A 57671-nucleotide genomic window follows, 5' to 3' on the forward strand; every position below is an offset into this window, starting at 1 on the left:
CAGAATCGGGAGCGCCACCTCAAAACGTCCAATTGTATATGAAATTTCATACACATTATGCTAAAATGCCGCAAAAAACACAAATGTATATGAAAAATCATACAGAAATGGTCGGTGCCACCTTAAAACGGCCAAGTGTATTCGAAATTTCGTATAAAGGCAGGCACTTAGTTAAAAAAGGGGCACGTAGTCATGTAGCTCTGTCCACTATCCAAACACACCTGTCTCGCCAATACTTCGTAACAAAACAATAAATTGCACACAGAAACAAACCAGCAGCGTCAACGATCTCGACGCTGCTGGTTTTGTTTAATACGCTCTTCCATTCCTTGCTCCGTTGCAAAATAAATCTTCTTGCCAAGAAGCGGATCCGGCATGTATTGCTGCTTCACATAGTGATTCGGATAGTCATGCGGATACTTATACCCTTCATGCCCAAGCTTCTGTGCTCCGCTGTAATGAGTATCCCTCAAATGCAGCGGCACATCGGCCGAAGGATTCCATTCGATAGCCTGCATCGTATTGCCGATCGCAACCGCTACCGCGTTAGACTTTGGGCTCTCCACTGCAAATAATATCGCCTGTGCAATATTGTACTTTGCCTCTGGCCAGCCGATTTTGTGATAGGCATCCATCGCTGTAACAGCCTGTACCATCGCCTGCGGATTGGCAAGCCCTATATCCTCGCTGCATGCGACGATTAGTCTTCTAATAAATGTCATGGGGTCCATGCCCAGCTTCTCTACCGCGTACAGAAACCAGTAAAGCGCAGCATCGCTGGAGCCGCGCACACTTTTGTGAAAAGCAGACAACACATCATATTGCGCGGACATATCTGCTCTTACGGTAGGCTTCCGCACGGATTCCTGGGCAACCTCTATCGTAATCCGCACCGAGCCATCTTGCTCTGACGGAGTTGTGACAGCTGCCAGTTCAAGCGCATTAAGCGCTCTGCGTATATCGCCCCCTGCCATTGCGGCGATATGCTCCAGAGCATCCTCCTCAACATGCAGCGTCATAAAGCCTAAACCGCGCTCCTTGTCCGCCAGCGCTCGCTTCATAGCGATCTTGGCATGCTCCTTGCCAAGCGGCTCTAGCTGAAACAGTGTCGATCTGGACAGCAATGCGCCATTCACATGATGAAACGGATTTTCTGTCGTAGCTCCGATAAAAATAATAATTCCTTGTTCGATTGCCGGCAGCAGCGCATCCTGCCTCGATGTATTGAAGCGATGCACCTCATCCAAAAACAAAATTGTTTTTTTGCCATACAAAGTTTTATTTGTAGCCGCCCGCTCAATTACTTCACGCACATCCTTTACGCTTGCATCAACGGCATTAAGCTTCACGAACTCGCCAGAGGTGCGCAGCGAAATAATATGAGCCAGCGTCGTTTTGCCGCAGCCGGGCGGACCATACAAAAGGATAGATGACAGCTGATCGGCTTCAATCGCTCGGCGAAGCAGCTTTCCTTCACCAACAATATGCTCCTGCCCGATATATTCATCCAAGGAAACTGGACGCATGCGATCAGCTAGCAAGCGAGCGCGCGGCGCTTCTTCCTCTTGAATCGAAAATAAATCCATAATTCCCACAACCCTTACAGTCTATTATGAAAATGATAGCATACAAGCACATGCGTTCGCCAGTTTATTCAAACTGCCGTCTTTTAAATCCCTGTGATGCCTATCCCTTCATACAGCACTTTTAAAATTAAAAGCGCGAGCTCAAGGCACTGATGGCCAATAAACTCGCACTTTGCATAACATCATAAAATTTGCTGTAAGAGGTGAAGGTTGCTAATCCTCAGCGCATTTATAGCTATTCTCTCTTTGCAACTATTCACCCTTTGCAGCTATTAAATCCTTAATGACAACACTCACCATAATAAGCCCGGCAACCGGCGGAACAAACGCATTGCTTGCAGGCGGCTGCTGCGCCTTCCGGATTTCAGGCGCATTTTCTGGCACGATCCGCTGGGTAACATCCTCGCGCGGCTTCATCGGCTCTTCATCTGAAAATACGACTTTTACGCCTTTTTTAATACCGTCCTTGCGAAGCTTGTTTCTTACGACTCGCGCAATCGGATCCGTATGAGTCTTGGATATATCGGCGACCTTAAAACGCGTAGGATCCATCTTATTAGCCGCGCCCATACTGGAAATAATCGGTATATTCCTAGTTAAGCATTCTTTAATAACATGCACTTTGTAAATAATTGTATCCGAAGCATCAACTATATAATCGAGCTTATGCTCGAACAATTGCTCGTAGGTTTCCTCCGTATAGAACATACGCAAGCAAACGACATCGCATTCCGGGTTGATTAATTTAATACGCTCCTGCATCAAGTCAGCCTTATGCTGCCCAACCGTTGTAGTCAAGGCGTGAATTTGCCGATTAATATTCGTAATATCGACAACGTCCTTGTCAATTAGAATAATACGTCCTACTCCGGTGCGGGCAAGCGCTTCGGCTGCAATCGAGCCGACGCCCCCAACGCCGAGAACAGCAACCGTGCTGCCTTTTAGCCGCTCCAGTCCTTCCGGACCAATAGCCAGCTCTGTACGTGAAAATTGGTGCAGCATATTTTTGCCGCCTCCTTCATGCATTTATACGAATTACTGCTCAACAGCAGCAACCGGCTTAGGTTTAATGACGGTACGAATATGAAGCTGCTCCAGTTGGGATAGCTCAACCTCAGAAGGAGCATCGCACAGCAAGTCTGTCGCGCTCGCTGTCTTAGGGAAAGCAATCGTTTCGCGCAGGTTTGAACGGCCAGCAAGAAGCATAACCAGACGGTCAAAGCCGAATGCAATACCGCCATGAGGAGGTGTTCCGAATTCAAATGCATCAAGCAAGAAACCGAACTTCTCTTGTGCTTCTTCGTTAGAGAAGCCAAGCGCATTGAACATGCTTTCTTGAACATCACGCTTGAAAATACGCATAGAACCGCCGCCAACCTCATAACCGTTAAGCACCAAATCATACGCTTGTGCGCGAATAGCGCCTGGATCTGTTTCGAACAGATGCAAATCCTCATCCTTCGGTCTAGTGAACGGATGATGCTCAGCCACATAACGCTTCGCTTCTTCGTCCCAACCGAGCAGCGGGAAGTCTACTACCCAAGCAAACTTGAACTTGGACTCGTCGATCAAACCTAGATCACGCCCAAGCTTTAGGCGCAGATTGCCAAGCACATCAGCAACAACCTTTGGTTTATCAGCAGAGAAAGTCAGCAAGTCGCCTTCTTCAACCTGCAGACGCTCTGTCAAAGCTGCGATTTCCTCCGGCTTGAGGAATTTCACGATCGGACCGCGCCACTCACCGTCTTTCACTGTAATCCATGCCAAGCCCTTGCCGCCATAGCGCGCTGCGAACGGCTGCAAATCATCAAGTTCTTTACGGCTCCAGCTCGCACAGCCTTTAGCATTCAACGCTTTTACAACGCCGCCGCCAGCTGCAACGCTTGCGAATACTTTTACGTCACTGCCTGCTACGATATCTGTAATATCTTCGATTTCCAAACCGAAGCGAAGGTCAGGCTTATCAGAGCCATACTTGTTCATGGCATCTGCATACGTTATTCGCTGGAACGGAAGCTCAAGCTCAACCTGCACAGTTTCACGAAGCAGCTTTGCCATAAGTTGTTCCATCATGCCAAGCAGCTGATCCTGTGACAGGAAGGAAGTCTCGATATCGACCTGCGTAAATTCAGGCTGGCGGTCTGCGCGCAAATCCTCATCGCGGAAGCAGCGAGCGATTTGATAATACCGCTCAATACCGCTGACCATCAGCAATTGCTTGAATATTTGCGGTGATTGCGGCAATGCGAAAAACTCGCCTTCGTGCACACGGCTTGGTACAAGGTAATCACGAGCGCCTTCTGGCGTGCTCTTAGTCAAAATCGGCGTTTCGATATCCATAAACCCTTCAGCATCTAAAAAGTCGCGGAATATTTTTGCTGATTTAGAACGAAGCATTAATGTTTTTTGCATTTCCGGGCGGCGAAGGTCCAAATAGCGGTATTTCAAACGAATGGACTCGTCAACTTCAACGCCATCTTCGATTGGGAATGGAGGTGTTTTAGCTGCATTCATCACTTCGATTTCAGTTACACGAATTTCAATTTCGCCTGTTTTCAGGTTTGGATTGAATGTTTCTGGATCACGCTCAACTACTGTTCCTTGCACAGCAAGCACGTATTCATTGCGTGCGCGGTCCGCAATAGCCAAAGCATCGCCGGAAAAATCCGGGTTGAATACAATTTGCACGATTCCGGAACGGTCTCTAAGATCGATAAACAGTACTCCGCCCAAGTCGCGGCGGCGCTGCACCCAGCCATTTAGTGTAACCGTCTGGCCAACATGCTCCTTCGTTAAAGTTCCACAGTTATGAGTTTTTAGCATCATTTGAATGCCCTTCTTTCCAATAATTTTGTTTATACTTAAGCCTGCCTTTTAGAGCAGGAAGTGTTTGAGTTAACGTTTTGCGCCATTTTGTACTGCAGCGGACAACTCTGAAAGCGGAATAACGACTTGTGAGCCTTCTGCCATATCTTTAAGCGCAATTTCACCCCGCTCCAGCTCATCCTCACCAAGGATAGCGGTATAACGGGCTTGCAGGCGATCTGCGGACTTCATCTGCGCCTTCATTTTGCGCCCTTGATAATCTCGTTCAGCACGGATGCCGTTGCTTCTAAGCTCATAAACAATTTGTGCCGATTTCATGACTGCTGCATCGCCAAGCGCCACTACATAGACGTCAAGTCCTGTTTGCAGAGGAAGCTCAACCTGCTGATGGTCAAGAATTAAAAGGGTGCGCTCGAGCCCAATGCCGAAGCCAACTCCTGGCTGATCTGGCCCGCCTATGCTTTGCACAAGACCATTGAATCTGCCGCCGCCGCCGATTGTGTCAATAGCGCCAATACCTGCTGCTTTAAATTCAAAGGCAGTGTGCGTGTAATAATCAAGCCCGCGAACTAGACGATGGTCAATCGTAAATGGGATATCCATCGCCGTTAAATGCTGCTGCACCTGATTAAAATGCGTACTGCACTCCTCATCCAAACTATCGAGAATGGACGGAGCTTCTGTAAATTTGTCCTGGTCTACCTTGCAGTCCAGCACGCGCAGCGGATTGCGCTCCATTCGATCCTTGCAGTCCTTGCAAAGCTGGTCTTTCATCGGCCGCAAAAAGGCTAGCAGCTTCTCGCGGAATGCAGCTCTGACTTCTGGAGTTCCGACAGAATTGATATCAACTCGAACATCCTTGAGGCCAAGCTCAGTGTAGAAGGAATAGCCCAGCGCAATAACTTCGGCATCCAACGCCGGATCAACTGAACCAAACGCCTCTACACCAAACTGATGCAGCTGGCGGTAACGCCCGGCCTGCGGCCGTTCATATCTGAACATTGGCCCAATGTAGTAAAGCTTTGTCACATCCGGCTCGCCGTACAGCTTATTTTCAACATAAGACCGAACGACCCCCGCCGTTCCCTCCGGACGAAGCGTTATACTGCGATCGCCGCGATCGGTGAAGGTATACATTTCTTTCTCAACAATATCAGTCGTTTCGCCCACGCCGCGTTGAAAGAGCTCAGTCGCTTCGAAAATCGGCGTTCTGATTTCGCTGAAATTGTAACGTCTGCCAAGCTCTCTTGCCTTCTGCTCGACATACTGCCATTTCTCGACCACTCCAGGCAATATATCCTGTGTGCCTGGCGACTTTTGAAATAACATAGCTTTCATCCCTCCATACTTTTAAAATGGCTGTTCATTCTATTAGCGAGCTTACGTCCTAAAAACAAAAAAACTCTCGCTCCAACGGCAAAGCCGAAGGGACGAGAGTATATTGTTCTCGTGGTACCACCCACATTCCGAATAAAAGCTGCAAAAAGCTAAAATTCGCTTATAACGGTTAACGTCCGTAAGCCGCATATCAGCTAATGTGTCTGCTGCCGCATGCATGTCATGCAATCGGTAAAACAGCGGTTCACTGATTGTTCTCCGGGAGGTTCTTTCCCCTTGCCGTAATAAGGATGCTTGCAGCCTATTGGCATCCCTCTCTGTGTACTCGTACAAGAATACTTTGTCCCATCATCGAATTGTTCACTATTCTAAAAGCTAATTGTACTTGTCGAAGCGTGAAATGTCAATATATTGGCATAGCAGCCTATACCTTCAGCTTCATCAAATCATAGCCTAGCTTTATTTTTTGCTTTTGTTCCTCCGGCAATGCAGCTAACACTGACGCATAAGGCTCTTCATCGGTTAAATGTACAAGTGCTACTTGCGCTATTTTCTCAAGCTCGTAGAACTGTGCAAGCTCCTTAAGGCCAGTATGAGTAGGTCCCGGATTCATTGCGCTCGTAGCCTCATGTATGAGCAAATCAATTTTGATTTCTTGATTGATTCGTTCATTTAGAGCTGTATCAGCTGAATAAATAATGACTTTATCCTGATACTGTGCTCTAAGCCCTACAGTAGGAACGCCATGCTTACTTGGAAATACTCGAATCGTTACATCATTGCCCTTAATTTGCTCCGTCTCTTCCTTCCAATTGAATGTCTGAATGTGAATTGGGAACAAAATAGGCCATTCCTTAGCTTCCATCCATTCCAGCCAGCTTCTTAGCCGCGGCTCATTTTCAGCGGCGCAATGTATGTTCAGCGGCTTCGTACGCTTCGCCAGCCACATGCCCCATAAAAGGGATGGCAATCCGTAAATATGATCCGTGTGAAAATGTGTGAATAACACATCTCTAATATCATGTAAAGAAATTTCCAGCTTTTTCAGCTTTTGCAGAGAGCTTCCCCCTACATCAACCATAACCCATTCTTGCTGATCCTGCAGAAGCAAATAGGTATTTTCTCTATCAGCGCCACCAGCAGCGCTTGCCGTTCCAAGCAAATAAATATCCATACGGCCTCCATACTTTTTTCTATAAGTGCTTACGTGAACGGCCACAATTTTGAAATTGTCCATCATAACCTTAATGCGGCCATTCTTTACTTGGTATCCAGCAGATTGTGGCAACTTTACAAATTAGCTTCTTTATTTTTTGACAGTTGCTCAGTATTCGCTTGCTTATTCCGTTCTAACGTTCGAACATCAAATTCCGATTCCATACCGATAACATCTTTATTGGCAACAATAAGCTCCATTACAATTGAGAAAAACTTCGGTTTTTTCGTTTTCAGCTGAAAACGAACTTCCATGGTCGGCATCTTCACTCCGTCTTCCATCATCCGGCTGTCTGACTTCATAACCATATTGCTTATTTGAATATCATAACGAGCAAATAAACTAGTAATATTGGCAAGTGCTCCGGGCCGATCAATTAAATGGATCATAACTTCGCGCTTGCGCCAATGACGCATCATCGCATTTTCAACCTTGTTAAGAACAAACAAAATAATGACTACAAGTACCGTCGCAAGAAAAGCAAGATACATAAATCCGGCACCGATACACAGACCAATTGCAGCAACAACCCATATTGATGCAGCGGTCGTAAGTCCCGAGATCATTGATCCATTGCGCATAATCGCTCCCGCCCCAAGGAAGCCGATACCGGTAATAACTTGTGCTGCAAGACGCGCAGGGTCAACCCTGACATTGATCTCGTCCACAAATTGCGAAAACCCGTAAATCGATAAAAGCATAATACAGGTTGAACCAATGCAAACGAGTATATGTGTCCTAAAGCCCGCTGCATGATTGCTAAGCTCACGCTCCAATCCGATGAATCCGCCGCACAAAGCAGATATGAGCAGCCTTATCGTCAGCTCATATTCTGATATCGTCCAAATATTTTCCAATTAAGCTCCCCCTTTCCTCTTTAATACAAAAAACCCATCCATATGCCAAGCCCTCGTCTACTTAGGACTTGGATACAGAATAGGTTTCACTGCGTTTAACCCAACCCTGAATAAAGTAAATTATACTCATCGATTGATTTTCGGTCAATATACGGCAGAAGCCGCTTTCCACATATCATGATTCTTCTTATAAGCATAAAATTATATCGTTAACTAAAGTATATGCCATCTGGTTTATTTTAAAACGAAGCGAGCTGTGTTCATAATGAGACTCATACAAGCTGTTTCCTGCTGAAAACAGAAAAAAACCTACAGCAATGTGCAGGTCCATATACAATATATAATTAAAAAGGGGGTCTATTAGTAGTATAGACCTCGGATGTTAAAGAAGCATTAACGATATATTACAGCTGTATTACAATTTAGAAAGCGTTTCAAGCCTGCCCTATCGCTTGAATTTAATCGATGGATGCACAGGCTTTGCGGCGAACTCCTCAGCTGACTCCACAGCAACCATCTGCTCCGCCCGCATTAGTTTCAGCGCCTCCTCGCGACTAGCCATCTGCAAACTTTTCATCGTATGGGTCATTTGCCCTTCCTTGCGGGATTGGCGCATTATCGTATTCCTCCAAAATTAAATATGGCGACTACGCAGCTGCCTAAGTATATTGTATCCCGCTTCAGGCTTCTTTAAGCACGGCTTTCGACAATCAAAGTAACCGGTCCCCAATTGACCAGCTCAACATCCATCATAGCGCCAAATTTGCCCGTTTCGACCTGCAAGCCAAGCTGTCTCAAGCGATCATTGAAAAATTGATACAAATGCTCTGCAGCCTCCGGTCTGGCCGCCTGTGTAAAGCTGGGTCTTCTTCCTTTGCGGCAATCACCATACAAAGTAAACTGTGAAACTGACAAAATTTGACCGCCTATATCTGTAACGGAATGATTCATCTTCTCGCTCTCATCTTCAAAAATGCGAAGTCCTGCTATTTTTTCAGCAAGCCATATGGCATCTGCTTCTGTATCATCATGCTGCACACCAACGAGCAGCGTAAGTCCTGCCTCGATTTGTCCAACGATTTCTCCATCGACTGTCACCTTTGCCCGCTTGCTGCGCTGCACTACAACCTTCATCCTTGTCACTCCTTACAAAGTCAAAGAAGCATACATATCTGCTTCCTTTAAAGCTTCTTATGTTTATTACGAAATAAAAGCCAAAGGAAGCTCCCGAATACAGCTTGTACTCCCCTTGGCATCTATGTTATTGCATAATTCTTTGCACAGAATATATATCCTGTACTCTTTTTATTTTTTCCACGACTGCGGATAAATGATCGACGTTTCTAATGAGAACAGTCATATGAATAAGCGCCATTTTATTTTTTACTGTCCGCCCCGTAACTGCAGATATATTCGTTTTACTTTCGGATACAGCTTGCAGCACTTCGTTAAGCAATCCGCGGCGGTCATGACCGGTAATTTCAATGTCTACGCTATAATTAGCTTCTACTGAATCCTCCCATTCAACCTCAATCACGCGGTCCGCTTCCTCGTCCTCGCTGCCGAACGGGATGTTTTGGCAATCCATACGATGTACGGAAACACCCCTGCCTCTTGTAATATACCCGATAATCAGATCACCCGGCACAGGATTGCAGCAGCGTGCAAAACGAACGAGTAAATTGTCGACGCCTTTCACAGTGACGCCGTGCGTCGGCCTGTTTTTGCGCGATGAACCGGGAGCCTTGAGCTCCTTCACTTCACTGCTAAGCTCGATTTGACTGGCTTCTTCTGCCTCTTTGCGCAGCTTTTCGGTCAGCCTTGTACAAATTTGGGCGGCCGTAATACCGCCAAAGCCGATTGCCGACATCATATCTTCCAGATCATTAAATGCAAATTTGGCCGCTGCCTCGAGCAGCTTATCCTCCTGCATCCATGCTGTAGGGTCCAAACCAAGACGCTTAATTTCACGCTCAAGCAGCTCGCGTCCTTTTGCAACATTCTCTTCCCGCTTTTCCTTCTTGAACCATTGTCTAATCTTGCTGCGGGCATGCGAGGATTGAGCGATTTTGACCCAGTCCTGACTCGGGCCATAAGAATGCTTGGACGTTAATATTTCAACAATATCCCCTGTTTTAAGCTTATGGTCAAGCGGAACAATCCGGCCGTTAACCTTAGCGCCGATCGTTCTATTGCCGACTTCAGTATGAATGCGATAGGCAAAGTCAAGCGGTACCGATCCGGCTGGCAGTTCAATCACTTCTCCGCTTGGCGTAAATACGAAAACAAGATCCGAGAAGAAATCCATTTTGAGGGATTCCATAAATTCAGAAGCATCGCGCGCTTCATGCTGCAGCTCGATAATTTCTCTGAACCAGGACATTTTGTCCTCAAAGGTGCCGTCAGGCACAAGCATGCCTTCCTTGTATGCCCAATGCGCCGCGATACCGTACTCACTTGTCCGGTGCATTTCCCATGTGCGGATTTGCACTTCGGTGGGCTCGCCATTAGGACCAATTACCGTCGTATGGAGCGACTGATACATATTGGCCTTGGGCATAGCAATATAATCCTTGAATCTGCCTGGCATAGGCTTCCACAACGTATGGATAATGCCAAGTGTAGCATAGCAGTCTTTAATATTATCAACGATTATGCGGATAGCCATTAAATCATAAATTTCATTGAACTGCTTGTTGCGGGTCGTCATTTTTTTGTAAATGCTGTACAGATGCTTCGGTCTTCCGGAAATATCGCTTTCTATCCCCATCTCTGCCAGCTTTTCTTTGATGCGGCTAATAATATCCTCAATAAAGGACTCGCGGTCTGCCCGCTTCTTTTTCATCAGATTGGCTATACGATAGTACTGCTGCGGATTCAAATAGCGCAGGGCTATATCTTCCATTTCCCACTTGATTGCAGAAATACCAAGGCGATGAGCAATCGGGCAAAAAATTTCTAGTGTTTCATAGGCTATTCTTCTTTGCGCTTCTTCTGATTGGAATTTAAGCGTGCGCATATTGTGAAGCCGATCGGCCAATTTAATCAAAATAACGCGAATGTCCTGTGCCATCGCTACAAACATTTTGCGATAGTTTTCATTTTGCTGCTCTTCCTTGGACAGGAAACGAATTTTCTCCAGCTTCGTTACACCATCAACCAGCATCGCACAGGTATCACCGAATTTAGAGCGCACCGTCTGCAAATCAACTGTTGTATCTTCAACAACATCATGAAGCAAAGCAGCAATAATAGACAGCACATCCATTCCCATATCTACAAGGATATCAGCTACTGTTACAGGATGTACAATATAAGGCTCGCCTGATTTGCGAATTTGTCCATGATGAGCCTGTTCAGCGAAATTATAAGCTTCCCTGATGCGAGCAATATCCTGCTCTTTCATATAAGCGGAAGCTTTCTCTAGTAATTGCTCTATGCCCATGAAATGTCCCTTTCTGAAAAATATGCTTGCGGACTTCCATCCTTGCATTTTCCGAGTTTTATAATATTATGCCTGTAAATAATGCTAGCCGTCAACTTTCTTTCATAAAAATTTTCATACAAAACTGATTGATGCGACTCATTTTGTAGATATGAAGAAAATCTTATACTTTCTATTATTTTAAAAAGAAACGCCTGACGGCGTTTTTTGACTACAACTTTAAAACGATTTTGTTTTAAAATAAACCGCTTTTTCCTATTGTATCACTAATGCGATAGGAAAAAGCGGCCTTCCATTAATTAGCGTATGAACTCATTATGAATAAGTGATCAAAGAGAAAACATCAATGCCATCCAGCTTTTCACGGCCAGTCAAGTAGCCAAGCTCGATAAGAAACGCAGCTCCAACCACCTCGCCGCCAAGCTGACGAACAAGATTGATGGACGTAGCTATTGTGCCGCCTGTAGCAAGCAAATCATCTGCAATAAGCACTTTCTGGCCTGGCAATATCGCATCCTTGTGCATCGCCAGCTGATCGGAGCCGTATTCTAAATTGTATCCGGCTGTAATCGTTTCACCCGGCAGCTTGCCGCACTTGCGGATCGGCACAAAGCCTACACCAAGCGCCATTGCCAGGGGCGCGCCTATTACAAAGCCGCGCGCTTCTGGTCCTGCGATCAAATCAATCTGCAAATGTTCAACTGCGGAGCGCATCTGCTCTATTGCAGCACGATAAGCCTCTCCATCCTTAAGCAGCGTAGTAATATCCTTGAAACGAATGCCTGGCTGTGGAAAATCTTGAATAACACGAATGTAGGATTTAAAATCGATTGATGAACTAGACATGCTGTTCAACCCTTTCTTTATATATCAGCTGTTTTACGATTGAGTAGCTCAGTTTCACGCTTGACTCTTTGATACAGGCTTGACGTCGATAAATCTCTGCGAGCTGGCGCTGCGACTGCAGTCAGTCTTCCGCCTTGGCGCTCAATAAACTCCAGCTCTACAAACACGTCAAGCACAAGCTGCGCAGCCTCATGGCTTATGCCGCAGCGCTTGCCAAGACTAGCCGCAGCCCCTGCTTCGTCAATCGCTTGAAGCACACGCAGCTCCTGATAAACTCGTATAAACTGCTCTCGTTCAGGAAATTTCATAAGTGCTTGCGATCCCATATGTATATCGCTAATTTGCAGCTGCGGCGTTCTTCTGCCGTTCCATTCATTGACGGACAGCTCGCCGATTACATCTACTGCATGTCCAGCTTTCAGCAGTGCAGCATGATGGCCAACCCCAAAGCCGATCGCGTCCAGCACCTGCTGACCAGCGCCGAATTGCAGCTTTAAATGCTTCGCGTCCTTGCCTATAGCACGCCGATCCTTTACAACAATGTTGTTGAACATGAGCTTGGGTGAAGGATTGCCGGCGCCGAACGGCTCCAGCATCGCCAGCTGTTCAATAGTGGACAACGACGCCTCCTCCAATGTACATGCCAGATCAATTGCAGATTTAGGGATCCAGTCTTCCTCAGTAAGCCGCTCATACGCAAGCACGGACATCGCTTCTGCGAAAGAAGCCACATGCTCACGGCGCATGCTCATGCCTGCTGCAGCTTGATGTCCGCCATAATGGTCGAGCCATTCCTCACAGCTTGTTAGAGCTGCATGCAGGTCAAAGCCTTCAATCGAACGTGCTGAGCCTTTGCACATGCCGGTCGCTCTGTCTATTCCGAGAATAATAACAGGCTTATAATATTTTTCGAGCAGCTTGGAGGCTACAATTCCAATAACGCCTACATTCCAGCCTTCCCCGGCAAGCACGATAACTCCCGGCTCCTGCTGTGCATTCAGTTGGTCAGAGCTGCCGCGCCTGCAGTCTGCCAGCTTCGCTTGCCACTGTTCTTCAGCCTGCTCTACAATCTCCTCAACGATGGCTTGCCTTTCTTTGTTGAGGGCATCTAGCCGCTCTGCCAGCTCCAAAGCCGCTTCCATACGATTGGAAATAAGCAGCTCTACGGCCTGTCCCGCATGCTCCAATCGTCCCGCTGCATTAAGGCGCGGAGCTAAACCGAAAGCAATATTCGTCGAGGTTAACACATGTATATCCAGGCCGCTCACTTTAGCAAGCGCTTGAATGCCGATTGCGGCGGAATCGTTAATTTGCTTCAGCCCCATTTGCACCATAACACGATTCTCATCTGTAAGTGGCATTAAATCGGCGATCGTGCCAATGCTGACTAGATCTGTCCATTCACGCGGGATAGTTCCAAGCAGCGCACATGCAAGCTTAAAAGCCACGCCTACGCCAGCCAGCCCCTTAAAGGGATAAGGACAATCCTCCTGCTTCGGATTGACCACTGCGCAAGCTGCCGGAATAACAGCTGGCGGTTCGTGATGGTCCGTTATGATGACATCGAGTGATAATTGATTGGCATAATCAATTTCATCTGCTGCACTAATACCTGTATCGACCGTAACCATTAAATCTATTCCATCCTGCACAGCTTGTTCAATTGCTCCCCTGTTAAGGCCATAGCCTTCTTTCTCACGATGGGGAATATAATAATCAAACCGGCAATTTAACGATGCAAACAGACGAATGAGCAGCGAGGTGCTTGTGACCCCGTCTGCGTCATAATCGCCATATATTCGAATTTTTTCATTGTTTTCTATAGCCTTTTTCAGCCTGTTAACCGCTTGCTCCATCCCTTTTAATAAAAAAGGATCATGCAATTGCTCAACAGTACAGCTAAGAAATCTGCTGGCTGACTCTTGCTCTGAATAGCCTCGCTTGACCAATAATCTTGTAACCAGTAAGGATAAGTTCAATTGCTTGGACAACGTAAGCGCAAGTCCTTCCTGCTCGTTGCTCCAATCTGCGACAGACCACCTAGTTCTGCGCTCTATCATCAGGCTTTTCCCCCTTTGCTTCCTTATTGCAGCAACGTTGGTGCCTGCTCATCATTCAACTCATAATTCGTATTATAAGGATAGCCGCCATCATAGGGCTCGACACGCACCGACACTTCAGTTATATGATGAAAGCGATGCATAAGCAGCAGCTTCACACGGCGTCCAATCTCCTGGCCCTGCTGCACCGTTATTTTGGGATTGACATGAATAACAACGTCAGCTACCACATAGTGCCCCTGCTCTTTGGCACGCAGTGATTCTACGCTGATTACTCCGGGAACGCGCTGTACAAATTGCAGCAGCTCGCCTGAATCTTCTTCAATCTCAGCTATTGCATATCGCCGTATCTTACTCTTTGGCATAATCGCTAACATAATTTTTTTCCAAAATGTCACCTTATCTTCACCATCTCTGTTTCTCATTTGCTGTTGCTTCGCTCCAGACATAATTCCCTCCTGCAATAATGTGCTGTTAGGACTTGCCTTGTCCACTATGTATGCCAATACAAAGAAGCGGGCGGCAATGCCGCCCTTAATCGTTCGCATCCATGATAGCGCTGTTCTGACAGCAGCGAGGAGCTAAAATACCTATATTATAATGCAGTCTGAGATTTGACTGGTTTTTTTTCTTTTTGATTCTTTTTAAACACATACCATAACGGGCTCGCCAAGCAAATAGAAGAGTAAGCGCCGCTTACAAGCCCTATTAGAATAGCGAGTGAGAACAGCTTGATGGACTCACTTCCGAATAAGTAAATCGCAAGCGCAACGATAAATACAGTCAATACTGTATAAATATTACGAGCCATCGTTTGCCAAATGCTTCGATTAATAATCAGAGCAAGCTGGTCGGGCTTTTTGGATTTGGAAAAACGCATATTTTCGCGAACGCGGTCAAATATAACAATTTTATCGTTGATCGAATAACCAATTGTTGTAAGGACTGCGGCTATTAAAGGCAGGTCTACCTCTAATCTGAAAATCGAGAACAACGCGACAACGACAAAGCCGTCGTATAAAATCGAAAGATTTGCTGCAAGGGCGATGCGCCATTCAAAGCGAAGCATAACGTATAGCATGATGCCAAGGCTGGCAATTAATATTGCCCAAATCGTTTTAATGCCGAGTTCGCGGGCCATGTCCGGCGATACAATATTTACCTCAGACGATACGTCAGTGCCAAGCTTTTCATTAAATGCGCTGTTAATTGCATTCGTATCAGCTTGAGCCAGCACTTCCTTGAAGCGGATCGTCACACGCTCATCATTCGTTCCGCCTACAGTAGCGATATAGTCGAAGTTAAATTTACTCATGATCTGGTCGACTTCTTCTTTATTGGTTGCCTTTTGCGTAGCAATGTCCATATTCGTCCCTGCGCTGAAATCAACACCGAAGTTAAGCTTTACAATAAATAAAGATGCGATGCCGACAACAACTAGAATAAGGGAGAACAGAAAAAACTTGTTTCGATTTTTAATAAAATCGTAGTAGATTTTTTCACTAAAGTTCACGGATTTCTGACTCCTTTACTCCAAAGTAGGTTGGCTTCTTAAATACGTTGCTGCGAATAATAAGTGTAATTAAGAAACGCGAGAAAATAATATTGGTCAAAATACTTACTACGATGCTGAAAATCATCGTCAAAGCAAAACCGCGGATGGCGCCATTGCCGATATAGTAAAGTACAATATTTGCAATGATAGACGTAATGTTCGCATCCATAATCGTTCTAAGCGAAGTTTTCGAGCCGGCCTTCAGAGCAGACAGCAAGCTTTTCCCACTGCGAATTTCTTCTCTGATCCGCTCGTAAGTAATAATATTGGCGTCGACCGCCATCCCGATCCCGAGCACGAAAGCCGCTATCCCCGGCAAAGTTAACGTGACATTTAATAAATTAAATACTAGAATTAGCAGCCATGTATAAGAAATGACAGAAATAGCAGCTACTACACCAGGAATGCGGAATATTACAATTAAAAATACGAGCACGATAATACTTCCGATAACACCTGCTTCAACAGTGCTTGTAAGCGAGGCTTGTCCCAATGTTGCGCCCACGCTTTGCGTATACTTTTCGTTAAGCTTAAGCGGCAGGGCTCCGAGATTAATTAAATCAGCAAGATCCTTTGCTTCTTTCGTAGTATAGTTGCCTTGAATTTGAGCAGAGCCGCCCGGTATCGCAAAATTTACGCTTGGACGTGACAACTCCTCTTCATCCAGATAAATGGCTAAGTAATTATTTGGTTGCGCTTGCTTGGAAAGTCTGCCTGTAATTTCCTCAAACTTGGCAGCATCAACCAGCTCGATTGTAACAACTGGATTGTTCATGTTATCTCTGCCAACGCCAGCACCGTCCTGCTTAAAGTCAGTGCCCTCCAGCTCGATTTTGCCGTCTGGACCGCGGAAGGTTAGTCGAATCGGCTTAGCAAGCAGCGCGCGGACCTCTTCCTCATTTTCTACTCCAGCAAGCTTCACGCGAATGCGATTCGTTCCTTCTGTCGTAATTTCAGGCTCTTCAACACCTGTGCTGTTAATCCTTTTTTCTAAGTTTTTGGCAGTTTCCTTTAGAAGCGACGGCGTTACCGTACCGCCCTCTTGAAACGTCTCCGCTTCATACAATACTTCGAAGCCGCCCTTCAAATCCAGGCCAAGCCTTACATCCTTCACTAAAGACGGGCTTGTCCAAGCAATTACGCCGAACAAAATAACCACGATCCCAAGGAAGGCAACGAATCTCTTCCCGTGCATACGACTTAATCCCCCTTATGGTCTCAATAGTCCTATTATACAGATGCTTCAAAAATGAGTCAAAAAAAGAAAACATGCCTAGCATAAATGCGGCATGTTTTCTTGCAGCGGCCAAGAAGGAGCATTTTAAAATAAAGTGCCTTTAAAAGCGCTCATCGTCATGAAATTCATAAATTGCGTAATTTTCAACGACAAAATATCATTTACAATCTGATGAAGCGCCGGCCGACCCTTCTTGGCATACGGAGCACTGACGCATTGCCATATTTCTTCTGCAGTTATATTATCGTAGCCGATAAGTCGGAATTCCTCAGCCTTGCTGCTGCACAACTCCTCAATCATTTCATCCAGCTCAGTCTCCGCCATACCGCACCTCCATCATAATAGTACCATAGTTCGTAATTCGCCTTTTGTCTTCTTTTTTCCTGCTTCAACTTAAAATTGTTGCGAAATGTCCGATGGCGTCCTTATTGGACCACGGTTTCTACGTGAACTCCAAGAACAATATATAGCGAAACTTATAAATCTTAGTGCTTAAATGACAGACATGTAAATGTACATGCTGTGCATAAGCATATAGTACAGGCACTCTTAGAAATTTTTGTGCCGCCATTACCGATATTTGAAATGAGGGCGCCCAATGACCAAGCAATCATTCATTAAAGGAGCTATGATTCTGCTTGCAGCAGGAATTATTAACAGGCTGCTTGCATTCGTTCCCCGCATAACGCTGCCGCGAATTATCGGAGCAGAAGGTGTCGGCTTATATCAGCTCAGCTATCCGTTTTTGATCGTTATGCTAACCTTTATTACAGGAGGCATACCGCTTGCTATAGCCAAATGGATAGCAGAAGCGGAATCAAAGGGCGACCATGCCCGCGTAAAGCATATTTTCCGAACCGCTATGCTGCTCAGCATTTCAATTGCCGCTTTCTTAACTGCAGTTATGCTTATTTTTGCGCCAATTATTACAAAGTACGTCTTGCCGGATGCTCGAGTGTATCGGACGTTTTTCATGATGTCGCCAATGCTGCTTATTGTAGGCGTATCAGCTGTTTACCGCGGCTATTTTCAAGGCAAGCAAAATATGATTCCAAGCGCATTGTCCCAAACGATTGAAACGATAATCCGTATCATTTTTTCTTTGCTATTTGCTTATTTACTGCTTCCTCTAGGCTTAGAATGGGCTGCTGCGGGAGCGATGCTGGGCGTTACAATCGGCGAATTGGGCGGATTAGCAGTTTATTTGTGGAAATATTATTCAGAGAAGAAAAAAGAAAAGCTGGCTGCGGCCAGCCAGCCTAATAAAAAAAATGAAATCTCCGAAAAGCCGCCAAAAGTGCTCCGCCGTTTGCTGGGCCTGTCCATTCCCGTTACTGGCAGCAGGCTGGTCGGATCCTTATCCTATTTGTTTGAGTCTATTTTTATCGCCCGCTCTCTGGCAGCCGCCGGAATAGCAACAGGAATCGCTACCGCCCATTACGGAGCGCTGCAGGGAATGATTATACCGCTTATTTTACTGCCAACCGCTCTTACGCAATCGCTTGCTGTATCGCTTGTCCCATCCCTTTCAGAAGCTGCTGCCAAAGGTGAATTCGGCCTGATTCAAAAACGATTGCATCAATCGATGCGTCTTGCGCTAGTTTCAGGCGCACCGTTTATCGTCGTGATGGCATTATTTGCAGAGCCGCTATGCCGTATTTTATACGCTCACGGCGAATATGCGCCAATGCTGCAGCTTATGGCGCCAATCGGAATTTTTATTTATTTGCAGGCTCCTTTGCAGGCTGCGCTGCAGGCGCTTAACCGGCCTGGAACGGCTCTAACGAATACTTTCATAGGCGCAGTTGTCAAGCTTACCTTGATTGTTCAGCTGGCCTCACAGCCATCGCTCGGTATATATGGCGCTCTTATCGCCATTAATGTGAACACCATACTCGTTACGCTTTTACACGGCATCAGCGTGCTGCGCCACATCGGTTTTAAAATGAAGCTGCTTGATTTCGCTAAGGTTGGCGCCGCCATGATAATTATGGGAGCAGCCGCTAAATTTGTAATGAATAAGGAGCTGCTCAGTTTGGAATATTTGAACCTGATTATCGCCTGTATGGCGAGCATCACCGTCTATTTGTTGCTGATGATCTGGATGAAGTTTATCGACCGTTTCGATGTGATACGCATTCCGCTAATCGGGCGTTGGTTTAAATAGCTTATTGTTCACCGTGTTGATATATAGCTCGCCCCGATGGTCTATCGAGCAAAAAAATACATCCTTGAAATCTCTGATCGAATGCTCCTGCATAATATTTTTCAGCCAAAAACGATTTTTGTCCAGCTTATCTAAATTTTCATCCTGTACCTTGCCGTTCATAATTAATGGAATTGGCAATATCTCAAAACGGTAGCCTGCCGGAATAATCGATGGCTTAGTTTCAATGTATTTATGTTCTGCATGCTCGTTTTTGTTTACCTGCTTTATCTCATCCTCAGGATCAGCTCTGTTGTCTTCCTTAGGGATGACCGAAAGCTTACCGCTCGTTTCTAAAATAGCAAAAGCTACATCCTCTACGGATGTAATCTGATTTTCTCTTAATTGCAGCATTAAATCATCCAAATTGTAACGTTGTTTGCGCATCACATCATGATAAATCTGCCCATCGGCAATAATGACGCTCGGTTTGCCGTCAAACCAGATGCGGAGCTTGCGGCTGCGCAGCGATATGATGGCAGTCGTTATTTGAATGATGGCTAATGTAGCCATAGGTACGATTCCTTCCCACAACGACCGATCCAAATCTTCTATTACAATGACAGCAATTTCAGCTACCATGAAGGAAATAACAAGATCAAGCAAGGATAGCTTGCCAATTTCACGTTTTCCCATTAAACGCATGATGAGAAATACGATAATATACGTAATAATTGTGCGCAGAAACAGACTCCACAATTCCATTCCCATCACCTCCAATTTTTTAGCGCATAGGCATGTACAGCTATTCTGACCTGTTGCGTGCAACAACATGCAAAAGAAAGTATACATAAATATGGCAGCATGCTTGGAATGCTGTACTAAAATGAACAGCTTGACCATAAGGTGTATTATTACTGTTCTTAATAGGAGGGTTATAAGGATGAAGGTAATTAAAGGTACAGTGAAAACGCCCAACTTAAAATCGCCGCTTTTGGCAGGAGCCGTTTTTTCCCTTATTTGGCTTGCTGCGGGCGCTCTTATTTTATCCTTGCTGCTTTATTTCACAGATGTTAAAGAAAGCAATATGAATACATACACAATGATTGTACACGGCGCGGCTGCTTTGTTTGGCGGTGCGGCTGCCGGCAAGCGCTCAGAGCAAAAAGGCTGGTATAACGGCGGAATGCTCGGCATTATCTATTTTATTATGATATTGATCATCAGCTTTCTTGCAGCTAATACTTCAATTACATGGCATAGCGGGACGATTCTTTTAACAGCATTGCTTGCCGGGGCATTAGGCGGGATGATTGGCGTAAACTTAAAAAAATAAACAGGGCAAGCTTTTCTCGTTGAATAGGCGCTAGGTGAAAACTTCTGCTTCAAATAACAAGGATAAACGGCTCCGCCGTCCTTTGGTCAGGCGCGTTTACCGATGAAATCACTCAAATGATCTAACGAATCGTGAGAGCGCTATTTCGTCTAAAAAGCGCCTTTTTGAAATCTAACGAAGACATACACTCTTATTTGCTCCCAACTGTACCAAAATGAGTGGAAAGTTCACACATAGCGCAACTGATCTTCGTTATATTTTTAAACGAGCTGATTTTCGCCAAATAGAGCATTAAATCTTCGTTAGATTCAAGTCGTGTCCGTTCCGACCGCTGTTGTAGTCCAATTTTTGGGAATAAGTACCCCTGTAAAATCTTATACTTTTTAGTATTTTTAAAAAGGGGAAGCCTGCCACTCCCCCAAAAACTTATACTTTCTAGTATATCAAGGATAAACGGCTCCGCCGTCCTTTGGACAAAACTTATACTTACTTATATTAAAAAAAGCCGGGCTCATTCACCTTTGGTGATAAGCTCGGCTTTGCATTATTCTGCTGAACCTGGCGCGCTGCTGCTAATTGTATTAATTGCGCTGCGCTCAAACGTCATTTTTGTTGTATCATTGACACGAATTACAACTGTATCATCAGTAAGCTCCACGATTGTGCCGTGCAAGCCGCCGATCGTCGTAATTTTGTCGCCCTTCTTCACTTGATTCAACATCGATGTGCGCTGCTTTTGCTTTTTCTGCTGCGGGCGGATAAGCAAGAAATAAAACACTGCAAACATTAGAACAAATGGCAGCACAAGTCCCCAAATGCTTTGGCCTTGGGCGCCATCAGCTGCTGCTGTAAACCACTCTGACATTGTTTTCCCCCCTCTCAGAATCCTTTTTCATTATCATTAAGTCCGTACGCTTCAAAGAACTGATCACGGAAATCAAGTAACCGATCGTCCATAATCGCTTGGCGAACGTCCCGCATGAGCTGCAATAAGAAATGCAAATTGTGATATGTAGTAAGTCTGATCCCGAACGTTTCATCCGCCTTCAATAAATGGCGGATATATGCGCGGGAGTAGTTCTTGCACGTATAGCAGCTGCAATTCGGGTCAAGTGGCCCAAAATCTTCTGCAAATTTCGCATTGCGTATAACGAGTCGACCGCTGCTTGTCATCGTTGTCCCATTGCGAGCAATGCGTGTCGGCAATACACAGTCAAACATATCAACGCCGCGTATAGCGCCTTCAACAAGCGCATCCGGCGAACCGACACCCATTAAATAGCGCGGTTTGTTGAATGGCAAATGGGGAACCGTATAATCAAGCACCTCATACATAAGATGCTTAGGCTCGCCAACACTTAATCCTCCAATAGCATACCCCGGGAAATCCATGGAAGTCAAATCTTTTGCGCTTTGAATGCGCAAATCTTCGAACATCCCCCCTTGTACGATGCCGAACAACGCTTGATCATGAGGTCTGGCATGTGCTTTTAGGCATCTCTCGGCCCATCGGCTCGTTCTTTCAGTCGATTCCTTCACGTATTTATACTCTGCCGGATAAGGCGGGCATTCATCAAATGCCATCATAATATCCGAACCAAGCGCATTCTGGATTTCCATTGCGACCTCAGGAGAAATAAATAGCTTATCTCCATTTAGGTGGGAACGGAAATGGACGCCCTCTTCAGAAATTTTACGCATTTCACTTAAGCTGAATACTTGGAATCCGCCGCTGTCTGTCAGGATGGGACGATCCCAGTTCATAAATTTGTGGAGCCCGCCGGCTTGTTTTACAATTCCATGGCCCGGCCGCAAAAATAAATGATACGTATTGCTTAAAATAATGTGCGCATCCATAGACTTTAATTCTTCCGGACTCATCGTTTTTACGGTAGCCTGCGTACCTACCGGCATAAAGGTAGGCGTATCGATAATACCGTGCGGCGTATGCACTCTGCCGAGACGGGCGCCGCTTTGCTTGCATTGTTTAATAAATTCGTATTTAACTGCCACTGTTCACGCTTCCTATTCTATTTAATAAATGAACATCGCATCCCCAAAGCTAAAAAATCGGTACTGGCTGACGATGGCTTCCTCATAGGCTTTCATTACTCGGTCCCGGCCAGCCAAAGCGCTGATCAGCATCATCAGCGTAGATTTTGGCAAATGAAAATTCGTCAGCATCGCATTTACAATTTGAAAACTGTAGCCTGGATAAATAAAAATGGAGGTCCAGCCGCTGCAAGCAATAATCGGTTCACTGCCGAATCGCTCCGCAATCGTTTCGAGCGTTCTCGTGGAAGTGGTGCCGACGGCTATAATTCGACGTCCTTCCTGCCTCGCCTTGGCAATTAATCCGGCATTATGCTCATCCAGCTCATAATATTCGGCATGCATTTCGTGCTCCTCAACCGTTTCCGTTGACATCGGCCGGAATGTTCCAAGCCCTACATGAAGCGTTACATAAGCGATTTCTACACCTTTGGCTGCCAGCTGCTCCAAATATTCCTTTGTAAAATGAAGTCCTGCTGTAGGTGCAGCTGCGGAGCCCTCCTGCTTGGAATAAACCGTCTGATATCGCTCGCGTTCTTCCAGTCTTTCTTTAATATAAGGAGGAAGCGGCATTTCGCCTAGCCGGTCAAGCAGCTCTTGAAATATGCCAGAGTAGTGAAATTTGATTACCCGCGCTCCCATATCTCCTTCTTCCTCTACTACTGCTTCCAGTAAAGGCTCGCCCTCTTCATTGACGCCAAATTGCAGCCTGGAGCCAAGCTTCATTCGCTTGGCTGGCTTGGCAAGCGCCTCCCAGCGATCCTCGCCAAGCTGCTTGAGCAGGAGCAGCTCCACCTTGGCGCCTGTATCTGCTTTAATACCCATTAGACGAGCTGGAATTACTCTTGAATTGTTGAGAACGAGCACATCCCCTGCCTGTAAATAACTCTCTAGGTCAGTAAACATGCCATGTGTAATTTCACCCGTTTGCTTGTTTAGGCCCAGCAGTCGAGACGCTGTCCGTTCCTTTAAAGGCGTTTGAGCTATAAGCTCCTCCGGCAAATGAAAATCAAACCAGTCCACATTCATAAAAAATCAATCAGTCCTTCTCGATAGTTACATCTTTATAATAGTATTTCAAAATATAAGCATAGTCATACCCTTGTTCTGCCAGTGCATAAGCGCCATACTGCGACATGCCGACACCATGGCCGAAGCCGCTGCCGCTAAAGCTGAATGTCGCTTCCTTGCTGACTGCTCTAACCTGCTCCTTGCTGTCCAAAACATATAAGTATGGATCGGCTGATACAGCAGATTTTCCTGCAGCGCCCATTACATATACGGACTGCTTCTCATCCGTCTTCGTACGCGATTGGCCGCCTGCTCCAAGAATAACAAGCTTGCCTTCCTCCGCTACAGTAAATAATGTGCTTGGCAGCGCCCCTTGCACCCCTAACGCAGAACGAAATCCGTCAGGGGAAGATACAGCGAGCTTTTCTCCATTGACTGCTATTTCGAGCGCCCTTCCGGAGGGGCCTCTTTTGGTTACTTCAATTGATGAGATAGATCCTGTAATTTTCGGATTCACTCTTGCATTAATTGCTGTCACAAGCTCTGGAGAAGTGAATGGGCCTCTCACCCAGCTCATTTCATTCGATTGAAGTACTTTTTCCAGCACAATGACTTGGTCACCTTTATTTAATATAGCTACGACAGGAACGCTGTCTTGAACAACAGGATGACGGCGGACATTAGTGTTATCTGTAGTCAATTCCATTATAGTGCTGTCCGCAGCTGTCTTGCGGCCTGTACCCTTCAACAAATCCTCGCGGATATAACCGATCTGGCCGCTTCCAAGCACGACCTTATACCAATGCAACAGTCCTTGCTCTGAAATTTCGTCGGGACTGGCAGTGCTAACCAGATAAGGTATGCTGCTATTCCAGGCTTCCGATGCATCAGCTGTCTTCCCTCCTGCACTGGAGGAATACAATGCTTCTATCAGCTTGCCATTATATAAAATAACTTCACCCTTTGTAGCTTGAACCGCATCTGTTGCTGATTTGACTTCCACTCCTATGCCATTATACGCCTGGCTTAAAGTTGTATCAACGACGTGCGCGATTTGAAAACCAAATCCTTTCTGAAGTGCAAAGGTACGCGCTGCGACCGCTTGTGCCTTTAGTGCTTCCATAGGCCAGCTTGTATACATTTCTACAGCAACGACAGAGTATAAATATTCCTCGAATGAAAGCTCGTTAATGACTGCCAGCTTCCCGTTAAAGCTGCTAAGCTCGAAGCTTCCGCGATATGAACGATTGCTTCGCTCATTCAGCTTGATCGCCTGTTCTGGCTTGGCAGGAGAAATCCATACTTTCATTTCATTGGCAGGAAAGGAGTATAAGGTAACTGCGGACTTGGCACTGCCGCCTGCAGAATAATCCGCCTGCTTTAAGAAATATCCCTTTCCAGCTGCCGCTTCTTTCAGCGCAGATCCGCCCGGCACTTTAATCGAAGCTGTTTGCACTACCTTCAGCTCAGCTGCGGAAGTTGCAGCGCCTACCATAACGCTATATTGTACGCCTCCCTTGCTGCCTGCCCGAATGGCCACATAAGCGTCAAGGCCTGCTGCACCGAATTGCTGTGCTGCCTTTAGCGCTGCTTCCTCGGTAGGATAAGCTGGCGATTCTAGGTGATAGGGGCCTATCGCTGAAGGCTTGTAGCCTTTGAGCAAGGCGGTCAGCTTACTGTCGGCACTCCAGCGTGCGGCAGCGGATACTGCTTCCGCAGCAGTCGCATAAGCACCCTCAGACACTTGATACAACGCTGCTCCGCTCTTGGCCGAGCTCGTTATATAAGCAGTCCCTTTCGCAGAGACGATATGCTGATACACGGATAAAGCTGTTGCGAAATCACTTGTTTCAAGTACTCTGGCCTTATAATCATCAACTGCAAATCTTGCCTCGCTGTTAGCAGCAGCCGAAAACCAGCTTGTAACGCCAACAGGCGCTCTCGTCCCGATTTGCATTCCACCGGGCGATGAGAAGGCGGCAGCTGGCGCAAGCGATTCATATTTGCCGGGAAGCTTCATAAACAAAGCCACTCTGATTTGATCCAGTGAAGGAACAGCAGCATAAACTGGCGTCGATTGGACACCCAATATTAATAGTGAAGCAATAAGAAACGATAAAGACAGCCTTTTGGCTTGAATCAAGCTTTTTTTCATATCCATCCTGCCAAGCTCCTTTCAATTATTCCGATGCGGAGCGCTAGTTTCGCTTCGGAATCGGAATGCCTAAATGCAAATAAGCGCTCTCCGTTGCCATTCTTCCCCTTGGCGTACGCTGCAAGAAACCTATTTGCATCAGATAAGGTTCATACACATCCTCGATCGTTTGGCTTTCTTCCCCGATTGTAGCTGCTATTGTATCCAGCCCTACCGGCCTTCCAGCAAAATTAGTCATCATGGCGTGCAGCATTTTGTGATCGATACTGTCGAGCCCCATAGGATCGACCTGCAAAAGCTCAAGCGCTGATTGCGCCAATTCATGCGTAATGATCCCATCGCCGCGCACCTGGGCAAAATCACGTACCCGCTTGAGCAAGCGGTTCGCAATGCGAGGAGTTCCTCTCGAGCGCAGCGCAATTTCCCGGGATGCTTCGCCTACGATGCTTACATCCAAAATTTCAGCTGCGCGTGAAACGATAAACGCCAGCTCATCTACCGTATAAAACTCCAGTCTGCTAACTACACCGAAACGGTCTCTAAGCGGCGCAGACAGCAAGCCTGCCCTAGTAGTAGCGCCTATTAAGGTGAAATGCGGCAGATCCAGACGTACAGACCGTGCACTGGGCCCCTTTCCTATCATAATATCAAGCGCAAAATCCTCCATTGCAGGATAGAGCACTTCCTCTACGGTTCGATGCAGGCGATGAATTTCATCTATAAACAAAACGTCGCCTTCCTGCAAATTGGTCAAAAGCGCAGCCAAATCACCTGGCCGCTCTATTGCGGGTCCCGATGTAGTCCGCAGATTAACGCCGAGCTCATTGGCGATAATGTTGGACAGCGTCGTTTTACCAAGTCCTGGCGGGCCGTAAAGCAACACATGATCAAGCGCTTCTTTGCGCATTTTTGCAGCCTCTATGTAAACCGTCAAGTTTTCCTTTACTTTAGTTTGGCCTATATATTCAGCCAAATAACGCGGACGCAGACTCAGCTCCACCGCATGCTCATCCATCATCAGATTTGCGGAAATGATCCGATCATCATCCATTATAGTCACTCCCTCCGTTACCCTTTCACAAGCTGCTGAAATGCAAGCTTCATAAGAGCCTCAACCGATTCGCTTCCATCCACCTTTTCTTGCAGAACAGCCCATGCCTTGTCCAGCTCAGCTGCTTTATAGCCAAGCGCAGCAAGCGCTTCTCTCGCCTCGCTCCAGCCTTCGTGCCCGTTATCGCTGCTTGCTATGGCATGCGGTTCACCGAATAAATCCTTCGCCAGCAAGCCTTCATCTCCTCCGAGGCCCAGAAGCTTGTCCTTCAAATCCAAAATCATGCGCTGCGCCGTTTTCTTGCCAATGCCAGGAAGTTTGGTGAGAAACGCAATATTTTCCTGTTGAATGGCCATAATTACATTATCAGGCTGACCGCCTGAAAGAATGCCGAGCGCGACGCGCGGCCCGATACCGGACACTTCAATCAATTTGCGGAACAACGTTTGTTCATGCCGCGTTGAAAAGCCATACAGTAAAATGGCATCCTCTCTTACATGATGGTGTATGTACACGGTAATGGTATCCTCACTGCCTGCAAAGGCATATGGATTCGGCGTAAATACACGATATCCCATATCCCTCACATCTAAAACGATATAATCAGCCTCAAGCAAGGCCACTTTTCCACGCAAAAAATCTATCATCGACCGGTCACCTCATTTATTTTGTTCGATATGCCTGCAGAATGAGCGTGACAAATCGCAACCGCTAATGCATCAGCAACATCATCAGGCTTGGGTACAGCTGATAGCCGCAAAAACATTTTGACCATCTCCTGCACCTGGCGTTTTTCCGCCTTGCCATAGCCTACAACAGCCTGCTTTACTTGAAGCGGTGTATATTCCGCTACCGTCAATCCTCTCTGGGCAGCAGCCAAAATAATTACGCCGCGCGCTTGCCCGACCGCAAACGCAGTCGTCACATTCCGATTAAAAAATAATTTCTCGACCGCAACCGCATCTGGCTTATAGCGATCCATCAGCGCTCCTGCCGAATCATAGATTTGCAAAAGCCGCACCTCTGATGGAGTATGTGCCTGTGTCTGTATCGCGCCATATTGAACGGGAGTCAGCTTATGACCGATATAATCTACAAACCCGAAGCCCGCTATAGCGATGCCGGGGTCAATGCCTAGTACACGCAAACTGCCAGCTCCTCATCAAAACATAATTATCCATCCTCCATTATAGCAAAATTATTTGGCAATGAGAACGAATGTTTCGTAATAAGCGACTACCGGCCCATATAATATCGTTACTTCGGTTAATATTAAAAAAGAAAAGAGCCTGTACCTCGTAGGGTACAAGCTCTCCTTGTCTGCATGATCTTCTTTTAATAACGCTCTGTTCCTTCGCGGCCTTCCACGTTTCTTTCCTTTGCAAAATCGCTGAACGTGGACAAAACGCTGTTATATTCGTCAATATCGTTAACACGTATGCCTTTTGCAAGCTGGTCTACTCGTTCCTGCGGCAAATTGCTTTCCATATACTGAATGTCGATTTGAAAAAAGGTACGCATTACTTTATCTTTAACAGGCAGCCCGTCAAATAAGGAAAAATTGCCTTGGCGATCCACACCAAAATATGCATTGGATTTGCAATAATCTGATAAATCATTAATATGCTGCTCCAGCAGCACAGAACGGTCATCCTGATTTAATATAGCCGTCCAATCCGGATACTGGGTAAGCATATTTATAACCTGCTTTGGAGAAAGCTCCCCTAGCATCTGCTCCTCTTCTCCGCATACAAAGACACGATGCAGCTTTACCAGCAGCGTCTGCTCCGTTTGCTCCAGCTTTTGCAGCACGCTTTTATCATGAGCAGGCTCCAAATGACTGGTCGAACGTCCATTGGCACTATGCATGGCCATTGTATGTTCTGCTGTCGCTAATAAAATAATTACTGCCATCAATACGGCTGTTGCAGCACACATGGACCAAAGCGGCCTTCTTTTACGCTTCAACTTTTTCTTCAATTGCTTCCACAAGCTGAATGTCATCATATGGAAGCCTCCCTTACTTGTTTTGGCTAGTATGCTTCCATAATTATATAACTATTCATCATACATAAAGAGCTGTTTCATTAGTCTGATAAAGAATGCCCTGCCGCCTGTTTCTTAACGCAGCTTCCTCTTCCTTATTGACTGAAAGATACAGCTCTTATCGCCTGTACTTTTTTATTTACTATCTTTTAATCCATGGGCTGCTGCTCTTTTTTGAGCTGCTTCCTTTTTTCGCCGTAACGGTTTTAATGGATACTTTTTTCTTTCTTTTCTTTGTCGAAGCCTTGATTGGCACGTTTGTAAAATCTTCAAACGCCGTTGCCTGGTTTGCATTTGCATTCGTTAGCAAATGCTCATCACGTTTTTTTTCACATCCGCAATCCTCTGCCAGCGCTGCCTGATTGGCGAATGAATCTGGCGACCATCCAAACTCAGGAGTTTGGGGCCATGAAGTATAGGTCGGCTGGAAAGCTTGCGAGGGATAATGGTCGGAATAATGGCTGTAGCCATAGCCCGGCGGCGGATACATCGTCGACATCGATTGAATATAATCCGCATTCGGCATAGACTGCGCCGATACATTGCTCGCGTTAGGCATGAATTGCGCCTGCATATTGCCCGCATTCGGCATCATCGACTGCGCCTGCACATTGCCCGCATTCGGCATCATCGACTGCGCCTGCACATTGCCCGCATTCGGCATCATCGATTGCGCCTGCACATTGCCCGCATTCGGCATCATCGATTGCGCCTGCACATTGCCCGCATTCGGCATCATCGACTGCGCCTGCACATTGCCCGCATTCGGCATCATCGATTGCGCCTGCACATTGCCCGCATTCGGCATCATCGACTGCGCCTGCACATTGCCTGCATTGGGCATCATCGACTGCGCCTGCACATTGCCTGCATTCGGCATCATCGACATGGGCGATACATTACTTGCATTTGGCATCATTGACTGTGCTGACACATTACTTGCATTTGGCATCATTGACTGTGCCGATACATTGCTTCCTTTTAGCATCATTGACTGTGCCGACACATTGCTTCCTTTTGACATTATTGACTGTGCCGATACATTGCTTGCATTCGGCATAGCTTGATACATCCCTGCATACGGATACATTTGCTGCTGCACAGGTCCGTACCCGTAATGGCAGCCGCAAGGCTGATAATAATAAGGGACTGGCTGATACATATATGGTGATACAGATTGTTTTAATGACTCGTTGCCTGACATATATGGCGATACAGATTGTTTTAATGACTCGTTGCCTGACATATATGGCGATACAGATTGTTTTAATGACTCATTGCCTGACATATACGGCGAAACTGATTGTTTTAATGACTCATTACCCGACATATAAGGCGATACTTTTTTATTGTTTGCATACATATTTGCCATGGCTTCAGTTGCAGGCACATTATACTGCTTGAACGTTTCAAGCTCTGACAAATATTCAGATTGATATGGCATTATTTTTTTCTCGGCGGGGCTTAACATTGGCAGCGTTTTTTCAGCAACGTTCATTGGCATTGGCTTATACGATTGCGGCATAATATTGGATGGAGCCGGCTTAACGGATTCTGCCATCATATTCGGCATCGGCTTCACTGCTTCCGGCATTACCTTCGTTGCAGCGGGTTTGATCGATTGCGGCATTACTTTCGTTGGCGCTGGCTTGATTGCTTCCGGCATCACCTTAGATGGGGCCGGTTTGGCCATCGGCTCAACCTTTTTCTGAGCAGGCGCAACTTTGTTTGCCTCAATTGGTTTATTAACCTGCGCTGGCTCAACTTTCGTTGGCGCCATAGGCTTAACAGTTTTCGCTGGCTTGATAGCCGCCGGTTCCGGTTTAGGCGCTGGTGCAGGCTCAACTGGCGCTACGATTGGCGCAGTCGGCTTTTTCTCGGCTGCTGGCGCCGTATTTTTCTTGCCGACAATAGGAGTCGTCGACAGCTTACCGACAATTCCTTGAACGCCTTGCTTAATAGCATTGGCCGACTTGGCAATTGGAGCAGCTTTTTCTATTAATGAAGTATTAGCCTTTGCATTCGCGTTTGCACCTGTGTTTGCCTTTGCATTTGGTCCTACATTTGCGCCAGCATTCGCATTTGCCCCCTGGCTGCCGGTATGAGATGAATTAGCTGCATGTGCCTTAGGTATGTTAATAACTTCTCCCGTCAGCAGTACATTCGGATTTTTCAAATGCGGATTCGCATGAATCAAGGTGGCCAAAGGAATTCCCCATGCTTTTGAAAGCTTCCACAATGTATCTCCTTGTTTGACAATATGCTGATTCACTACCTCGACACCTTGCATCCCTCCACCTCCTCCTTGCGTGTGGGATGATGGCAGCTTAATTTTCATACCTGCATCTATTACGTTCGGATCTTTGATTTGTGGATTTAATTTCATGATTTCTTCTACGGAGACGTTATACTTCTGCCCAATTAGGTATAAAGATTCGCCTGATTTGACAATATGAATTCTCACTTACTTATTACCTCCTGTCACGTTCTTAATCATTCGGCACGGCTAATGCCTCATATCAATCCATACATCCTATGCAGAACATGGGCAACTCTCTCCTAATTTTGCAAAAAAATATAACAAATATTAACTGGCATGATAGCAACTTGTCTACAAACCTGTCTACAAAAGTCGCATTCCGTCAATTACTCCTATGAATTCAGACTGTTGAAATACCTTTACTTCGCGAAATGCACCAACTAAAAGTAGCGTTGAGGAAGCACCGATCGATTCTGTATGATATTTATATACATTTTGCCGTTTTGAGGGGGGCGCCTACCGTTTCTTTATGATATTTCATATAACAGCAAAAAGGCCTGCTTCCATGCAGACCTTTTTAAGGTTAAAACCGATATGCTATTAGTCAAACGCTTTTACGCCGTCAACAGTAACTATTTTGCGGAATTCTTGCAATAAATGTGTCGTAATAGGACCTGCTTTGCCAGCTCCGATCGTTCTGCCGTCAACCTCGCGCACAGCAATAACCTCTGCCGCTGTTCCTGTAAAGAACACTTCATCTGCCACATAGACGTCATGCAGTGTAAATGGCTCTTCCTTCAGCTTGTAGCCAAACTTCTCGCACAGCTCTATAATGGCTGCTCTGGTAATGCCTTCAAGCGCGCCAACATAGCAAGGCGGTGTAAATACAGTACCATTTTTGATAATGAAAATATTATCGCTGGATCCTTCAGCAACATAGCCCTGGGAGTTTAGCATAATGGCCTCGCCTACGCCGGCAAGATTAGCTTGAATTTTAACTAAAATATTGTTCAAGTAATTCAAAGATTTGATCTTTGGATTCAACGCATCAGGAATATTGCGGCGCTGCGACACGGAAACCGAAACAAGACCGTTGCGATATGCTTCTTCAGAGTAAATAGCGAGCTGCTCCACAATAATGATAACCCAAGCAGCCGGGCAGCGCTTCGGATCAAGCCCCAAATTACCAGGTCCGCGAGAAACGACTAGGCGAATGTAACCATCTCTCATTTCATTGCGGCGCAATGTTTCGATTAATGCTGCTTCCATTTCTTCCATTGAAAGCGGAATATCAAGCATGATAGACTTGGCGGAGTCATAAAGGCGCACTAAATGCTCCTGGCATTTGAATATATTGCCTTCGTATACCCGGATCCCTTCAAAAATTCCGTCACCATAGAGAAAGCCGTGATCATATACTGAAATTTTTGCATCCTCTTTTGTAACATACTCCCCGTTCAAATAAATCCATTGCTGTGCCATTGCTACTATTACACCTCCGAATATTAGGTCGACAATTGTAAAATCGAATATTGTTTTGGCAAATTTTGCTCATTACTTGTATTGTACTATATTTATTCTTGCATGCATAACTGTTCATAAGAAAAAACAGGATAGCAGCCAAGAACACGAACCTGACAGCCAATCGCTTCAACTTCCTGCAGCGCTGCAGGAAGCAGGACAGAATCAAGTGACATTTCGATATCGATATAAAAATAGTAATTGCCAAGCTTTTTCTTAGTAGGGCGCGATTCAATGCGCGTCAGGTTAATCCGTCTCCAGGCAAAAGCAGACAGCACCTGGTGCAGAGCTCCAGGATAATCCTCTGGCAACGTAATAAGAATACTCGTTTTTATGCGGTTGGAGGTGCGTGCTTTATATGGTTCTTTGCCCACAAGCGCAAAGCGCGTAAAATTATTGTTATGATCCGTTACACTTTTGGCCAGTACATCCAACTGATTAAGCGAGGCAGCAATCAGCGTGCCTAAAGCTACAACACCTTCCCCAGGCTGCTTGCTGACAAGCTTGACTGCTTCCGCTGTGCTGCTTGCATGCTCCCGCTCTGCATGCGGCAAATGTTCATTTAAAAACTTTAAACATTGTGCCATTGCAACAGGATGGCTGATCACTTTTTTAATTTTTGAATAATCAACTTCACCGTTGGAGAAACGGAATTCCCCATAATTTCCAATTAAATTTTGAATAGACGGATATACCCATTCAGCCTGTATCGGCAAATCAACCTCATGCACGAGCCAGTCCATATGCAGGCTCACTGAACCCTCGATCGTATTTTCAGTCGGAATGATGCTATAAGTGCTTATACCGTTCGCAGTCGATAAAAATACATCGGATATAAGCCGATGATACTTCCAATTGATTTGTTCGCCTGCAAATAAATGTCTGGCTGCCTCATCGGATACAGATCCGGCCGGCAGCAATGCTACTGTTTTCATATCCGCACTTCTCCTTTTATCAAATCGAGAAACGAACCGGCATTCCCCTCTGCCGCCTGTACGGATATCACCTCAGGACCGCTTGAGCTTGGCGCAAGCCATAACGTGTCCGCTTCAATGCCTTCCTGCGCCAGCGTCGCTTTGAGAAACTGCTCAAGCTCGTCTTTGTTCGCGCTATCCTTATCAACAAACGCGATAAGCGTAGGGCCTGCCCCGCTTAAAGCAGCGCCAAGCGCCCCTTTGGAAACAGCTGCTTCCAAAATTTCAGTCATGCCAGGTATGAGAGCAGCCCTATAAGGCTGATGCAAGCGATCCTGCATCGCATGCTGAATCAATTGAAGCTGGCCGCTTGCAAGAGCTGCAACGAGCAAGGAGCTTCTGCCAATATTGAATACAGCATCTGACATATTCAATTGCGCAGGCAAAGCATGGCGTGCCTTTTCAGTAGCCAGGTGAAAATTGGGTATAGCTACGAGCGTTTCCAGCTGCTTGGGCGGCTCCAGCCGCACATGCTGTGCAGCCTTTCCATCCCAGGCAGATACTACAATACCGCCAAACAAGGAGGCTCCTACATTATCCGGATGTCCCTCCAGCGCTGTCGCCATTTGAAACAGCTTATCTTGTGAAAGCGGAGAACCGATCAGCGCATTGGCGGCTGCCAGCGCGCCTACGATTGCCGTCGCACTGCTGCCCAGTCCGCGCGTCAATGGAATTTCACTGTACATGCGAATACTGAGCTCGGGAATGCTCACTCCAGCTTCCTTGAATACAAGCTGCGCTACTTTATACACTAAATTTGTTTTGTCCTGCGCAAGTCCGTTCATGCCTTCCCCATGCAGCTCGAAGCTGGTTTGCTCAGCATAGCCAAGCTCTATCCAAGCGTACAAGGAAAGCGCCATGCCCAGCGAATCAAAGCCAGGGCCTAAATTGGCAGTGCTTGCGGGCACCTTTACTATAACACGTTGTTTATCCATTCGATTAACCTTCCACTCGATAGACGCTTTTCACTTTATGAACAACATCCATAGTAGTAAACACATCTAACACTTTATTGACTGAAGCTTTAGTAGCATCATGAGTGATGATAATGATTTCTGCTTCAGGATTTTCAGCATTTGGATGCTGCAAAACAGATTCAAGGCTGACATTGTAATCTCCGAATACTTGAGTAATGCGCGCGAGCACACCTGCACGGTCAGCTACCTGCAGAAGCAAAAAGTATTTGGAATGGATCTGATCATCCGTTTTCAGCTTATTTTGTTTGTAGGATAAGCTTGCTTGCTTGCCGCTTACGCCAAGTTTTATGTTTTTGACTACAGCAACCAGGTCAGCAACGATTGAAGTTGCAGTCGGAAGCTCGCCTGCGCCTGGTCCATAGAACATTGTCTCGCCTACAGCTTCGCCATACACATATACCGCGTTGAAAACGCCGTTGACAGATGCGATTGGATGAGACTGCTTCACCATAGTTGGCTGTACGCTTACGCTGATAAGATCATCGTCGCGATCAGCAATGCCAAGCAGCTTCAATTCGTAGCCTAGACGCTTGGCATACAATATATCTTCCTTCGTAACAGAGGAAATGCCCTTTACTGAAACCTGATCCAGTGAAACCGTTGATCTGAAACCTAATGAAGCCAATATTGTCATCTTGCGCGCTGCATCAAGGCCTTCGACATCGGCAGTAGGATCAGCCTCCGCATATCCCAGCTCTTGAGCTTCTTTAAGGACATCGAGATAGGTAGCGCCCTCCTGGCTCATTTTAGTTAAAATATAGTTCGTTGTTCCGTTGACTATCCCCATAATTTTTGTCAGACGATCAGAGGAGAACCCTTCGATCAGCGTACGAATGATTGGAATACCGCCCGCTACGCTTGCTTCATAGAAAAGATCGCTGCCGCTTTGCTTTGCTTTTTCGAGCAGCTCCGGCCCGTAAAGAGCCATTAAATCCTTGTTCGCGGTTACGACATGCTTGCCCCGCTCAAGCGCTTCTATAATATACTCCTTTGTCTGTTCAATTCCGCCCATCACTTCAATCACTACGTCAATATCCGGATTACGCACAACATCCCAAGGATCTTCCGTCAATTTACTTTCATCGATTGCAACGCTGCGGCTTTTATTAATCGTTCTAACGGCTACTTTCTCGATCTGTATCGGAGAACCCGACTGATTCAGCAAATCCTCCTGATGGCCTTCTACGATTCGTACGACTCCAGTTCCTACAGTTCCAAGCCCTAACAATCCTACCTTAACTGGCTTCATTTCCATTCCCCCAATTTTTTATATTATCCTTGACCGATTACCGCTGCCTTGCGAACGCCCTGCTGCTTGCGGAGCAGTTCAACAAGCGTCGTCAGCTCGCCGGACATTTCTGAAATATCGACTGAAATAACAACATTGGCAAAGCCCTGCAGCGGTATGGATTGATTTATCGTGAGCACATTACCGCTCTGTCCTGCAACTAAAGCAAGCACAGTAGATAAAATGCCGGACCGATGCTCAAGATCCATCGAAATCGTAACAATACGATCTCGCGCCAGCTCGCTAAGCGGGTACACACCGTCTTTATACTTATAAAAAGCACTGCGACTAATGCCGATACGCTCTACTGCTTCATGTACAGTAACTGCTTCGCCGCGATTCAGCATTTCCTTCACTTGAATCGTCTTTACGATTCCTTCGGGCAGCAAATCCTCACGAACGACAAAATAGCGATCCGCCATTGTTTGTATCCCCCAGAAAGACATTTGTACACCTATAGTGGACATTATAGCGAATTAAGCCGCATCCGGCAATAGGTTTTTAATTGTTTAATGGATAAAATAAAAAACTTGCTATTACAATAAATCAATAATAGCAAGTTTTAAGGCAATCATCTAATCGTATGGATTATAGTCCGAGCCTTCAAAAAATTCGAATTCAAAATCGCCAATCCGCACATAATCGCCATCTCTGGCACCAATTTTGCGAAGCGCAGTATCTACACCCATCTTGCGCATTACGCGGGCAAACCGCATTACAGCATCGTAAGAGTTCAAATTAACACGCTGCATAAAGCGCTCGATGCCCTCACTCACAACGACGTAAACGTCATCCTCCTTGTGTACAGTAAAGGTCATCTCTTCCTTCTTCTTGAACGTAAATACTTTGCGCTCCTCATTTTCCTTAACCTCTTCGACGGCTGTTTCCACTGGCGACTCATCGAGCACATCCGCAGCTTTATACAGCAGCTCTTGTATGCCCTGCTTGGTCAAGGAAGAAATTGGAACGATGTGATATTTGTGGCCATTCTCGTATTCAGCAAGCTGCTGCTTGAACAGCTCCAGCTGCTCCACAGCCTCAGGCATGTCCATTTTGTTAGCTGCAATAATTTGCGGCCGATCCGCTAGCTTATCATTATAGAGAACGAGCTCGGCATTAATTTTGAGCCAGTCATCAAATGGATCGCGCCCTTCAGAAGCTGCCATATCCACAACATGAATAATGACTCTAGTCCGCTCTACATGGCGTAAAAATTCATGACCGAGGCCAACGCCCTCATGTGCTCCTTCAATTAGACCGGGCAGATCAGCCATTACAAAGCTGCGGCCGTCCCCCACATCAACGACGCCAAGATTAGGCGTCAGCGTCGTAAAATGATAAGCGCCGATTTTAGGCTTTGCGCCCGATACAACTGAAAGCAGCGTCGATTTGCCTACGCTTGGAAATCCGACAAGGCCAACATCAGCCATTACTTTAAGCTCAAGCACAATCCAGCGTTCTTCTCCCGGCTCGCCATTTTCTGAAATGTACGGAGCCGGATTGCTAGGTGTTGCAAAACGGATATTACCTCTGCCGCCGCGGCCGCCCTTAGCTACAACAACCTGTTGTCCATGTCGAGTCATATCGCCAATAATGGCGCCTGTATCATCATCGATAATTACTGTACCAGGCGGAATCTTGACAATTGTATCGTCCGCGCTGGCGCCGATCATGCTTTTTACTTTTCCTCGTTCTCCGCGCTCTGCTTTGAAATGCTTCTGATAACGAAAGTCCATTAATGTGCGCAGGCCTTCGTCCACCTCAAAAATCAAATCGCCGCCGCGGCCGCCGTCTCCGCCAGCAGGCCCGCCATTCTCTACATATTTCTCACGGCGGAAGGATACTAGCCCATCTCCTCCGTCTCCGCCTTTTACAAAAATTTTCGCTTTATCGACAAACATGACGAACCTCCGTTCAAACGTGCAATTCAGCTTTAAGCAGCAAGCTCGTATAGTCAAGCTTTGAATCTGCCGGCTTCACAGGTGTGTCTTTTAACTGCTCATCTATTCTTTGCTTCCAGCGCCGCTCATCCGCCATTTCGCCTTCATACACAAACTGCGCATAAAGATTGGCTTGATCCGTAAACAAACGCAGCTTCAATGAAGCGGTTTGCAAGCTTCCAGCAATAGCCTGCATACGATATGCGTTCAGCGTATCAATAAGAGATTGCGCGATCTTTTCGCTGTCTAATACAATCTCATCCAATACAATTCTGCCTTCAATTTCAACGTCCAGCGTTAATTGATTAGTCAGTGTGCGAAACGATTGAATATAACTGATCAGCGCTGTATTGCCGAGCTTGGCAATGTCGCTCTCAGCAGTCATTTTATCCTTAACCTTCTCCATATATTCCATCCAGCGATCCTGCTTTTGAAGACGAGCGTAGCCATAGAGCACCTGTAAATCATTCATCCAGTCATGACGATGATGATTGAGTGTGCGAACTGCCGACAATTGCAGCGTTTGAATGATGCGCTTTTGTCTCTCGCCATACTGCTTTCGTTCTGAATATATCCAATAAGCTGACACCGCTGCTGTCCACAATATAAAAACGATATGTATCCAAAAATAACTAGACCAAACCATTACAGCAGTCAATGGCAGTAATATAGATAATGCAGCATAATGCCGCGTAGAAAATTGGGATAGCATGGATAGAACCTGCCTTTGTTTAATTTCCTAGCTTATCCAGTATACCATGCGTCAGTCGCATGGTCATTAAAAAAAGCGAAAGCCCCGAACTCAGCATTGAGCGGGGCTTTTGGTTATTAAGCTTCTACTGCTTGAGCTACAGGATATACGCTGACTTTTTTACGATCGCGTCCCCAACGCTCGAATTTCACAACACCGTCTACTTTAGCAAACAAAGTGTCATCTTTACCGATACCTACGTTAGTACCAGGATGAATTTTTGTTCCGCGTTGACGGTACAGGATGCTTCCGCCAGAAACGATTTGACCGTCAGCACGCTTAGCGCCAAGACGCTTGGAGTGCGAGTCACGACCGTTCTTTGTGGAACCAACACCTTTCTTGGATGCGAAAAGTTGAAGATTCATTTGCAACATAGAAATTCCCTCCCTTTGCAAAAAACGTTTCAAATTAATCAGCTCCTACGTTCCTTTACAGAAACATGCTTGCTGTACGATTCTGATATGGATGTGAGCATAGTAAGCATAGATTCCAGCAACAGCTGCGTTTTGCCTTCCGCTTCTTGATCATTCAATAACGGTATACTCGACTTCAGCCATCCGTCCTTCATCTGTGCCGGCAGCTCAACTCCGGCCAGCTTCTCAATCGCATTAACGGTTCCGATCGACACGGCTGACACTGCAGCGCATACGATATCTTCCCCATGCTCGCCATAATCTGCGTGTCCGCTTATGGTGAAGCGATTAATCCGATTGTTAGCAGCGCTTCGTTCCACGAGTATAGTAATCATCTAAAAACTCGCCTTAAGCTTGAATTTTGTCGATTGTTACTTTCGTGTAAGGCTGACGATGACCTTGCTTGCGACGGTAGTTCTTTTTCGCTTTGTATTTGTATACGATGATTTTTTTAGCTCTGCCTTGTTTTTCAACCTTGCCAGTTACAGTAGCGCCTGCTACTACTGGAGAGCCAGTTACTAGACCATCCTTGCCAGATACAACAAGAACACGATCGAAAGTTACGTTGTCACCTTCGTTGTTGTCCAGTTTCTCGATGTAGATTACATCGCCTTCCTGAACTTTGTACTGTTTGCCGCCTGTTTCAATAATTGCGAACATTGTGGTTGCACCTCCTTGTTAATTTGAAGACTCGCCTGATCAAGGTGACCAGCATAAATCCGGTAGCTTTGAACCCGATCGGAGCGGTACCTGCATACTCGCAAATTCGCTACGAAATATACACTTAAATAATATATCACATATTATACAGGCATACAACTATAAGTTGCCATTCATTTCCCGCAAACATGGCATGCCTCTTTTATTCTGTGAAGGTTGCTCTCGCGGGATTTTTTTCGTGTCAGCTCCATCAAGCCCAGCTTCGTCCAGCCCACGATCGAGCATTTCGTGCCATCCTCCTTTGCTGCCTCTGTCATGCGGGACAGAATAAGCTGCTTGTTTGCTTCCAGCTCCATATCGATAAAATCGATAATAACGATTCCGCCTACATCTCTAATGCGCAGCAATCTGGATATCAGCTCCGCTGCCTCCATATTTGTTTGAAAAACAGTATCTTCAAGCGCATGCGAGCCAATAAACTTGCCCGTATTGACATCAATTACAGTCAATGCTTCCGTTTCATCCCATATCATGTATCCACCGCTTGCCAACGGTATCCGCCGCCCGAATGCCAAATTCATCTGCTCGTCAACTTGAAAATATTCAAATATCGACTGTTGCCCTTTATTCTTGTACAGCCGCAGCCTGTCTGTAAGCGACGGTGTCATCAGCGCGACTAGAGCTGAAGCGTCGGCATAGCGTGCCTGATCATCGATCCATATCTCATCAATATCAGCAGTAAGGCGGTCTCTGACAACCCGCTGCATCAAATCTGCCTCACTGTGCAGAATCATCGGAGAGCTGTACTCCTTGGCATATACCTCGATTTTTCTCCAAAGCTCTCGCAGCTGAAAAAAATCAGCAGCCAAAGCAGATTCGCTTTCGCTGGCAGCCGCTGTTCGCAAAATAATGCCTTCATCGCCTTCCCGCAGCTGTTCTCCTATTTGACGAAGCCATTCCCGTGCCTGATCATCAACTATTTTTTTGGAAACCCCTATGTAATCTGCTCTAGGCATATATACGAGAGATCGGCCAGGAAGATTAATATGTGTCGTTACGCGAGCTCCCTTTGTGCCTAACGGCTCCTTAATCAGCTGTACAATTAGAAGCTGCCCGGCATGGACGACTGACTGGATAGACGGCTTCTGCTCAGGCTGCTTGTCCAGATGAGGATGAAGCAAATCATCGATATATAAAAAAGCATTTTTAGAAAGTCCAATATCTACAAAAGCGGCCTGCATTCCTGGCAACACATTGACGACCCGCCCTAAGTACACATTGCCGGCCAGTCCGCTTTCTCCTGATCGTTCCATATAAAATTCCTGCAACTGCCCATCCTTGAGCACGACTGTTTGCAGCATTTGCCCATTAGCGTGCATTAGCATTTGTCGCATTCCCGAAATCACCTGCCATCAGCTTTTCTTTTATTTTAACTGAAAAGCTCTTCCACTGCACGATAAGGATTTCGGCCAGATAAGCAATCCCTCACAATTTCCTGTTCTGGAATCATCTTCATGCCGGCACCGCCAGGCTCCATCAAATAGATAAGATGATATTTTTCACGCTTCAGCAAACGGGCTACCGACATAATGGTCTGCTTGCTGCCGACTATGATCGCTCGAGCGCTTTCACCGCTTTTTATCGCTTTCTCCGCCACACGCTCCCTGTATATGAGAAAACGAAAAAATAAATAGGGGATATTACGATAGTAAGACCAGTTGGAGGCCAGTAAAAAGCAACCGATAATTAAAAAATTAAGCTGAATGCCAGTACTGTACAAGACAGCCGGAATGACTGCCGCCATAACAATGAGCAAGCTAAGGAGCATGCTTACCCGCATCGTCCAAAGCATTGCTCTATAATAGGTAACCATATAACTTAATGCGGCTTGCATCAGCTTTCCCCCATCCAAAGGATAGACAGGCAGCAGATTGAACAGACCGATCATCGCATTGGCGCGCCACACATACTCTGACCACTGCTCATCCCACAAGCCAAGCGCGCCAAGCCCCCATGCGAGCAATCCCAGCCACAGATTTTGAAGAGGGCCTGCCAGCGCAACGAGCGCCTCCTCCTTGGCCGGAACTCCGCCCGCCTCCTCTACCTCCGCCACGCCGCCGAACGGCAGCAGCTTCACTTCCCTTACTGTCCAGCCAAAGTATCTGGCGGCTGCAACATGGCCCAGCTCATGAACAAGCACTATAATAAATAACGTAAATAATTCCAGAAAGTAACCGGTTATTACGGCGCCAATCATCAGAATGACGAATAAAGGATGTACGGACCAAATTATTCCGCGCCATTTAATCAAATGGGATCACGTCCAACGGGTCAACATACCGATCATTATCTTTAATTGCAAAATACAGAAGGCTATGTGAGCCGGTATTTGACTTGAGCAAGGTTCCGATTTGATCTCCGGCCTCCACCCAGTCGTTTACTTTGACATCCGCTCCGAGTCCGGTATAGATTGACACCCTTCGATTTGCATGCTGAATCATAATACTTGCCTGATCCTCCGATACCAAAATAACACGTCCGGTTTCAATCGCCATTACCGGAGAGGCCGATGGCGCTGCCAGCTCGATTCCATTAAGCAGCTCTGCAAAGGTGCGCACAAGGTCGCCCTGCTCTAGTGGGGCGACGACAGCTGTTTTGACTTCGGCATCAACGCCGACAGCATTTTGCGGCTTCTGACCAAATATAGGCAGCAATGTCGGTGAGCCTGCAAAGGTCTGTTTATACCAAGCGGCCGCAGCCACGAAATCAATTTCATCAGTCAATGCTTGTTTCACGAAAGCCTGTCCTCGTTTTGTCCAGCTGTTATCGTATTGAAACAGTCCCCAAATCGCAGCAAAAAGCAATGCGGCACATAAGGTTTTCCAGCCAAGCTCCTTCAACCAAACAGATCTTTTGCGCGGATCGCTGAACCTGCTCCAATCCGGCTCGTTCACATAGGTTTGCTTCGTAAACCGGCTCGAAGCCTCCTCCCATGCAGCCCATCGGTCTGGCTTGCTCTTCCAATCACGTTCAGGATCTCGATCAGCCGGCTTCATACTATAATTATCAGCTTGATTTTGATTAGTGCTTTGATTAGTGCTTTGCTTCCATTTACGAGACATTTCGACTCCCTCCCGCTTCAAGCCTATCTGGAATAAACGGAGCCCCGCATTCTTCACTTGAACGAAGAAAGCATGTTTACCGATTTTAAAAGGCTTGTACTGCTATCCATTGTATGAGGGCAGCAAGTCAAGTATGCGGACAACCTCTGTAATCTGAAAAAATATATGTCCGTTTTATATACAACTTAAATAGCTCATAAATTGATACACAAGGATAAACGGCTCCGCCGTTCTTTGGAAAGGCGCGTTTACCGATGAATGATAAGAACAAGTTTATTGTGAAAACTTATAAAGTCTTATAATTTAACAAAAAAAGCTGTCCCCGCTTCAGCTGCAGGACAACTTATCATGTTCGTATCGTATTCAGCTACTCCAGCTCATATAGCTGCTGGTGCGCATTGATGCTAAACACTAATCCGATTGAAAGCATATTAAGAATTAGCGATGTTCCGCCGTAGCTGACGAAAGGGAGCGTAATTCCTGTAATAGGCATCAGCCCGATCATCATGCCGATATTTTGAAAAACCTGAAAAACATACATCGATACGATGCCTATAATAATATAGGAAGCACGTATGTCATAACATCGGTAAGAGATAACTATCATCCGGTAAATTAATAAAAAATAGAGCAATAGCAATACTGCCGCTCCTTGAAATCCGAATTCCTCACCTATTACTACGAATATCGAATCTGAATAGGCATACGGCACAAATCCGCCATTTTTCATATCGCCATTGAGATAGCCGTCGCCGCTAAGGCCGCCGGAGCCGATAGCAATCTGTGCATTTTCGGATTGATGCTTCGCATCAGCAGTCGCTTCGTCAGGATTAATGAACGTATTGATGCGCTCATACCAATGCCGTTTATTCTCTTTATTCAAATAATCATAGATTTCATCATTGAATGTATTGAATAAAAACATAAACAGAAAAATTCCTGCAACAACGACGGTAGCACCGATCATGACATGCACATACTTCACATTGCCAATCCAAAGCATGCCCAGAACGATAACGATATAAATGATCGCATTGCCCAAATCCGGCTGCAGCATAACGAGCATGAATGGCACAAAAGCAAAAAGTCCGATCGGCACCAAGTCCCGCATAAAGCCCAGCTTCTCGCCTTGTCTCCTGCCCATTAAATATGCAATACCTATAATGAGAATAATCTTCACGATTTCGGCAGGCTGAAAATAAAGCGATTCGGTTATTTTAAACCAGCCCTTTGCACCGTTGATCTCTGCACCGACGAAAAATACAAGGGCAAGCATTATTATTCCGAGTCCATATAAAATATACCAGCTTTTAAGTACAATGCGATAGTCAAAAAATACAGAACATATCGCTATTATAAAACCGAGTACAAAAAAAATGATTTGCTTAACGGGAGTTTGTGCATACATCGGGTTATTGGCTGTAGCGCTGTGAATAACAATAGCGCTAATAGCCATTAAACAACAAAGAATGAGCAAAATGCTTATATCCAGCTTTTTTATTTTGTTTAGCACGCAGTACTCATCCTATCCCTAGAAACTTGCGGAAACGCTTGAAGGCTCCTACTTTTTCATCCAATTGCATCAACGGAACCATATCGCCCAGAATACGCCTTGCTATATTACGATAAGCAATAGCTGCTCGTGATGCCGGGTTCATAACAGTCGGCTCGCCTGTATTCGAGGCGACAATTACTTTTTCATCATCGGGAACTATTCCTACCAGATCAATAGCAAGCACTTGGCAAATCTCATCAATATCGAGCATCTCGCCGCTTTTCACCATATTGGAGCGCACTCTGTTAATAATTAAGCGTGAAGGAATTTTCTCCTGCTCCAAAATGCCGATAACTCGATCGGCATCGCGCACAGCCGCATTTTCCGGTGTCGTCACCACGATCGCTCTGTCAGCCCCAGCTATTGCGTTGCGGAATCCTTGCTCAATGCCTGCAGGACAATCGATGATCACATAATCATGATCCTTCTTCAGCTCCAGAACAATTTCTCGCACCTGCTCCGGCTTGATTGCATCCTTATCCTTCGTTTGCGCCGCCGGCAGCATATACAGCTCATCAAAGCGCTTGTCTTTGACTAATGCCTGGTTCAAACGGCATCTTCCGTCCGCAACGTCGATTAAATCATAAATAATACGATTCTCAAGGCCCATAATAACATCCAAATTGCGGAGCCCGATATCCGTATCGACCATACAAACCTTTTTTCCTAATAGAGCTAACGCTGTCGCGACATTGGCGGAAGTCGTTGTTTTTCCAACGCCGCCCTTTCCAGAAGTGACTACGATTGCTTCTCCCATAATCTACACCCCTTTAAACATGATCGAATGCTGCCGTATACGGAACAACTGCGTCAACTTATCCATTTGCATCTGACCTTCGTTTAGATAGGCGAATTCCATTGAAGCATCGCCGCTCATCCATTCTTCTGGCGGCTTGCTTACAATATCTGCGATGCGAAGCTGAGTTGGCCGCATAAGCGAGGCTGCGATAATAACGTCGGTACGCCCTGCCGTACCGGCATGGGCCAAGCCCTTCAGCGCGCCGAGCACGTAAATATCACCTGTACATAATATGCTGCCGCCCGGATTAACATCCCCCATCAGCAATAAATCGCCGTCATGTTCCACGGTTTGTCCTGACCGGACAATGGAGGTTAAAACCTGAAGCTTCGGGCCGTACTTCATTTCCTCAGCATGGTCGGATTCAATAGATTGAACGATCAAGTTTCCTTGTGTACGAATAATATTGCGAATTAATTCCTTATCGGTTTCAGCCAGCAGACGATTGCCAAGCTTAACATGTACATGAACCAAAGGTCCCGTCAGCAGCTGCTGATGCGTCTTTTCAAGCTTATATTTCAATTCCTCCAGCAAAGCATCAAATGTGCATTGGTCGTCGAGAAGGAACAATAGACCTTCCTTGACTCCCTTAATAACGATATACTGCTTTTCGGTCAATTTCGTCCCTCCTCAGCCCTATACAGTTAATTCTTGCTCTGCTGCTCGAATTCCTTCTCTTTAGACCGCATTTGGATTACTCCTCATCATCCTCCGTTTGAATCTTTTGCGTAGACTGGAACATTTTGCGAAGAGGTATGTAACAAAGCAGCATAAATACAAGCTGTAAAAATAAGCTGGGCAATATATGATTAAGCAACGCCCACGCATAATCTGCGTTGGAAATTTTAAATACCTTATAAATAAATAATAGAGTTGAATCATATAACAAGCACGCGAGCCCCACTACCGCTACGGCCATCATCAAGGTCGCTTTGCGGGCAGCAAACAGTACGCCGGTAAAGTATCCGATTAAGCCCATCAGGAACGTGTGCGCCCCTATTAAATGTCCAAAATAGACGATGTCTTGCAGCAAGCCAAAGCCGGCGCCAAGCAGCAAGGCTTGATGCCGGTTTCCATAAAGAGCTGCATACAATACGAATACAAATACAAAATGAGGAATTATACGGTCGCCAAATCCTGCCGGAATCAGCCAGGGCATCAGTGCTCCTTCCAGTATAAAAACAAAGAACATGAGCACCACGATTCGATTCATGCTCATTATTCTTCCTCCATGTCCGGAACCTGAACGACGAATACCTCAGTTAAATGATCAAAGCTCGCCGACATTTTAATATCGGCTGTATACGTTAGGCCAAAATCGCCTACCTGCTTCGCTTCAATCGTTCCTACGATCAGTCCGCGTGGATAAACATTGCCGAGACCGGATGTAATAACAGTATCGCCTATTTCCATTTTATCATTTTCAGCGATTTTGGTCATAATCAATTTGCCCGTGCTTTTATTGTAGCCGCTCAATATGCCGAACGACTCGTCTTCTCGTCCAAAAACCGTTGCTGATATCGAATTAAAGGTAGGCGAATTCTCGTCAAGCTCGGTGATAGGAGTAACAGTTGCTGAATAGGGGGAAACCGCACTTACAATCCCAATTAAGCCATCGACGGTTGTAACAGCCATATTGCGCTTAATGCCATGCTTGGAGCCAAGATCGATGTTGAGGGACCGGTTGTTAGCATCATTGCTGACAGATATGACTTGGGCTATTAAATAATTGTAGTTATGGATTTGCTTCTGGCGCTCAGTAAAATGCAGCATTTCTTTATAACGTTCATTTTCCAGCTGAATAAAATTATAATTCACTTTTTCTCGGGCATAGGCAGCTGCCAGCAAATTTAGCCTTTCATTTTCCTCATATACGCTTCTGAGCTGTCTTATGTCCTCAAAGAAGCCCGCTATATGGCCAGCGGGCTTATAGAACCATTGCTGCACAAATGCCGAGGTGTCCTTCGTTATTTTTTCCGGCAATGACAGTTCACCGCGGTCGCTTAAGGAATAACCAATAACCGCGATGAAAAGGATCATACCGATCATAAGCATAAAAACTCGCTTATTACGCATTAGATTAAACAGCCCGATCACCTGCCATCTTTATCTTTATACAATTATTCGATTAGGATCGTTTATGCCGCGGCCCTGAGCCGCGTTTTTTGAACAAGTGAATATGATCAAGCGAACGTCCTGTGCCGATTGCTACGCAGTCCAGCGGATTTTCAGCAACAATAACCGGCATGCCTGTTTCCTTCTGAAGAAGCTTATCCAGGTTGCGCAGAAGCGCTCCGCCGCCTGTCAGCACGATACCGCGATCCATAATATCCGCCGCAAGCTCCGGAGGACATTTCTCCAAAGTAATTTTGACTGCATCTACAATCGCAGTGATAGTATCGCTAAGCGCATCCGTTACTTCCTCGGACGTAATCTTTAACGTTTTTGGCAGACCTGTCACCAAATCTCGGCCGCGAATTTCAATCGACTCCGATTTATCCAGCTTAAGCGCAGAGCCAAGGTCCATTTTGAGCTGTTCAGAGGTACGCTCCCCAATCATCAGATTATACATTCTTTTAATGTATTGGATGATCGCATCGTCCATTTCATCACCGCCGACGCGAACAGAACGGCTCGTCACGATGCCGCCAAGGGAAATGACAGCTACCTCAGTCGTTCCGCCGCCGATATCAACAACCATGCTGCCGGTCGGCTCCCATACAGGCAAATCAGCGCCTATTGCAGCTGCAAACGGCTCTTCAATCGTATAGGCTTCTCTTGCGCCCGCCTGCTTTGCTGCATCTTCAACCGCGCGTTTTTCAACGGCTGTAATACCGGACGGCACACAGATCATAACGTTCGGATGGCGAGGGAATAACGAGCGCTGCTTTTGAGCAGAGCGAATAAAATATTTAATCATCGTTGCAGTAGTTTCAAAGTCGGCAATTACGCCATCCTTCATTGGACGAACAGCACGAATATTGCCCGGCGTTCTGCCGATCATTTTTTTTGCCTGCTCCCCTACCGCCTCTATTGTTTTCGTGTCTGTGCGCAGGGCAACAACAGATGGCTCCCTTACGACAACACCTTTGCCTTTAACGAATACAAGTGTATTTGCTGTACCCAAATCAATTCCCAAATCTTTCGAAAAACCACCTAGCATGTTGTTACTCCCTTCTCATTCCGACAATCCTTATTATTATATTACAGATGACCATGCTCCTTCAAACTTATATACCGACCGTCGCCAACAATGACATGATCAAGCACTTCAATGCCAATGAGCTGCCCTGCTTCCGTCAATCGCTTAGTTAAAGAGATATCTTCAGGACTCGGCGTCGGATCTCCGCTTGGATGATTATGTACGCATATAATCGAAGCACTATTATGTTTAATCGCAGCGCGGAAAACTTCCCGCGGATGCACCAGCGCTGCATTAAGCGTACCAATTGACATCGTTTCCCGGGCAATTACATGATTTTTCGTATTTAAAAACAAGCATAAAAAATGCTCCTTCTTCAAATATCTGAGTTCATCCATGACATGTTCTGCCGCATCCTTGGGACTTCTTATAGCTATAGACTGTCCCAGTCTGCTTCTTGACAATCGTCGTCCCAGCTCAATTCCTGCTTGCAGCTGTATGGCCTTCGCTTCGCCAATCCCTTTCACCGACATCATTTCTTCCCTAGTCATATCGATCAGGCTATGCAAGCCGCCGCATTTACCGAGTAAATTCGTCGCAACATGTATAGCTGATTGATTATTCGTTCCGGTTCTCAGCAATATTGCTATCAACTCGGCATGACTAAGTGCAGCTGCTCCATAATGAAGCATTCTTTCCCTTGGACGCTCCTCTAATGGCACATCCTTAATTATTTGTGGCAACATCGTTCATTCATCCTCTCTTTTCAGTAAATAAAGCTATAAAAAGGCATGAATGAATTACACGCCTTTCATTATACCATGTTTTTTTTGAGAGTATAGTGCAGCAAGGACCAGTTGATTTCACAACTGACTGTCCTAAGCTGAAGATACGCAAACAGCCGTCTCCTGGGGAGACGGCTGTTCATTCAACCTGCATGATAGGAATGCTTGTAAATGCTCGTATTTCCTGCACTTTTGCAGTAAATTTCGGCTTTCGAAATAACTAATAATTGGCAAGTTTTTTTCTTATTGCTCAATAATGAGAATTTATTCATTCGCATTAAACTAACAACGCTACAACCATTATAACAGTTAATTGTTTTTTTGACAGCATTACCGCTAAATCCGTTTGACATAAAGGATTTGAAGGTGCTAAGCTAGCCTTGCAAACTTGAAAGGAGCTGTAGCACATGATTCAGGTAAAAGAATTTATCGACACAGACAATTCCTATGCTGTAAACAAAGCTAATGAGTTTCTCGCTACATTAAGCGAGGAGCAGGTTGTCAACGTTTGTTACGGTTCAGTCATTAAATCAACCCCAGGCGGGAACGAACACCAACGAAGCACAATTCTTGTTGTTTATAAAAAGCAATAACTCTGCTTATTCAAGCGGACTAATGCCAAAGCGCCTCAGCATCATATACAGCAAATTGATTGGCAATCCCATTACGCTATAGAAATCCCCTTCAATTCTCTCGATAAAAATTGCCCCTATGCCTTGAATACCATATGCGCCGGCTTTATCAAGCGGATATCCGCTTGCTGTATAGTCGGCAATTTCCTGCCCGCTCATTTCCCGGAAGGTAACCTCGCTGACCGTGTGCCCTATCGCTTCATATGGCAGGCGCTCCGCTGCCGAGCTGCGCATCTGAAAGCTGCCGGTACGCCCCATTTGGTACGTTTCGAATGAGCAGTCTGCCTCACTGAGCGTTTGGCTCTTGCTGCTGACCCATGTACAGGCAAGACCGGTAAACACCTGATGTCTGCTGCCTTGCAGCCGGCTCAGCATCCGTCTGGCCTCCTGCTCATCCTCAGGCTTTCCAAGTACTTCGCTGTCTTTGACCACGATCGTATCCGAGCCTATTACGAGCAAAGCCCCCTCTTCGCTTAACTGCTGCTGCAGCTTCGCAGCAGCCGCATGCGCTTTGCGCAGGCTTAACTGCTCTACAATTTGATGAGGCTGCCATTCCTTCTCATAGGTTTCATCTACGTAAGTTGGCGCAAGCTTGATTGGGAGCTTCAATCCCAAAGATTGAATCAGCTCCTGCCTGCGCGGCGAAGATGATGCGAGCACTATGCTGCTGAATCGGGGCAGCAACGGGTTGTGATAGATAGTTGTTGTTCCTTCAAGCATCTTTCTACTCCTTAACCTACATTTTACGATAAAGCCATATCGCGAGCAGCGCTCCGACAATGCTAAGCAAGCTGATAGAAAGCGTCAAATCAAAGCTGAAGCTTAGCACATACAAATCGATATCAGGCGAAAATTTAGCCGTAAGCGGCTCTGTCAAAAAAGATATTCCCTTAAGCGGCTGCAGCCACCGGGCTATTAATGCACCCGCAAATAGACCTAATACAATAAATAACAATAGAACCCAGCCATTTTTTTTCATAAGCCAGCGCCTTTCGTTACAAAGTGACATTAGCTTCTATTATACGGAGCTTCTTAGCTCATTACAACGCATTTAGATGATCGAACCAATCCTTTTGAGCAAGAACCGCCTTCATCATTGCTTGCTGTGTCGTTTGCAAATAAGGCATAGCCACCTGGTCATTATATGATTTCATGGCTGCTGCTGCATCTGTAATAGCAGTAGCTATCGTGTTCACGAATTTGCCGCCCTGCTCATCGCTCATACCGGCTTTCATTTGCTTGCTGGTTTCATTCCAGGCGTCAAATTGCTCCTGCAATGCGGCAGCGGCTGCCTCGCCAAAGGAAGATAGCGTCGGCTGCTCTAGCTGGGCTGCGATCATTTCACTCCAGGATGCAAGCAATTGGGCAGTTTGCTCGAAGAAGCGATTTGCTGTATCCGCGGTTCCATCAAAAGGCAAAGCTTGCGGCTGTTTGATAACTACCTCTTTCAAATAAAGCTCCAATTGCGGGTAGTGGCTGACAAGCAGATTGGCGTCGGATTTCTTCGTCGTTATTCCAGCATATACGCGGTAGCCATCCTCGGTCTGCGCTGTAGATGCAGCTATTCCTTTTGAGGTCAGCTGCTGCAGTGCAGCATCTCTGCTTTCCTTTTGATTAAACAAACCGAATTGCAGCATGTAGTAGGATTGCGATCCACCGGCTAAGGAAACTGCTTTGACAGCACCATCAAGCGGTTTTTGCTGGGCTTGATTGTTACCGGGTACAGGATTGGTGTCTATTTGCTCTGACATGGCCGGCTTGCTTTCGCCCGAAGGGATATTCGCCGCCGGCTGATCGCCAATGCTAGACCAAATGGAATTGCCCATAAATAGCGTTAAAATGAAATAGCCGAACAATGCGCCAGTTGTAAGAGCTCCGGCTACATAAAGCAGCACGTTAAGCCAGGAAGGGCTTTTTGTTTTTCTGCTATAATATGAGCGATCAGAAGCTAATTCATCCTCTGCTCCCTCTTCGAAAGTTGGACCCAGCTCATCGTCCTTCAGCTGAAGCTCGAAGCGTTTATTGGCAGCAGCCGTTGTTTTCAGCTCATTTGTATCTTTCCTGCTGACTTGCCCTTCTTGCTGCGGGTTATCATTTGAGTCCCGAATCAATTGCTCCAGCGCTGTTATATCATCCTGATACGGACTGTTCCAAGGGTTAATATCTTTTAGGCTGTCCATAACCGAATGCTGCTGCAGCGCATGCGGCATAGTCTCCTCCCGCTCCTTCAGCTGATCAGAGCGGCTAGCTTTTATATCTCCAGCTTTTTGAGTTTCTTCATATTTCCATGCATCTTCTGTTATTTCTTCGTAAAAAGATGTAATTTCGGGATCCGATTGCATATTTTCCTCTTTATTATGCTCCGAATAGTTATTGTCTATATCTGCTTGTCCACCATCCTGAGGCGGACATTGCTCTTCTTTATGATCATCTTCATTTGTAGGAATCGATTTTCCCTTATTGTCAAAACGAAACGTAATGCGATGATTTCTATTAACGCCAGTGTACATACAGCTTCTCCCTCCCAACCTGATTCTAGTATAATTCTATGAATAGAAAGAGAGATTTATGACGGTCATAGTTTCTTGTAATATAAAAAGCGAATCTTACAGGCTATTCGCCTTAAGATTCGCTTGTTTGTCAGCCTTGCTTGCTTTGTAAACTATCTACAACCGAGCTGGCTACCTTCCAAATATCGCCTGCACCCATTGTAATAATAAGATCGCCAGGTGCAGAATGAGAAGCTAAATATTGATGAATCTCATCCTTCGTTGGAATATGCCTCGCATTACTGTTGCTGTTTTGACGAATCAGCTCAACAAGCTTGCCTGAGCTGACACCCTCAATTTGCTTTTCTCCCGCAGGAGAGTAAATATCAGCAATGATCACCTCGTCGGCCTCAGAAAATGCACGGCTAAACTGCTCAAACAAAAAGTACGTTCTCGTATACCGCTGCGGCTGGAACACAGCGACAATGCGCCTCCCAGTCGCTCTCGCCGCGCTTAAAGTAGCTTGAATTTCAGTTGGATGATGCGCATAATCATCTATAACTAAAACATCATTCACTTCACCCACGACTTGAAACCTTCTTTTTGCCCCTCTGAACAATGTGATCGCTTCTGCAATCTTGTCAAAGGCTATGCCTGCCTGCAAGCAAGTAATAACCGTTGCCATTGCGTTATAAACATTGTGCTTGCCTGGAACAGACAAGCGAATATTGCCTAGCAGCTTGCCCTTATAGCTCATATCAAAAGCTACCTGCAAATGGCCGAACTCAATCTTTTCTGCTTTGTAATCCGCAGGCGAATCTATGCCATACGTAATAAGCTGCTCCGATAGGCTTGCATGTTTGCCTTCGTATATTTGCGGAAGCAGCTCCACAATCGTATCATCATCTGTACAAACGATGGCATGGCCGCCTTCCTTTACCTGCTGAAGGAATTGCACGTATGCCGCCTTTAGCTTTCCGAAATCCCCATCATAATTTTCAAGATGATCAGGCTCGATATTCGTTACGATCGCTATGGATGGATAATAGTGCAGAAAGGAACCGTCGCTTTCGTCCGCTTCCGCTACAACATATTCGCCCTTTCCCGCTTTCGCATTCGTTCCTACGTTAACAATTTCCCCGCCTATAACATAGGTCGGGTCTGCACCGCATGTTTCCATTACAAGTGCAATCATAGAAGATGTTGATGTTTTTCCATGCGCGCCTGCTACCGCTATCCCTTTGCCGGCATTCATAATTTGAGCCAGCATTTGCGAGCGGTGCAGTACAGGAATATGAAGCGCCTCCGCTGCTACTCTTTCTACATTATCCTTAGGACAAGCTGTAGAATATACGACTAGATCCGCTCCTGTAACATGCTCGGCTTGATGGCCCAAATAAATGTCAGCGCCTTTTGCTGCCAGCTTCTGTGTAAGCTCTTGGCTGGCTACATCAGATCCTGTTACTTTATAGCCCATCTCCAGCATGACGCGTGCAATTGCACTCATGCCATAACCGCCAATCCCGATGAAATGAATATGTTCAGCTGTATTCAAAGACGGTTCACCAACCCTTTTCAGCATTCGAATTGAACAAAACCAGAGAGCGAACATCAGCAATCAAATAAAGAGTGCCCGTTACTACCCCAAGATCCGTTTCCTCCGTCAACTGTTTTAATTTACTTAGCGCTGCTTGCCAATCCGGTTCCACTTCAAGCTTGAAGTCAGCAGACACGGGAAGCTCATTGCGCATTTCCTCAATAAGCTGCGCTAACTGCTCTGCACTTTTTTTCATGCGATAATCCGGCTCAGTAACGATCAGCGTATCCACTAATGGTAGTATATGCTTCAACGTATCGCGATGATTCTTATTATCGAGCATTGCTATCATCATATGAAGACGGTCATAGCGATACGTATTTTTCAATGCTGCTGCAAGTGATTCTGCCCCTTCCGGGTTATGCGCCCCATCGATCAGCAGACGCGGATTTTGCGAGATCATTTCAAGACGTCCCGGCCATGCAGCTTGGCTCAGTCCCTCCATCAACGCTTCATCCTCAACGACTAGAGCGTCATATTGGCGCAGCACTTCTATTACCATAATAGCTACCGCAGCATTTTTGCGCTGATGAGCGCCATTCAGCGTAATGCTAAGCGGCTCCATCGTGCGGAATGGCCCTTCAAAACGAAAAGTTTGCTTATCCTGCTCTTCAGAAAGCATCGTTTCCGAAAACTTCTCTCCGAGCAAATACAGCGTGCTCTTATTTCGTATTGCGGTCTCCCTAATTACTTCAATTACTTCCGGCTGTTCCACCGCACTCACTATCGGAGTGCCTGATTTGATAATGCCAGCCTTCTCAGCCGCAATCTCGACAATTGAATTGCCCAGACGATCCATATGATCATGGCCAACATTTGTAATCACCGAAATGACGGGCCGAACAATATTGGTTACATCCATTCTGCCGCCAAGCCCTGTCTCCCAAACAACATAATCCGGATAGGTGACTTTGGCGAAGAACAATATGGCAAGTGCTGTTGACACCTCGAACATAGTTGGCGAGCCCAGCTCAGTCTGAGCCATCACCTCCACAATCGGCTTCAATTGGTTGGCGAGCTGAAGCAGAGTATCCTCTTCAATATCTGCGCCATTATATTGAAAGCGATTCGTAAATTTCGTTATATAAGGTGAGGTGAACATGCCTACATCATAGCCGCTTTTTTGCAATATATTAGCAAGAAAGGAGCAGGTTGAGCCTTTGCCATTAGTACCAGCCACATGAATAAATTTCAATCGGCGCTGAGGATTGCCAAGCAGCTCCATCATTTGCTCGATACGATCCAGTCCCGGCCGAATTCCGAATGGAATGAGGCCTGTAATCCAGTCTACAGCTTCCTGATAGGATTGCAGCGGCTCAAATTGCCGCTGCTCCATTTGCGTATTGTTCATATTTACAACCCTCTTTTAACCGCGTAGTTCCGCGATTCGGGCTACTACCTTATCGCGTTTCTCTGCGTAATCTTCCATTTTTCTGCGTTCTTCCTCGATGACTTTAGCTGGTGCTTTGGCAACAAAGCCTTCATTGCTCAGCTTTTTCTCCACGCGCTCAACCTCGGCATTCAAATGCTGCATTTCTTTTTCCAAACGAGCAATCTCCTGCGAAATATCAATCAAGCCAGCAAGCGGCAAGTAAAGCTCTGCTCCCGTTACGATAGCAGTCATCGCTTTGTCCGGCGCATGAAGCGCTACGTTGATCTCAAGCAAAGAAGTACCGCAGAACCGTTTAACAAACTCCTCGTTACGGCTCAATATCCCTGCTGCCGCCTCGCTCGTCGGCTTTACCAGCAGCTCTACCTTTTTGCTCATCGGCACATTGACTTCAGCGCGAATGTTGCGGACAGCACGAATCATTTCCATAAGAAGTTCCATTTCTTTTACAGCATCCGGAGCTTCCAAATCTGCTTCGTAACGCGGCCATTGCGCAAGAGTGATCGATTCACCTTCATGAGGAAGATGCTGCCAAATTTCCTCACTTATAAATGGCATGAACGGATGAATAAGACGCTGCGTGCGATCCAATACATACACGAGCACCGATTGCGTTGCCCGCTTTGCTTCTTCATCAGTCCCGTTCAAGCTGAGCTTGGAAAATTCAATATACCAATCACATAGATCATCCCAAATGAAGTTGTACAGCAGCCGGCCTGTTTCACCAAATTCATAGCTGTCAATTAAGCGGGTAACGTCTTTGACCGTCTCATTCAAGCGATGCAAAATCCAACGGTCAGCTGTGCCTAGCTTGCCTGTCAAGTCGATATCCTTCGCTTCAAAGCCTTCCAGATTCATCATCGCAAAGCGGGAAGCGTTCCATATTTTGTTTGCAAAATTACGCGCCTGCTCTACCTTCTCGGTACGGTAGCGTAAATCCTGGCCAGGTGTGCTGCTTGTAGAGAGCATAAAGCGCATAGCATCAGCGCCATACTGCTCAATAACTTCAAGCGGATCTACACCATTGCCGAGCGATTTAGACATTTTTTGGCCGTCGCGGTCACGAACAAGCCCGTGCAGCAGCACATCTTTAAACGGCATTTGATCCGTAAACTCAAGAGCTGTAAATATCATTCTAGCAACCCAGAAGTAAATGATATCATAACCCGTTACCATGACATCAACTGGGTAGAAGCGTTTCAAATCCTCAGTTTGCTCCGGCCAGCCCAGTGTTGAGAACGGCCATAAAGCGGAGCTGAACCATGTATCAAGCACATCGTTGTCTTGAATCAAATGATCGCCTGCAAGATCCTCGCGCGACACATGCATCTCGCCAGTTGCCTCGTCATACCAGGCAGGTATGCGGTGGCCCCACCACAATTGTCTGGAAATACACCAGTCGCGAACATTCTCGATCCAGTTCATATATATTTTTTCGAAGCGGTCAGGCAGGAAGGTAACGCCTTTTCCTTCCTTCTGCGCTTTAATTGCTGCTTCAGCCAAAGGCTTCATCGCTACAAACCATTGCGTGGACAAATACGGCTCAACTACTGCTCCGCTGCGCTCGCTGTGCCCAACCTGATGCACATGCTCCTCAATCAGCACGCATACGCCGCTTTCCTGCAGATCAGCAACAAGCTTCTGACGGCATTCAAAACGGTCCATTCCTTTATACGGGCCAGCTTCATCATTCATAACGCCGGACTCATCCATTACGATGATTTGCGGCAGCTGATGGCGCTCGCCCACTTCAAAGTCATTCGGATCATGAGCAGGTGTTATCTTAACTGCTCCCGATCCAAATTCTTTCTCCACATACTCATCGCCGATAATCGGAATTTCTCTGTTCACAACTGGAAGCAGCAAGGTTTTTCCGATCAAATGCTTGTAACGCTCATCCTCAGGATGAACCGCAACAGCTGTATCGCCGAGCATCGTCTCAGGGCGAGTTGTCGCAACAGTAAGATGTCCTGTTCCGTCAGCTAATGGATATTGCAAATGATACAAGCGGCCGTTAACCTCTTTGTACTCTACTTCAATATCAGAAAGCGCCGTTCTTGCAGCCGGATCCCAGTTAATAATTTTTTTGCCGCGATAAATAAGCCCTTTGTTATATAAGGAAACAAACACCTCACGAACAGCCTTGGAAAGCCCTTCATCCAAAGTAAACCGCTCGCGCGAATAATCAAGCGAAAGGCCCATCTTCGCCCATTGATCGCGAATCGTGCCTGCGTATTGATCCTTCCATTCCCATACCTGCTCTAGGAAAGCCTCGCGGCCTAGATCATGGCGCGACAAGCCCTGCTCGCGCAGCTTTTGCTCCACCTTCGTTTGTGTCGCGATGCCGGCATGGTCTGTCCCTGGCAGCCACAACGTATCGAAGCCCTGCATTCTTTTTGTACGGATTAAAATATCCTGCAATGTAAAATCAAGCGCATGCCCGATATGAAGCATGCCTGTTACATTGGGCGGAGGTATTACGATCGTAAAGGTTTCAGCCTCCGGCCGTTTTCCTGCTTCAAAGTAATTTCCTTCCTGCCAATATTTATACCATTTCTGCTCGGCAGCTTTTGGATCATACGTCGTTGCCATTGAAATATTCGCTTGCTTATC

General features: G+C 46.1%; 55 protein-coding genes (1 of these 55 running past the window's edge). 4 read left to right on the forward strand and 51 right to left on the reverse strand.

Annotated features, from left to right (window positions below):
- The coding region (locus tag V1L65_RS00005) for a hypothetical protein (RefSeq protein ID WP_331696989.1) at nucleotides 1–254 on the forward strand (254 nt) is incomplete at its 5' end.
- Nucleotides 255–281: 27 nt separating this feature from the next.
- Here V1L65_RS00005 and V1L65_RS00010 read toward each other — a convergent pair.
- From V1L65_RS00010 to V1L65_RS00080, 15 genes are all read right to left on the reverse strand, one after another.
- Nucleotides 282–1586, reverse strand: coding sequence for a replication-associated recombination protein A (locus V1L65_RS00010; RefSeq protein WP_331696990.1), 1305 nt, complete (start codon nucleotides 1584–1586; stop codon nucleotides 282–284).
- Between the two features lie 252 nt (nucleotides 1587–1838).
- Nucleotides 1839–2588, reverse strand: coding sequence for a tRNA threonylcarbamoyladenosine dehydratase (locus tag V1L65_RS00015; protein ID WP_331697319.1), 750 nt, complete (start codon nucleotides 2586–2588; stop codon nucleotides 1839–1841).
- Nucleotides 2589–2621: 33 nt separating this feature from the next.
- Nucleotides 2622–4412, reverse strand: coding sequence for an aspartate--tRNA ligase (gene aspS, locus V1L65_RS00020; RefSeq protein ID WP_331696991.1), 1791 nt, complete (start codon nucleotides 4410–4412; stop codon nucleotides 2622–2624).
- 69 nt (nucleotides 4413–4481) lie between these two features.
- Complete coding sequence (gene hisS, locus V1L65_RS00025) at nucleotides 4482–5741, reverse strand: histidine--tRNA ligase (RefSeq protein ID WP_331696992.1); 1260 nt, start codon at nucleotides 5739–5741, stop codon at nucleotides 4482–4484.
- Between the two features lie 433 nt (nucleotides 5742–6174).
- Nucleotides 6175–7038 carry an MBL fold metallo-hydrolase gene (locus tag V1L65_RS00030; RefSeq protein WP_331696993.1) on the reverse strand — a complete coding sequence of 288 codons (864 nt, stop codon included), beginning with the start codon at nucleotides 7036–7038 and terminating at the stop codon, nucleotides 6175–6177.
- A gap of 2 nt (nucleotides 7039–7040) precedes the next feature.
- Nucleotides 7041–7823 (reverse strand): MgtC/SapB family protein, encoded by a 783-nt coding sequence (locus V1L65_RS00035; RefSeq protein WP_331696994.1) that lies wholly within the window; start codon nucleotides 7821–7823, stop codon nucleotides 7041–7043.
- A gap of 445 nt (nucleotides 7824–8268) precedes the next feature.
- The gene (locus V1L65_RS00040; RefSeq protein WP_331696995.1) at nucleotides 8269–8439 is read right to left on the reverse strand and encodes a hypothetical protein; all 171 of its coding nucleotides are present in this window, start codon (nucleotides 8437–8439) and stop codon (nucleotides 8269–8271) included.
- A gap of 74 nt (nucleotides 8440–8513) precedes the next feature.
- Entirely contained in the window at nucleotides 8514–8957 is a 444-nt protein-coding gene (gene dtd, locus V1L65_RS00045; RefSeq protein ID WP_331696996.1) for a D-aminoacyl-tRNA deacylase, read from the reverse strand.
- Nucleotides 8958–9084: 127 nt separating this feature from the next.
- Nucleotides 9085–11268: a RelA/SpoT family protein gene (locus V1L65_RS00050; protein ID WP_331697320.1), complete on the reverse strand. Its 2184-nt coding sequence runs from the start codon at nucleotides 11266–11268 to the stop codon at nucleotides 9085–9087.
- 315 nt (nucleotides 11269–11583) lie between these two features.
- Nucleotides 11584–12099 carry an adenine phosphoribosyltransferase gene (locus V1L65_RS00055; RefSeq protein ID WP_331697321.1) on the reverse strand — a complete coding sequence of 172 codons (516 nt, stop codon included), beginning with the start codon at nucleotides 12097–12099 and terminating at the stop codon, nucleotides 11584–11586.
- 32 nt (nucleotides 12100–12131) lie between these two features.
- A complete protein-coding gene (gene recJ, locus V1L65_RS00060; RefSeq protein ID WP_331696997.1) occupies nucleotides 12132–14174 on the reverse strand; it encodes a single-stranded-DNA-specific exonuclease RecJ in 2043 nt (680 codons plus the stop codon).
- A gap of 23 nt (nucleotides 14175–14197) precedes the next feature.
- Nucleotides 14198–14722: a cation transporter dimerization domain-containing protein gene (locus V1L65_RS00065; protein WP_331696998.1), complete on the reverse strand. Its 525-nt coding sequence runs from the start codon at nucleotides 14720–14722 to the stop codon at nucleotides 14198–14200.
- 47 nt (nucleotides 14723–14769) lie between these two features.
- The gene (secF, locus tag V1L65_RS00070; RefSeq protein WP_331696999.1) at nucleotides 14770–15687 is read right to left on the reverse strand and encodes a protein translocase subunit SecF; all 918 of its coding nucleotides are present in this window, start codon (nucleotides 15685–15687) and stop codon (nucleotides 14770–14772) included.
- Nucleotides 15677–16924: a protein translocase subunit SecD gene (secD, locus tag V1L65_RS00075; RefSeq protein WP_331697000.1), complete on the reverse strand. Its 1248-nt coding sequence runs from the start codon at nucleotides 16922–16924 to the stop codon at nucleotides 15677–15679. The genes secF and secD overlap by 11 nt, the downstream gene beginning before the upstream one ends.
- 126 nt (nucleotides 16925–17050) lie before the next feature.
- On the reverse strand, nucleotides 17051–17290 hold the full coding sequence (locus V1L65_RS00080; protein WP_331697001.1) for a post-transcriptional regulator: 240 nt from the start codon (nucleotides 17288–17290) through the stop codon (nucleotides 17051–17053).
- 274 nt (nucleotides 17291–17564) lie between these two features.
- Here V1L65_RS00080 and spoVB point away from each other — a divergent pair, with 274 nt between their 5' ends.
- Nucleotides 17565–19133 carry a stage V sporulation protein B gene (spoVB, locus tag V1L65_RS00085; protein ID WP_331697002.1) on the forward strand — a complete coding sequence of 523 codons (1569 nt, stop codon included), beginning with the start codon at nucleotides 17565–17567 and terminating at the stop codon, nucleotides 19131–19133.
- Here spoVB and V1L65_RS00090 read toward each other — a convergent pair.
- Entirely contained in the window at nucleotides 19110–19877 is a 768-nt protein-coding gene (locus V1L65_RS00090) for a DUF421 domain-containing protein (protein ID WP_331697003.1), read from the reverse strand. The two genes, spoVB and V1L65_RS00090, sit on opposite strands and share 24 nt — an antisense overlap.
- Before the next feature lie 178 nt (nucleotides 19878–20055).
- On the opposite strand from V1L65_RS00090, the gene V1L65_RS00095 reads away from it, so the two are divergent.
- The gene (locus tag V1L65_RS00095; protein ID WP_331697004.1) at nucleotides 20056–20448 is read left to right on the forward strand and encodes a TIGR04086 family membrane protein; all 393 of its coding nucleotides are present in this window, start codon (nucleotides 20056–20058) and stop codon (nucleotides 20446–20448) included.
- 544 nt (nucleotides 20449–20992) lie between these two features.
- Here the strand turns inward: V1L65_RS00095 and yajC are convergent.
- From yajC to radC, 29 genes are all read right to left on the reverse strand, one after another.
- A complete protein-coding gene (gene yajC, locus V1L65_RS00100) occupies nucleotides 20993–21313 on the reverse strand; it encodes a preprotein translocase subunit YajC (protein ID WP_331697005.1) in 321 nt (106 codons plus the stop codon).
- A gap of 14 nt (nucleotides 21314–21327) precedes the next feature.
- Nucleotides 21328–22461, reverse strand: a complete 1134-nt coding sequence (tgt, locus tag V1L65_RS00105; RefSeq protein ID WP_331697006.1) for a tRNA guanosine(34) transglycosylase Tgt — start codon at nucleotides 22459–22461, stop codon at nucleotides 21328–21330.
- Nucleotides 22462–22482: 21 nt separating this feature from the next.
- Complete coding sequence (gene queA / locus V1L65_RS00110; protein WP_331697007.1) at nucleotides 22483–23529, reverse strand: tRNA preQ1(34) S-adenosylmethionine ribosyltransferase-isomerase QueA; 1047 nt, start codon at nucleotides 23527–23529, stop codon at nucleotides 22483–22485.
- A 10-nt stretch (nucleotides 23530–23539) separates the two neighbouring features.
- Nucleotides 23540–25672: a SpoIID/LytB domain-containing protein gene (locus V1L65_RS00115; RefSeq protein WP_331697008.1), complete on the reverse strand. Its 2133-nt coding sequence runs from the start codon at nucleotides 25670–25672 to the stop codon at nucleotides 23540–23542.
- A gap of 37 nt (nucleotides 25673–25709) precedes the next feature.
- Nucleotides 25710–26717 (reverse strand): Holliday junction branch migration DNA helicase RuvB, encoded by a 1008-nt coding sequence (gene ruvB / locus V1L65_RS00120; protein ID WP_331697009.1) that lies wholly within the window; start codon nucleotides 26715–26717, stop codon nucleotides 25710–25712.
- A 17-nt stretch (nucleotides 26718–26734) separates the two neighbouring features.
- Nucleotides 26735–27364 carry a Holliday junction branch migration protein RuvA gene (ruvA, locus tag V1L65_RS00125; protein WP_331697010.1) on the reverse strand — a complete coding sequence of 210 codons (630 nt, stop codon included), beginning with the start codon at nucleotides 27362–27364 and terminating at the stop codon, nucleotides 26735–26737.
- The gene (ruvC, locus tag V1L65_RS00130; protein ID WP_331697011.1) at nucleotides 27361–27864 is read right to left on the reverse strand and encodes a crossover junction endodeoxyribonuclease RuvC; all 504 of its coding nucleotides are present in this window, start codon (nucleotides 27862–27864) and stop codon (nucleotides 27361–27363) included. The genes ruvA and ruvC overlap by 4 nt, the downstream gene beginning before the upstream one ends.
- Nucleotides 27865–28052: 188 nt before the next feature.
- A complete protein-coding gene (locus V1L65_RS00135; protein ID WP_331697012.1) occupies nucleotides 28053–28724 on the reverse strand; it encodes a BofC C-terminal domain-containing protein in 672 nt (223 codons plus the stop codon).
- A 181-nt stretch (nucleotides 28725–28905) separates the two neighbouring features.
- Nucleotides 28906–31227, reverse strand: a complete 2322-nt coding sequence (locus V1L65_RS00140) for a LysM peptidoglycan-binding domain-containing protein (protein ID WP_331697013.1) — start codon at nucleotides 31225–31227, stop codon at nucleotides 28906–28908.
- Between the two features lie 396 nt (nucleotides 31228–31623).
- On the reverse strand, nucleotides 31624–32505 hold the full coding sequence (gene ilvE, locus V1L65_RS00145; RefSeq protein ID WP_331697014.1) for a branched-chain-amino-acid transaminase: 882 nt from the start codon (nucleotides 32503–32505) through the stop codon (nucleotides 31624–31626).
- Between the two features lie 92 nt (nucleotides 32506–32597).
- Nucleotides 32598–33479 carry a prephenate dehydratase gene (pheA, locus tag V1L65_RS00150; protein WP_331697015.1) on the reverse strand — a complete coding sequence of 294 codons (882 nt, stop codon included), beginning with the start codon at nucleotides 33477–33479 and terminating at the stop codon, nucleotides 32598–32600.
- On the reverse strand, nucleotides 33476–34453 hold the full coding sequence (gene thrB / locus V1L65_RS00155; RefSeq protein ID WP_331697016.1) for a homoserine kinase: 978 nt from the start codon (nucleotides 34451–34453) through the stop codon (nucleotides 33476–33478). The genes pheA and thrB overlap by 4 nt, the downstream gene beginning before the upstream one ends.
- Nucleotides 34454–34457: 4 nt before the next feature.
- Nucleotides 34458–35744 (reverse strand): homoserine dehydrogenase, encoded by a 1287-nt coding sequence (locus tag V1L65_RS00160; protein ID WP_331697017.1) that lies wholly within the window; start codon nucleotides 35742–35744, stop codon nucleotides 34458–34460.
- Between the two features lie 23 nt (nucleotides 35745–35767).
- Nucleotides 35768–36205: an ACT domain-containing protein gene (locus V1L65_RS00165; protein WP_331697018.1), complete on the reverse strand. Its 438-nt coding sequence runs from the start codon at nucleotides 36203–36205 to the stop codon at nucleotides 35768–35770.
- A gap of 153 nt (nucleotides 36206–36358) precedes the next feature.
- Nucleotides 36359–37684 (reverse strand): GTPase ObgE, encoded by a 1326-nt coding sequence (obgE, locus tag V1L65_RS00170; RefSeq protein WP_331697019.1) that lies wholly within the window; start codon nucleotides 37682–37684, stop codon nucleotides 36359–36361.
- Nucleotides 37685–37697: 13 nt separating this feature from the next.
- Complete coding sequence (locus V1L65_RS00175) at nucleotides 37698–38435, reverse strand: Spo0B domain-containing protein (protein WP_331697020.1); 738 nt, start codon at nucleotides 38433–38435, stop codon at nucleotides 37698–37700.
- 116 nt (nucleotides 38436–38551) lie between these two features.
- Complete coding sequence (gene rpmA / locus V1L65_RS00180; protein ID WP_331697322.1) at nucleotides 38552–38848, reverse strand: 50S ribosomal protein L27; 297 nt, start codon at nucleotides 38846–38848, stop codon at nucleotides 38552–38554.
- Between the two features lie 38 nt (nucleotides 38849–38886).
- Complete coding sequence (locus V1L65_RS00185; RefSeq protein WP_331697021.1) at nucleotides 38887–39222, reverse strand: ribosomal-processing cysteine protease Prp; 336 nt, start codon at nucleotides 39220–39222, stop codon at nucleotides 38887–38889.
- 13 nt (nucleotides 39223–39235) lie between these two features.
- On the reverse strand, nucleotides 39236–39547 hold the full coding sequence (gene rplU / locus V1L65_RS00190; protein WP_331697022.1) for a 50S ribosomal protein L21: 312 nt from the start codon (nucleotides 39545–39547) through the stop codon (nucleotides 39236–39238).
- A 173-nt stretch (nucleotides 39548–39720) separates the two neighbouring features.
- Nucleotides 39721–40941, reverse strand: a complete 1221-nt coding sequence (locus V1L65_RS00195; protein WP_331697023.1) for an Rne/Rng family ribonuclease — start codon at nucleotides 40939–40941, stop codon at nucleotides 39721–39723.
- A gap of 35 nt (nucleotides 40942–40976) precedes the next feature.
- Nucleotides 40977–41858: a M50 family metallopeptidase gene (locus V1L65_RS00200; RefSeq protein ID WP_331697024.1), complete on the reverse strand. Its 882-nt coding sequence runs from the start codon at nucleotides 41856–41858 to the stop codon at nucleotides 40977–40979.
- Nucleotides 41851–42669: a M23 family metallopeptidase gene (locus tag V1L65_RS00205; protein ID WP_331697025.1), complete on the reverse strand. Its 819-nt coding sequence runs from the start codon at nucleotides 42667–42669 to the stop codon at nucleotides 41851–41853. The genes V1L65_RS00200 and V1L65_RS00205 overlap by 8 nt, the downstream gene beginning before the upstream one ends.
- Nucleotides 42670–43036: 367 nt before the next feature.
- Nucleotides 43037–44182, reverse strand: a complete 1146-nt coding sequence (locus V1L65_RS00210) for an FtsW/RodA/SpoVE family cell cycle protein (protein ID WP_331697026.1) — start codon at nucleotides 44180–44182, stop codon at nucleotides 43037–43039.
- 7 nt (nucleotides 44183–44189) lie between these two features.
- Nucleotides 44190–44981, reverse strand: coding sequence for a septum site-determining protein MinD (gene minD, locus V1L65_RS00215; RefSeq protein ID WP_331697027.1), 792 nt, complete (start codon nucleotides 44979–44981; stop codon nucleotides 44190–44192).
- Between the two features lie 3 nt (nucleotides 44982–44984).
- On the reverse strand, nucleotides 44985–45641 hold the full coding sequence (gene minC, locus V1L65_RS00220) for a septum site-determining protein MinC (RefSeq protein WP_331697028.1): 657 nt from the start codon (nucleotides 45639–45641) through the stop codon (nucleotides 44985–44987).
- Between the two features lie 76 nt (nucleotides 45642–45717).
- The gene (gene mreD / locus V1L65_RS00225; RefSeq protein WP_331697029.1) at nucleotides 45718–46242 is read right to left on the reverse strand and encodes a rod shape-determining protein MreD; all 525 of its coding nucleotides are present in this window, start codon (nucleotides 46240–46242) and stop codon (nucleotides 45718–45720) included.
- Entirely contained in the window at nucleotides 46242–47099 is an 858-nt protein-coding gene (mreC, locus tag V1L65_RS00230; protein WP_331697030.1) for a rod shape-determining protein MreC, read from the reverse strand. The genes mreD and mreC overlap by 1 nt, the downstream gene beginning before the upstream one ends.
- A gap of 52 nt (nucleotides 47100–47151) precedes the next feature.
- Nucleotides 47152–48186, reverse strand: a complete 1035-nt coding sequence (locus tag V1L65_RS00235; RefSeq protein WP_331697031.1) for a rod shape-determining protein — start codon at nucleotides 48184–48186, stop codon at nucleotides 47152–47154.
- A 41-nt stretch (nucleotides 48187–48227) separates the two neighbouring features.
- Nucleotides 48228–48911 carry a RadC family protein gene (gene radC, locus V1L65_RS00240; RefSeq protein WP_331697032.1) on the reverse strand — a complete coding sequence of 228 codons (684 nt, stop codon included), beginning with the start codon at nucleotides 48909–48911 and terminating at the stop codon, nucleotides 48228–48230.
- Between the two features lie 446 nt (nucleotides 48912–49357).
- Between radC and V1L65_RS00245 the strand changes: the two genes are divergently transcribed.
- Entirely contained in the window at nucleotides 49358–49543 is a 186-nt protein-coding gene (locus tag V1L65_RS00245; RefSeq protein ID WP_331697033.1) for a hypothetical protein, read from the forward strand.
- A gap of 6 nt (nucleotides 49544–49549) precedes the next feature.
- On the opposite strand, the gene V1L65_RS00250 is transcribed toward V1L65_RS00245, so the two are convergent.
- From V1L65_RS00250 to V1L65_RS00275, 6 genes are all read right to left on the reverse strand, one after another.
- Complete coding sequence (locus tag V1L65_RS00250) at nucleotides 49550–50302, reverse strand: Maf family protein (protein WP_331697034.1); 753 nt, start codon at nucleotides 50300–50302, stop codon at nucleotides 49550–49552.
- Between the two features lie 16 nt (nucleotides 50303–50318).
- Entirely contained in the window at nucleotides 50319–50561 is a 243-nt protein-coding gene (locus V1L65_RS00255; protein WP_331697036.1) for a DUF4321 domain-containing protein, read from the reverse strand.
- Nucleotides 50562–50622: 61 nt separating this feature from the next.
- Nucleotides 50623–52092: an SPOR domain-containing protein gene (locus V1L65_RS00260; RefSeq protein ID WP_331697037.1), complete on the reverse strand. Its 1470-nt coding sequence runs from the start codon at nucleotides 52090–52092 to the stop codon at nucleotides 50623–50625.
- Nucleotides 52093–52222: 130 nt separating this feature from the next.
- A complete protein-coding gene (gene murC / locus V1L65_RS00265; protein ID WP_331697323.1) occupies nucleotides 52223–53626 on the reverse strand; it encodes a UDP-N-acetylmuramate--L-alanine ligase in 1404 nt (467 codons plus the stop codon).
- Nucleotides 53627–53633: 7 nt separating this feature from the next.
- The gene (locus V1L65_RS00270; protein ID WP_331697038.1) at nucleotides 53634–55019 is read right to left on the reverse strand and encodes a bifunctional folylpolyglutamate synthase/dihydrofolate synthase; all 1386 of its coding nucleotides are present in this window, start codon (nucleotides 55017–55019) and stop codon (nucleotides 53634–53636) included.
- Nucleotides 55020–55034: 15 nt separating this feature from the next.
- Nucleotides 55035–57671, reverse strand: the 3' portion of a protein-coding gene (locus V1L65_RS00275; protein WP_442955657.1) for a valine--tRNA ligase. 15 nt of this gene lie beyond the right edge of the window; the window shows 2637 of its 2652 coding nt (coding positions 16–2652); its start codon lies off the right edge, out of view; the stop codon is at nucleotides 55035–55037.

Source organism: Paenibacillus sp. IITD108, from assembly GCF_036541265.1.
Taxonomy (GTDB): domain Bacteria; phylum Bacillota; class Bacilli; order Paenibacillales; family Paenibacillaceae; genus Pristimantibacillus.

What these genes read in the sequence shown, in the direction of transcription:
- V1L65_RS00185 (WP_331697021.1), bottom strand. Translation starts at nt 39,222, where the DNA reads ATGATTACTATACTCGTGGAACGAAGCGCTGCTAACAATCGGATTAAT.
- obgE (WP_331697019.1), bottom strand. Translation starts at nt 37,684, where the DNA reads ATGTTTGTCGATAAAGCGAAAATTTTTGTAAAAGGCGGAGACGGAGGA.
- mreD (WP_331697029.1), bottom strand. Translation starts at nt 46,242, where the DNA reads ATGAGCATGAATCGAATCGTGGTGCTCATGTTCTTTGTTTTTATACTG.
- secD (WP_331697000.1), bottom strand. Translation starts at nt 16,924, where the DNA reads ATGCACGGGAAGAGATTCGTTGCCTTCCTTGGGATCGTGGTTATTTTG.
- V1L65_RS00095 (WP_331697004.1), top strand. Translation starts at nt 20,056, where the DNA reads ATGAAGGTAATTAAAGGTACAGTGAAAACGCCCAACTTAAAATCGCCG.
- ruvA (WP_331697010.1), bottom strand. Translation starts at nt 27,364, where the DNA reads ATGATAGATTTTTTGCGTGGAAAAGTGGCCTTGCTTGAGGCTGATTAT.
- V1L65_RS00050 (WP_331697320.1), bottom strand. Translation starts at nt 11,268, where the DNA reads ATGGGCATAGAGCAATTACTAGAGAAAGCTTCCGCTTATATGAAAGAG.
- V1L65_RS00175 (WP_331697020.1), bottom strand. Translation starts at nt 38,435, where the DNA reads ATGCTATCCCAATTTTCTACGCGGCATTATGCTGCATTATCTATATTA.
- V1L65_RS00080 (WP_331697001.1), bottom strand. Translation starts at nt 17,290, where the DNA reads ATGGCGGAGACTGAGCTGGATGAAATGATTGAGGAGTTGTGCAGCAGC.
- V1L65_RS00270 (WP_331697038.1), bottom strand. Translation starts at nt 55,019, where the DNA reads ATGAACAATACGCAAATGGAGCAGCGGCAATTTGAGCCGCTGCAATCC.
- rplU (WP_331697022.1), bottom strand. Translation starts at nt 39,547, where the DNA reads ATGTTCGCAATTATTGAAACAGGCGGCAAACAGTACAAAGTTCAGGAA.
- ruvB (WP_331697009.1), bottom strand. Translation starts at nt 26,717, where the DNA reads ATGGATGATGATCGGATCATTTCCGCAAATCTGATGATGGATGAGCAT.
- queA (WP_331697007.1), bottom strand. Translation starts at nt 23,529, where the DNA reads ATGAATGTGGACTGGTTTGATTTTCATTTGCCGGAGGAGCTTATAGCT.
- V1L65_RS00255 (WP_331697036.1), bottom strand. Translation starts at nt 50,561, where the DNA reads ATGAAAAAAAATGGCTGGGTTCTATTGTTATTTATTGTATTAGGTCTA.
- spoVB (WP_331697002.1), top strand. Translation starts at nt 17,565, where the DNA reads ATGACCAAGCAATCATTCATTAAAGGAGCTATGATTCTGCTTGCAGCA.
- minD (WP_331697027.1), bottom strand. Translation starts at nt 44,981, where the DNA reads ATGGGAGAAGCAATCGTAGTCACTTCTGGAAAGGGCGGCGTTGGAAAA.
- recJ (WP_331696997.1), bottom strand. Translation starts at nt 14,174, where the DNA reads ATGATAGAGCGCAGAACTAGGTGGTCTGTCGCAGATTGGAGCAACGAG.
- rpmA (WP_331697322.1), bottom strand. Translation starts at nt 38,848, where the DNA reads ATGTTGCAAATGAATCTTCAACTTTTCGCATCCAAGAAAGGTGTTGGT.
- V1L65_RS00205 (WP_331697025.1), bottom strand. Translation starts at nt 42,669, where the DNA reads ATGTCTCGTAAATGGAAGCAAAGCACTAATCAAAGCACTAATCAAAAT.
- V1L65_RS00115 (WP_331697008.1), bottom strand. Translation starts at nt 25,672, where the DNA reads ATGGATATGAAAAAAAGCTTGATTCAAGCCAAAAGGCTGTCTTTATCG.
- V1L65_RS00235 (WP_331697031.1), bottom strand. Translation starts at nt 48,186, where the DNA reads ATGCTAGGTGGTTTTTCGAAAGATTTGGGAATTGATTTGGGTACAGCA.
- V1L65_RS00195 (WP_331697023.1), bottom strand. Translation starts at nt 40,941, where the DNA reads ATGCGACAAATGCTAATGCACGCTAATGGGCAAATGCTGCAAACAGTC.
- V1L65_RS00090 (WP_331697003.1), bottom strand. Translation starts at nt 19,877, where the DNA reads ATGGAATTGTGGAGTCTGTTTCTGCGCACAATTATTACGTATATTATC.
- V1L65_RS00040 (WP_331696995.1), bottom strand. Translation starts at nt 8,439, where the DNA reads ATGCGCCAATCCCGCAAGGAAGGGCAAATGACCCATACGATGAAAAGT.
- V1L65_RS00065 (WP_331696998.1), bottom strand. Translation starts at nt 14,722, where the DNA reads ATGCGAACGATTAAGGGCGGCATTGCCGCCCGCTTCTTTGTATTGGCA.
- dtd (WP_331696996.1), bottom strand. Translation starts at nt 8,957, where the DNA reads ATGAAGGTTGTAGTGCAGCGCAGCAAGCGGGCAAAGGTGACAGTCGAT.
- hisS (WP_331696992.1), bottom strand. Translation starts at nt 5,741, where the DNA reads ATGTTATTTCAAAAGTCGCCAGGCACACAGGATATATTGCCTGGAGTG.
- mreC (WP_331697030.1), bottom strand. Translation starts at nt 47,099, where the DNA reads ATGCGTAATAAGCGAGTTTTTATGCTTATGATCGGTATGATCCTTTTC.
- V1L65_RS00160 (WP_331697017.1), bottom strand. Translation starts at nt 35,744, where the DNA reads ATGAAGCCAGTTAAGGTAGGATTGTTAGGGCTTGGAACTGTAGGAACT.
- V1L65_RS00245 (WP_331697033.1), top strand. Translation starts at nt 49,358, where the DNA reads ATGATTCAGGTAAAAGAATTTATCGACACAGACAATTCCTATGCTGTA.
- yajC (WP_331697005.1), bottom strand. Translation starts at nt 21,313, where the DNA reads ATGTCAGAGTGGTTTACAGCAGCAGCTGATGGCGCCCAAGGCCAAAGC.
- ilvE (WP_331697014.1), bottom strand. Translation starts at nt 32,505, where the DNA reads ATGGCACAGCAATGGATTTATTTGAACGGGGAGTATGTTACAAAAGAG.
- V1L65_RS00010 (WP_331696990.1), bottom strand. Translation starts at nt 1,586, where the DNA reads ATGGATTTATTTTCGATTCAAGAGGAAGAAGCGCCGCGCGCTCGCTTG.
- V1L65_RS00260 (WP_331697037.1), bottom strand. Translation starts at nt 52,092, where the DNA reads ATGTACACTGGCGTTAATAGAAATCATCGCATTACGTTTCGTTTTGAC.
- pheA (WP_331697015.1), bottom strand. Translation starts at nt 33,479, where the DNA reads ATGAAAACAGTAGCATTGCTGCCGGCCGGATCTGTATCCGATGAGGCA.
- V1L65_RS00250 (WP_331697034.1), bottom strand. Translation starts at nt 50,302, where the DNA reads ATGCTTGAAGGAACAACAACTATCTATCACAACCCGTTGCTGCCCCGA.
- aspS (WP_331696991.1), bottom strand. Translation starts at nt 4,412, where the DNA reads ATGATGCTAAAAACTCATAACTGTGGAACTTTAACGAAGGAGCATGTT.
- V1L65_RS00135 (WP_331697012.1), bottom strand. Translation starts at nt 28,724, where the DNA reads ATGATGACATTCAGCTTGTGGAAGCAATTGAAGAAAAAGTTGAAGCGT.
- V1L65_RS00165 (WP_331697018.1), bottom strand. Translation starts at nt 36,205, where the DNA reads ATGGCGGATCGCTATTTTGTCGTTCGTGAGGATTTGCTGCCCGAAGGA.
- thrB (WP_331697016.1), bottom strand. Translation starts at nt 34,453, where the DNA reads ATGGATAAACAACGTGTTATAGTAAAGGTGCCCGCAAGCACTGCCAAT.
- V1L65_RS00015 (WP_331697319.1), bottom strand. Translation starts at nt 2,588, where the DNA reads ATGCTGCACCAATTTTCACGTACAGAGCTGGCTATTGGTCCGGAAGGA.
- radC (WP_331697032.1), bottom strand. Translation starts at nt 48,911, where the DNA reads ATGTTGCCACAAATAATTAAGGATGTGCCATTAGAGGAGCGTCCAAGG.